General features: G+C 65.6%; 53 protein-coding genes (1 of these 53 running past the window's edge). 30 read left to right on the plus strand and 23 right to left on the minus strand.

Annotated elements, in window-relative coordinates; all coding sequences use genetic code 11:
* Positions 1-136: 136 nt before the first annotated feature.
* Positions 137-904, minus strand: coding sequence for a PEPxxWA-CTERM sorting domain-containing protein (locus tag A2790_RS22185; protein ID WP_293396575.1), 768 nt, complete (start codon positions 902-904; stop codon positions 137-139).
* 516 nt (positions 905-1420) lie between these two features.
* Here A2790_RS22185 and A2790_RS22190 point away from each other — a divergent pair.
* From A2790_RS22190 to A2790_RS22205, 4 genes are all read left to right on the plus strand, one after another.
* Positions 1421-2143, plus strand: coding sequence for a PEPxxWA-CTERM sorting domain-containing protein (locus tag A2790_RS22190; protein WP_293396577.1), 723 nt, complete (start codon positions 1421-1423; stop codon positions 2141-2143).
* A 366-nt stretch (positions 2144-2509) separates the two neighbouring features.
* Positions 2510-2944, plus strand: coding sequence for a nuclear transport factor 2 family protein (locus A2790_RS22195; protein ID WP_293396579.1), 435 nt, complete (start codon positions 2510-2512; stop codon positions 2942-2944).
* 212 nt (positions 2945-3156) lie between these two features.
* A complete protein-coding gene (locus tag A2790_RS22200; protein WP_293396581.1) occupies positions 3157-3753 on the plus strand; it encodes a PEPxxWA-CTERM sorting domain-containing protein in 597 nt (198 codons plus the stop codon).
* Between the two features lie 220 nt (positions 3754-3973).
* A complete protein-coding gene (locus A2790_RS22205; RefSeq protein WP_293396583.1) occupies positions 3974-4981 on the plus strand; it encodes an NAD-dependent epimerase in 1008 nt (335 codons plus the stop codon).
* A gap of 3 nt (positions 4982-4984) precedes the next feature.
* Here the strand turns inward: A2790_RS22205 and A2790_RS22210 are convergent, their stop codons facing one another.
* Positions 4985-6220, minus strand: coding sequence for a Xaa-Pro peptidase family protein (locus tag A2790_RS22210; RefSeq protein ID WP_293396585.1), 1236 nt, complete (start codon positions 6218-6220; stop codon positions 4985-4987).
* Positions 6221-6624: 404 nt separating this feature from the next.
* Here A2790_RS22210 and A2790_RS24465 point away from each other — a divergent pair, with 404 nt between their 5' ends.
* Together A2790_RS24465 and A2790_RS22215 are read left to right on the plus strand one after the other, a co-directional pair.
* On the plus strand, positions 6625-7329 hold the full coding sequence (locus A2790_RS24465) for an endonuclease/exonuclease/phosphatase family protein (RefSeq protein WP_363081577.1): 705 nt from the start codon (positions 6625-6627) through the stop codon (positions 7327-7329).
* A 148-nt stretch (positions 7330-7477) separates the two neighbouring features.
* Positions 7478-7804 (plus strand): UrcA family protein, encoded by a 327-nt coding sequence (locus A2790_RS22215; RefSeq protein WP_293396587.1) that lies wholly within the window; start codon positions 7478-7480, stop codon positions 7802-7804.
* Positions 7805-7807: 3 nt separating this feature from the next.
* Here A2790_RS22215 and A2790_RS22220 read toward each other — a convergent pair whose 3' ends face one another.
* Both A2790_RS22220 and A2790_RS22225 read right to left on the minus strand, forming a co-directional pair.
* Complete coding sequence (locus tag A2790_RS22220; protein ID WP_293396589.1) at positions 7808-8284, minus strand: RidA family protein; 477 nt, start codon at positions 8282-8284, stop codon at positions 7808-7810.
* Between the two features lie 23 nt (positions 8285-8307).
* Positions 8308-9888, minus strand: a complete 1581-nt coding sequence (locus tag A2790_RS22225; RefSeq protein ID WP_293396591.1) for a flavin monoamine oxidase family protein — start codon at positions 9886-9888, stop codon at positions 8308-8310.
* A gap of 451 nt (positions 9889-10339) precedes the next feature.
* On the opposite strand from A2790_RS22225, the gene A2790_RS22230 reads away from it, so the two are divergent.
* The gene (locus tag A2790_RS22230) at positions 10340-12844 is read left to right on the plus strand and encodes a TonB-dependent receptor (protein ID WP_293396593.1); all 2505 of its coding nucleotides are present in this window, start codon (positions 10340-10342) and stop codon (positions 12842-12844) included.
* 243 nt (positions 12845-13087) lie between these two features.
* On the opposite strand, the gene A2790_RS22235 is transcribed toward A2790_RS22230, so the two are convergent.
* The 3 genes from A2790_RS22235 to A2790_RS22245 form a co-directional block, all read right to left on the minus strand.
* Positions 13088-14377, minus strand: coding sequence for a nucleotide sugar dehydrogenase (locus A2790_RS22235; RefSeq protein ID WP_293396595.1), 1290 nt, complete (start codon positions 14375-14377; stop codon positions 13088-13090).
* 11 nt (positions 14378-14388) lie between these two features.
* Positions 14389-15606: an AGE family epimerase/isomerase gene (locus A2790_RS22240; RefSeq protein ID WP_363081579.1), complete on the minus strand. Its 1218-nt coding sequence runs from the start codon at positions 15604-15606 to the stop codon at positions 14389-14391.
* A 117-nt stretch (positions 15607-15723) separates the two neighbouring features.
* Complete coding sequence (locus A2790_RS22245; protein ID WP_293396597.1) at positions 15724-15879, minus strand: hypothetical protein; 156 nt, start codon at positions 15877-15879, stop codon at positions 15724-15726.
* Positions 15880-16035: 156 nt separating this feature from the next.
* On the opposite strand from A2790_RS22245, the gene A2790_RS22250 reads away from it, so the two are divergent.
* The 4 genes from A2790_RS22250 to A2790_RS22265 all read left to right on the plus strand — a co-directional run bounded on the left by A2790_RS22250 (position 16036) and on the right by A2790_RS22265 (position 19367).
* A complete protein-coding gene (locus A2790_RS22250; protein WP_293396600.1) occupies positions 16036-16719 on the plus strand; it encodes an exopolysaccharide biosynthesis polyprenyl glycosylphosphotransferase in 684 nt (227 codons plus the stop codon).
* Positions 16720-16876: 157 nt separating this feature from the next.
* Entirely contained in the window at positions 16877-17116 is a 240-nt protein-coding gene (locus tag A2790_RS22255) for a hypothetical protein (protein ID WP_068876348.1), read from the plus strand.
* Positions 17109-17816 (plus strand): sugar transferase, encoded by a 708-nt coding sequence (locus A2790_RS22260; RefSeq protein ID WP_293396604.1) that lies wholly within the window; start codon positions 17109-17111, stop codon positions 17814-17816. Before A2790_RS22255 ends, A2790_RS22260 begins: the two co-directional genes overlap by 8 nt.
* 75 nt (positions 17817-17891) lie before the next feature.
* Entirely contained in the window at positions 17892-19367 is a 1476-nt protein-coding gene (locus A2790_RS22265) for an exopolysaccharide biosynthesis polyprenyl glycosylphosphotransferase (RefSeq protein WP_293396607.1), read from the plus strand.
* A gap of 14 nt (positions 19368-19381) precedes the next feature.
* On the opposite strand, the gene A2790_RS22270 is transcribed toward A2790_RS22265, so the two are convergent.
* A complete protein-coding gene (locus A2790_RS22270) occupies positions 19382-20473 on the minus strand; it encodes an acyltransferase (protein WP_293396610.1) in 1092 nt (363 codons plus the stop codon).
* 11 nt (positions 20474-20484) lie between these two features.
* Positions 20485-20745: an XrtV sorting system accessory protein gene (locus A2790_RS22275; protein ID WP_293396613.1), complete on the minus strand. Its 261-nt coding sequence runs from the start codon at positions 20743-20745 to the stop codon at positions 20485-20487.
* A gap of 187 nt (positions 20746-20932) precedes the next feature.
* On the opposite strand from A2790_RS22275, the gene A2790_RS22280 reads away from it, so the two are divergent.
* Positions 20933-21982: an alpha/beta hydrolase gene (locus A2790_RS22280; protein WP_293396615.1), complete on the plus strand. Its 1050-nt coding sequence runs from the start codon at positions 20933-20935 to the stop codon at positions 21980-21982.
* Between the two features lie 10 nt (positions 21983-21992).
* Here the strand turns inward: A2790_RS22280 and A2790_RS22285 are convergent, their stop codons facing one another.
* Positions 21993-22274: a hypothetical protein gene (locus A2790_RS22285; RefSeq protein WP_293396618.1), complete on the minus strand. Its 282-nt coding sequence runs from the start codon at positions 22272-22274 to the stop codon at positions 21993-21995.
* 247 nt (positions 22275-22521) lie between these two features.
* On the opposite strand from A2790_RS22285, the gene A2790_RS22290 reads away from it, so the two are divergent.
* Positions 22522-23079, plus strand: coding sequence for a hypothetical protein (locus tag A2790_RS22290; RefSeq protein WP_293396621.1), 558 nt, complete (start codon positions 22522-22524; stop codon positions 23077-23079).
* Positions 23080-23141: 62 nt separating this feature from the next.
* Here A2790_RS22290 and A2790_RS22295 read toward each other — a convergent pair whose 3' ends face one another.
* Together A2790_RS22295 and A2790_RS22300 are read right to left on the minus strand one after the other, a co-directional pair.
* Positions 23142-25757, minus strand: coding sequence for a TonB-dependent receptor plug domain-containing protein (locus A2790_RS22295; protein WP_293396624.1), 2616 nt, complete (start codon positions 25755-25757; stop codon positions 23142-23144).
* Positions 25758-25822: 65 nt separating this feature from the next.
* The gene (locus tag A2790_RS22300; protein ID WP_293396627.1) at positions 25823-27298 is read right to left on the minus strand and encodes a hypothetical protein; all 1476 of its coding nucleotides are present in this window, start codon (positions 27296-27298) and stop codon (positions 25823-25825) included.
* A 311-nt stretch (positions 27299-27609) separates the two neighbouring features.
* Between A2790_RS22300 and A2790_RS22305 the strand changes: the two genes are divergently transcribed.
* The 9 genes from A2790_RS22305 (at position 27610) to A2790_RS22345 (ending at position 35594) form a co-directional block, all read left to right on the plus strand.
* Positions 27610-28161, plus strand: coding sequence for a lytic transglycosylase domain-containing protein (locus A2790_RS22305; RefSeq protein WP_293396630.1), 552 nt, complete (start codon positions 27610-27612; stop codon positions 28159-28161).
* A 5-nt stretch (positions 28162-28166) separates the two neighbouring features.
* The gene (locus tag A2790_RS22310; RefSeq protein ID WP_363081505.1) at positions 28167-28469 is read left to right on the plus strand and encodes a TrbC/VirB2 family protein; all 303 of its coding nucleotides are present in this window, start codon (positions 28167-28169) and stop codon (positions 28467-28469) included.
* Positions 28470-28472: 3 nt separating this feature from the next.
* The gene (locus tag A2790_RS22315; protein WP_293396636.1) at positions 28473-28757 is read left to right on the plus strand and encodes a type IV secretion system protein VirB3; all 285 of its coding nucleotides are present in this window, start codon (positions 28473-28475) and stop codon (positions 28755-28757) included.
* The gene (locus A2790_RS22320) at positions 28754-31153 is read left to right on the plus strand and encodes a VirB4 family type IV secretion system protein (RefSeq protein ID WP_293396639.1); all 2400 of its coding nucleotides are present in this window, start codon (positions 28754-28756) and stop codon (positions 31151-31153) included. The genes A2790_RS22315 and A2790_RS22320 overlap by 4 nt, the downstream gene beginning before the upstream one ends.
* Before the next feature lie 61 nt (positions 31154-31214).
* Positions 31215-32381, plus strand: coding sequence for a type IV secretion system protein (locus tag A2790_RS22325; protein WP_293396642.1), 1167 nt, complete (start codon positions 31215-31217; stop codon positions 32379-32381).
* Entirely contained in the window at positions 32378-33136 is a 759-nt protein-coding gene (locus A2790_RS22330; protein ID WP_293396645.1) for a TrbG/VirB9 family P-type conjugative transfer protein, read from the plus strand. Before A2790_RS22325 ends, A2790_RS22330 begins: the two co-directional genes overlap by 4 nt.
* Positions 33121-34197 (plus strand): type IV secretion system protein VirB10, encoded by a 1077-nt coding sequence (gene virB10, locus A2790_RS22335; RefSeq protein ID WP_293396648.1) that lies wholly within the window; start codon positions 33121-33123, stop codon positions 34195-34197. Before A2790_RS22330 ends, virB10 begins: the two co-directional genes overlap by 16 nt.
* Positions 34194-35174 (plus strand): P-type DNA transfer ATPase VirB11, encoded by a 981-nt coding sequence (virB11, locus tag A2790_RS22340; protein ID WP_293396651.1) that lies wholly within the window; start codon positions 34194-34196, stop codon positions 35172-35174. Before virB10 ends, virB11 begins: the two co-directional genes overlap by 4 nt.
* An 81-nt stretch (positions 35175-35255) precedes the next feature.
* Positions 35256-35594, plus strand: a complete 339-nt coding sequence (locus tag A2790_RS22345; RefSeq protein ID WP_293396654.1) for a PilZ domain-containing protein — start codon at positions 35256-35258, stop codon at positions 35592-35594.
* A gap of 71 nt (positions 35595-35665) precedes the next feature.
* Here the strand turns inward: A2790_RS22345 and A2790_RS22350 are convergent, their stop codons facing one another.
* From A2790_RS22350 to A2790_RS22370, 5 genes are all read right to left on the minus strand, one after another.
* A complete protein-coding gene (locus A2790_RS22350) occupies positions 35666-36274 on the minus strand; it encodes an FxDxF family PEP-CTERM protein (RefSeq protein WP_293396657.1) in 609 nt (202 codons plus the stop codon).
* 137 nt (positions 36275-36411) lie between these two features.
* Positions 36412-37332, minus strand: a complete 921-nt coding sequence (locus tag A2790_RS22355; RefSeq protein WP_363081510.1) for a class I SAM-dependent methyltransferase — start codon at positions 37330-37332, stop codon at positions 36412-36414.
* Positions 37326-38498, minus strand: coding sequence for a glycosyltransferase family 4 protein (locus A2790_RS22360; RefSeq protein WP_293396659.1), 1173 nt, complete (start codon positions 38496-38498; stop codon positions 37326-37328). The genes A2790_RS22355 and A2790_RS22360 overlap by 7 nt, the downstream gene beginning before the upstream one ends.
* A 222-nt stretch (positions 38499-38720) precedes the next feature.
* A complete protein-coding gene (locus A2790_RS22365) occupies positions 38721-39761 on the minus strand; it encodes a glycosyltransferase (protein WP_293396662.1) in 1041 nt (346 codons plus the stop codon).
* Between the two features lie 73 nt (positions 39762-39834).
* Entirely contained in the window at positions 39835-41037 is a 1203-nt protein-coding gene (locus tag A2790_RS22370; RefSeq protein ID WP_293396665.1) for a polysaccharide pyruvyl transferase family protein, read from the minus strand.
* A gap of 245 nt (positions 41038-41282) precedes the next feature.
* On the opposite strand from A2790_RS22370, the gene A2790_RS22375 reads away from it, so the two are divergent.
* Positions 41283-42326 (plus strand): right-handed parallel beta-helix repeat-containing protein, encoded by a 1044-nt coding sequence (locus A2790_RS22375; RefSeq protein WP_293396668.1) that lies wholly within the window; start codon positions 41283-41285, stop codon positions 42324-42326.
* A gap of 13 nt (positions 42327-42339) precedes the next feature.
* Positions 42340-43764, plus strand: coding sequence for an oligosaccharide flippase family protein (locus tag A2790_RS22380; protein WP_293396671.1), 1425 nt, complete (start codon positions 42340-42342; stop codon positions 43762-43764).
* A gap of 4 nt (positions 43765-43768) precedes the next feature.
* On the opposite strand, the gene A2790_RS22385 is transcribed toward A2790_RS22380, so the two are convergent.
* The 6 genes from A2790_RS22385 to A2790_RS22410 all read right to left on the minus strand — a co-directional run bounded on the left by A2790_RS22385 (position 43769) and on the right by A2790_RS22410 (position 49877).
* Positions 43769-44707 carry a glycosyltransferase family 2 protein gene (locus A2790_RS22385; RefSeq protein WP_293396674.1) on the minus strand — a complete coding sequence of 313 codons (939 nt, stop codon included), beginning with the start codon at positions 44705-44707 and terminating at the stop codon, positions 43769-43771.
* 61 nt (positions 44708-44768) lie between these two features.
* Positions 44769-45458, minus strand: coding sequence for an exosortase-associated protein EpsI, V-type (epsI, locus tag A2790_RS22390; RefSeq protein ID WP_293396677.1), 690 nt, complete (start codon positions 45456-45458; stop codon positions 44769-44771).
* Positions 45455-46333 (minus strand): exosortase V, encoded by an 879-nt coding sequence (gene xrtV, locus A2790_RS22395; protein ID WP_293396680.1) that lies wholly within the window; start codon positions 46331-46333, stop codon positions 45455-45457. Before xrtV ends, epsI begins: the two co-directional genes overlap by 4 nt.
* Before the next feature lie 114 nt (positions 46334-46447).
* The gene (locus A2790_RS22400; protein WP_293396683.1) at positions 46448-47308 is read right to left on the minus strand and encodes a polysaccharide biosynthesis/export family protein; all 861 of its coding nucleotides are present in this window, start codon (positions 47306-47308) and stop codon (positions 46448-46450) included.
* A gap of 15 nt (positions 47309-47323) precedes the next feature.
* Positions 47324-48544: a hypothetical protein gene (locus A2790_RS22405; protein WP_293396686.1), complete on the minus strand. Its 1221-nt coding sequence runs from the start codon at positions 48542-48544 to the stop codon at positions 47324-47326.
* 100 nt (positions 48545-48644) lie between these two features.
* Positions 48645-49877, minus strand: a complete 1233-nt coding sequence (locus A2790_RS22410; RefSeq protein WP_363081516.1) for a Coenzyme F420 hydrogenase/dehydrogenase, beta subunit C-terminal domain — start codon at positions 49875-49877, stop codon at positions 48645-48647.
* A gap of 156 nt (positions 49878-50033) precedes the next feature.
* On the opposite strand from A2790_RS22410, the gene welK reads away from it, so the two are divergent.
* The 6 genes from welK to A2790_RS22440 all read left to right on the plus strand — a co-directional run.
* Entirely contained in the window at positions 50034-51098 is a 1065-nt protein-coding gene (gene welK, locus A2790_RS22415) for a beta-1,4-glucuronosyltransferase WelK (RefSeq protein ID WP_363081518.1), read from the plus strand.
* A 137-nt stretch (positions 51099-51235) separates the two neighbouring features.
* The gene (locus A2790_RS22420) at positions 51236-52537 is read left to right on the plus strand and encodes a hypothetical protein (RefSeq protein ID WP_293396695.1); all 1302 of its coding nucleotides are present in this window, start codon (positions 51236-51238) and stop codon (positions 52535-52537) included.
* A complete protein-coding gene (locus A2790_RS22425) occupies positions 52534-53205 on the plus strand; it encodes a CpsD/CapB family tyrosine-protein kinase (protein WP_293396698.1) in 672 nt (223 codons plus the stop codon). Before A2790_RS22420 ends, A2790_RS22425 begins: the two co-directional genes overlap by 4 nt.
* A 165-nt stretch (positions 53206-53370) precedes the next feature.
* The gene (locus A2790_RS22430; protein ID WP_293396701.1) at positions 53371-54705 is read left to right on the plus strand and encodes a Wzz/FepE/Etk N-terminal domain-containing protein; all 1335 of its coding nucleotides are present in this window, start codon (positions 53371-53373) and stop codon (positions 54703-54705) included.
* Positions 54702-55385 carry a CpsD/CapB family tyrosine-protein kinase gene (locus tag A2790_RS22435; protein ID WP_293396704.1) on the plus strand — a complete coding sequence of 228 codons (684 nt, stop codon included), beginning with the start codon at positions 54702-54704 and terminating at the stop codon, positions 55383-55385. Before A2790_RS22430 ends, A2790_RS22435 begins: the two co-directional genes overlap by 4 nt.
* A gap of 121 nt (positions 55386-55506) precedes the next feature.
* A protein-coding gene (locus A2790_RS22440) for an O-antigen ligase family protein (RefSeq protein ID WP_293397105.1) crosses the window boundary here: on the plus strand, positions 55507-56684 show its 5' portion. Its footprint extends 454 nt past the window's final position; only the first 1178 of its 1632 coding nucleotides appear in the window; its start codon is at positions 55507-55509; its stop codon lies off the right edge, out of view.

A 56684-nucleotide genomic window follows, 5' to 3' on the forward strand; every position in this document is an offset into this window, starting at 1 on the left:
CTCTCAGATCAACCTTGCCAACGGGGAGCCGTCCAGACATGGCGCAGGGCCGACCTCCAATAGAGCGCTCGGCGCAGGGTGCTCAGGCGTGTGAATGGGCCAGCTCGCGGGGCGCAAACACGAATGCGGTTAGCCGTCAGGCGAGGGCAAAGCGCGCCCGACGTATGCACGCTCCGATGAATCCGAAACCCAGGACCATGATGGCCCAGGTCGCAGGTTCGGGAACGGGGGCGACAGCCCCGAAGCCGCGCCTGAAGTCGAACCCGGTGTCGCCGCTGATCGCCGTGAAATCCGTCACCGCCCGACCGTCCACGGTCAGGTTGCGAATTCCCTCCCAAGTGAGGGTGCTGCCGAAATCGCTGGTGAACGCTGCGGAACGGGTCTCCGTACTACCAGCGAAATTGACCAATGCGCTGGCGCCCGCCACGGTCTGCAGGCTCATGACGATCTCATTCATCTGGCCGAAGACCACTTGGAAGGTTGGCATCTGAAGAGCGGCTACATCGCCCGTTTCGGAGCCGCCTCCGACAACGTCGCCGTACAGCTGTCGATTGTAGAACGCGAAGGAGTCGTTCACGAAGACCTGCGCCGCCCACCGGGCCTCGCCCCGGGCGAATTGGGAGCCCACCAGGCCGCCGCTCAGAAACCCGTCGAGCAGCACGTCGGCGGTCATTACGCCGACCGTGCCGGCTGCGACACCTGGGGCCGACAGAAAGAAGCTGTCGCGATATTCCGCCCTAGTATCCCCGCTGCCGATGGCGCCGCGCGATTCCAGGGTCGGGTACACGACCGCGCTTGCCGTCGAATAGCCTTTCAAGGCCCCCACCCCGGCACTGGCGAACGCATAGCCGCTCGACTGGCTGACAGCCTCGTCGGCGAAGGAGCTGGTAGAGAGCAGGGTCACGGGAGAGGCGCTCGTACCGGACGATTTCTCATCCCGCGTTGAGCTGGTGTTCTGCCCTCTCGTTTCGGCTGTCGTGCGAACCGTGAAGGACGCCGCGTCGGCTGGCGTCCCGACCGCAAGTGCGCCGCCGAACACGCTGCAAGCCACAACGAGGCCTAAGGACCTTCCGAACATATACCCATCCCCAGCGATCACATGCCCGCCCCTGTGAGCCAGGCGCCGAGGCGCGATTGAACACTGCGGCGGTTGGAGGCGTAAATAGTACGAACAACCTATGCGCCCATGATTCCACGGTGGCTCCGGTGGCCGTCTCTCGTGGCCGGAGCCCCCAATCGGGGGATGCCGCCGCTGGCCCCGTCCACCACCCTGCGCGTCTTGATCTTTTGTGTGACAGTTGGGGGCGTAGCGATGCGAGCGTTTGGGGTTCTGCTGTCAGGATTAGTTGGGTCGCTGGCCCTGGGAGCGGCCTCTGCCGCGAGCGCAGGCGTCCTGGTCGCTTCGGGCGACGAATGGACGTTGTCCGACTTCGCCTATGGCGCGCCCTACCAGGCCGGAACTACGGCCTTCGTCCAGGATCTCGCCACGACGTTCGGGGGATCGAACTACCTGCTGCTCACCGGCAACGGGAATGTGCCGACCGGCCAGTTGACCCAACTTACCTCACAGCTCACGTCGCTGGGTAAGACCGTGGAGACTTCGGCGACCTTCAGCCTCGCCATCGCCAGCGGCTATGATGCTGTGTTCCACTTCGGGCAGGGACTGACGGGCGGCCAGTTCGCGGACCTCGACGCCTACGTCTCGGCCGGAGGCGACGCCTACGTCTCGCTCGGCGGAGGCTGGTACGGCAGCGCGGCCGGTGAAGCGGCGGCCTGGAACCCCTTCTTTGCCGACTACGGCTTGGCGGCAGGGTCCACGTGGTTCACTGCCCCGGGCTTCGTGGACGCCACGGTGACCCAAGGGCCGTCGGGGGCCACGAACCTCATCTGGGGCTATGGTCAGTCCATCGACCGACTGCCGGCCGGCAACGGCGTGTCTTATGTCCGTGGCAGCTTCGCCGGCGGTCCGCAGGACATCGGCCTCGTCGGCTCCAGCCAGCCGCTGGGTGTCGCCCCGGTGCCTGAACCCGCCACCTGGACGATGATGATCGTGGGCTTCGGGACGGCGGGCGCTGCGATGCGTCGGCGCCGCGCGCGTCGGTGGCGCTTTGAAATGACCCCGCCGACGACGCGGGGATCCTGAGATCACGACACAGCCGCGCCCGCAGGCGCCGCCCGGTAACGTGCCCAGCCGACGCGCGAGGTCGACGAGGAAAACCAGGCCGCTCTCCTCGCGATGATCCCGCTGGAGGGGTGGTGCTGACACGCTCCCGTCGGAGCTTCAGGAAGAGCATGCAAGTTGATGTGCGCGTTGGGTGACCAGCCTAGGCCGTGAACGTCTGCTTCCCGGCACGATGCCAACGTCAGCTTGTGGCAACGCTGACTCCGAGCCGCTTCACTGAGAGCAACACCTGGTTGCCCTTGAGGTCTCCAGAGAAGCCGGTGTGTGGCTGTAGAAGGCTGGAGAACCGAACGTCGCGGCCAGCGACGCGAGACAGGGGCGTTGAGGATGATTGCCGAACTTGCGCTTGCGGCGGCCCTCACGTCCGCGGCCCCGTCGTCCGACACCGGAGCAAGCGCCGCGAGCCGCCTCGCCGCCGCCTACGCCGAGGGACTGAAGTCCGCCAGTCTCGACACACTCAACAGCGCCTTCGCGCCCGACGGCAGCTTCTTCTCCCGGGACGAGAACGGTCGCCTGCGGCGACAGTCCTTCTCGGCGGCGCTGCCCACATGGGTCGATGGGCCAGATCCGACGGTACGGTTTGATGTCCAGCGTATCGAGAATCCGACGGATCAGCTTGCCTCCGTGACAGGGCGCCTGCGCATGGCGACCAGGTGCTACCAGGACCAGCTTCTTTTGATGCGCCTCGCCTCAGGCTGGAGGATCGTCGCGAAGACGACCGAGCAGATCCCCTGTACCGAGGCGCTTCCCCCTCGCGACTGACCTCGAATGGCGAGCGGCGGCGCCGGCGCCGGAAGATCTTGCTCCGGTGGGAGATGCGCAAGTCCGCGTCGATAGCCTGAATTCACTCGCGCGCCGGGCGAACTTTGTCCGGCATTCGTCGACCGATCGGAGCGTTCGTCGCGCGGCGCATCGCCGGGAGCGACCGCCCTGCTAACCCGCGAGACTGAATGTCAAAGAACAAGGGGTGTCCCATGCACCGAAACTCCATTCTTGCGGCCGCCGCGGGTCTCGCGCTCTCGCTGGGGGCCTCCGCCGCCGCCGCCGCCACCACCATCGTCCTGAACTTCGACGACCTGACCGGGACCGGCCTGGTGCCGACGGAATACGGCGGGGTGATCTTCGGTGACGACTTCAGCCACTACGATACGCCGGCGACCGGTTTCCCGCCGGCCTCGGGACTGACCACCGTCTATGCGAACTATCAGAAATATCGGCCGGGTCTCGAGGCCACCCTTAGCTTCCGCTTCAACGAACTGGTTCGCTTCGATGGGGCGTTCTTTGCCGGCCGGACCCATGTCGCCTACGACTTCTATCGCGACGGCGCGAAGGTGGGTTCAGCCGGCCACTTCAACCTGGGCGATCATGCGGCCTACTACGCATCCGGCTACGACGGCCTGATCGACGAGGTTCGGCTCTCCGGCAACGCCGGCAACTGGGTGATGGACGACCTGACCTACACGACCGGCGTCACCACCGCGGTGCCGGAACCGACCACATGGGCGCTGATGATCCTGGGCTTCGGCGGCGCCGGTGCGGCCCTTCGCTCGCGCCGGCGCGCGTTCGCCTAGGCTGACGTCGACGCCGCCGCGACGCGGTGCGGACCTTCGCAACGCCGGGCCGGGTGGGGCGTGGACGACAACGCCTCTCCCCCGACCGAAGCGAAGCGTGGGAGAGGAGGAGCGGCGATCAATTCGGTGGCCGATCGTCTGGCTGCACACCCTTAAGACCCTTGCAACCCGGCGGCCGCTAGGCACGCTTGCGCATCGGCGCAGGCAGCGAGGCGACGTCTTGACGATCCTGGTCACCGGCTCGGCCGGCTTCATCGGCTTCCATCTTAGCCGCCGGCTGCTCGAGCGCGGCGAGACGGTGGTGGGCCTCGACAGCCTCAACGCCTACTACGACCCGAAGCTCAAGGCGGCGCGGCTGGCGATCCTGGAATCGCACCGCGGCTATCGCCACGCCAAGCTGGACCTGGCCGATCGCGAAGGCGTGCCCGCCCTCTTCGCCGAGGTCCGCCCCGACCACGTCGTCAACCTCGCGGCCCAGGCCGGCGTCCGCTACAGCCTGGAGAGCCCGGAGACCTACGTGGACTCCAACGTCGTGGGCTTCCTCAACATCCTGGAAGGCTGCCGGGCGGTCCAGCCCAAGCACCTGGTCTTCGCCTCCACCAGCTCGGTCTACGGCAACCACAACAACCTGCCGTTCAACGTCCACGACGCGGCGACGCACCCGATCACGCTCTACGCCGCCAGCAAGCTGGCCAACGAGGCCATGGCGCATTCCTACGCCCACCTGTTCGGCATCCCCTCGACCGGCTTCCGCTTCTTCACGGTGTATGGGCCCTGGGGCCGCCCGGACATGGCGCTGTTCAAGTTCACCGACGCGATCCTGAAGGGCCAGCCCATCGACGTGTACGGCGAGGGCCGCATGCAGCGCGACTTCACCTACGTGGACGACATCGTGGACGGCCTGGTCGCCGCGCTCGACCGGCCGCCGGCGGCCAACCCCGCCTGGGATAGCGAGCGTCCGGATCCGGCCACCAGCGCCGCGCCCTGGCGCGTGCTCAACCTGGGCGCCAGCCGCCGGGTCGAGCTGATGCGCTACATCCAGGTCCTGGAAGAGAAGCTGGGCCGGAAGGCCGACCTGAACCTGATGCCCATGCAGGCCGGGGACGTGGCCCGCACCGAGGCCGACACCGCCGAGACCCGCGCCGTGCTGGACTACGCGCCCAGCACCACCATCGAGGAAGGCGTCGGCCGCTTCGTGGACTGGTACCGCGAGTACTACGGCGTCTAGAGACTAGACCGGCTTATCGATCGACTCCGAGGGCTGCGAGAACCACTTGGGCCCCTGCTCGGTCATGTGGAAGCAGTCTTCCAGCCGGACGCCGAACTCGCCGGGGATGTAGATCCCGGGCTCGTCCGAGAAGCACATGCCGGGCGCCAGCTTCGTCGTCTCGCCGCGGACCAGGTTGACCGGCTCGTGCCCGTCCAGGCCGATCCCGTGCCCCGTGCGATGCGACAGGCCCGGCAGCTTGTAGTCCGGTCCATAGCCGAGGCTGACGTAGTAGCTCCGCGCCGCGTCATCGACGCTTCCGGCGCTGGCGCCCAGCCGGGCCGCCTCGAAGGCGATCTGCTGGCCCCGCCGCACCTCGCCCCAGACCTTGCGCTGCTTCGCCGTCGGCTCCCCGAACACGAAGGTTCGCGATATGTCGGACTGATAGCCCTCGACGGTGCAGCCGCAGTCCATCAGCACCACCTCCCCGGCCTTCACCGACTGCGGCTTGCCGGACCCGTGCGGATAGGCCGCCGCCTCGCCCAACAGCACGAGGGCGAACTCCGGATCGCCACCTAGGGATGCGGTGGCCTGGTTCATCAACCTTCCGATGTCCCCCGGCCGCATCCCGGCCTCGATCTTCGGAACCGTATGACGATAGGCCGCCATGGTGATGTTCGAAGCGTGCTGCATAAGGGCGATCTCGGCCGGCGACTTGATCATCCGGCAGCCCCGAACCACCGGCGCCCCGTTCCGCAGCGTCGCCGTCGGCAGGTTCCGCTTCAGCCCATCGACGATGAAGTACCGGTTGGTCTCCTCGATCGCGACGACGCCCGACCCCAGCTTCCGGTCCCGCAGCCAGCCGGCGACCAGCGCCAGCGGATCCTCATGCTCCTGCCAGGTCCGCACCTCGGCCGGAACGCCCAGACTCTCCCGGACCGACGGCTCCTCGAAGAAGGGCGTCACCACCCCGATCTCCCCGTCCGCCGGGATCAGCGCACAGGTCAGCCGCTCGCTGCGGCTCCAGTGGACGCCGGTGAAGTAGATCAGGCTCGACCCCGGCTCGATCAGCAGGGCCGAGACCCCCTGCTCCCGCATCAGCCGCTGCGCCTTGGCGATCCGCGCCTCACGTTCCGCCCGCCCGATCGGCGGCGGCGCGTCCGGCAGCCGCGCGGGCAGGTCCGCGGCGCCGGAGGAGAAAGGAACCGCCGCCAGCGTCAGGCCGGCCGCGCCCAGGGTGATCAGTCTGCGTCGATCCATCCCGCAAAGCTCGCCCGACACGTTCCCTCTACCTAGCATAACCGTGCGTTCCTTCAGGGGTTGGGACCCCCTTCGATACTAACAATGGCGCGTCATAGCGCTCGGGTGATATCCGAGACGACCCGTCATCGATGCAGAGCCGTACGCTGAGTCTTCGAAGCGCCCTCCAGTTCGCCGCGATGCTCTCAGCAGCCGCCGCGGTGGCCTCAGCGCTTGGGTCGTATGACGCGCGACTCGATATACTGGCCCACTTCGCGCCAGGTTATCTCGTGATTGGGATCGCGGCGGCCGTTCACGCCCTGCTCAAAAAGCCAGGGCGAGCCATGCTGTTGGTCTCCGCCCTCGCGGCTGTCCTAGGCGCAGGCAACCTCATGGCGAATGAGTTTCTGCGCTCTACAGGCTCGATGGCCCCAAACGGGGCATGTGGCCAGATCAAGATCGTCCAATTCAACAGCCAGAGGACAAATAGCGAGCTGAGCCGGGTCGTGAGCTGGTTGATCGACCAAGATCCGGATGTCGTTACGATCTCGGAAGCACGGAGCGATCTACGCGATACTTTGTTGGCTCGCACTGGCTGGAATGTTGCTGGCCGCAAAGGCAGCCTAATGATCTTCACGCGACACCGTTACATCATCATGCGTCGCCCGCCTCTCCCTCCGCAGTCTGAACTGAATTATGCGAACGCAAGCTACCCCTCGCCTGGGGGACCTATTGAGATCGTGACGACACATCTGAGCTGGCCAACAAGCGCAACCTATGCGTCGCAAGTTCGAGATCTTAAGTCGGTGGTTGCGAGACTTCCCCGCGAGCGCATGATTCTGACGGGAGATTTCAACTCTACACCATGGTCCGGAAGCCTGAGGGGGCTCGACAGCGAGCTCGGTCTAACGCGCCGCGACCGGTCTATCGCCACTTATCCGGCGAGCCTGTTGGGCACCCCCTGGCCCGTTCCCGCATTGCCGATCGATCATGTGTACGCGGGCCCCGGCTGGGCGACCGTGAGCGTCGAGCGGGGCCCTTGGCTGGGATCGGACCATTACCCGCTCGTGGTCGTGCTGGCTCCACTCCACCAGCCAGGAACGCCCGGAGCCTGTGAACGGGGCATGTGACCACCTGATCGCGCAACTGGCGCTGTTTCCGCTCACTTGCCTGTGAAATGAGCTGACCCCTGGGTTTCACGCCTCATCGGCGCGCACTAGGTAGGACCCAACGAGATCAAGGGCCGGCGAACGACCGGCCCGCAGGAAGGAGTACCCCATGAAGCTTCTGGTCGCCTCGGCGCTCGCCGCCTTCGCCTTCGCCACCTCTGCCGCCGCGGGGCCGCTGGCGACCACTTCGATCGCCGTGTCCCCCGCCGGGCTCGACCTTTCCACCGCGGCGGGCGCCGTGGCCATGGCGGGGCGCCTGGATCGCGCGGCCGTACGCGCCTGCGGCGCCTCCTCGTTCAGCGTCCGCGACCACCAGGAGGCGGTCCGCCGTTCGACCTGCTACCGCGATGCCATGGGCGAGGCCTTGTCGGCGCTCGACGCGCCGGCGGTGAGCGCCGCGCTCCGCGAGCGCGCCGCCCCCGCCGGCGATCGCTAGACCCTACTTGGCGGCCGGCTTGGCCGCCTGCACTTCGATCTCCGCATACATCCCGGGTCGCACGAGGCCGGCGACCTGGGAGGTGATGCGCGCGGGCTTGGTCTTCAGCGGCCCATAGAACTGGTTGTAGCCTTCCATCATGCCGGCGAAGTCCATGCCGCCGCCCTTGGCAGGGTCGCCGACCAGCAGCACCCGCATCATCACGGTGTCGCCCAGCTCATAGCCCTGGGCCTTCATGATCCCCTGGATCTTGGTCAGGATGCTGATCACCTGGGTCTTGGTGTCGCCGAAGGGCGTGGCCGCGGGCGCGCCGGGAACGACGTCGGGGGTGATCCCGCTCACGTACAGCATGTCCGAACCGGCCGGCACCTTGACCGCGCTGGAGATGAAGCCGTTCGACGGGTTGATGTGGACGTTCTGGGCGTGGGCGGCCCCCGCCGCGAGCGTGAGCAGGGCGGCGGACAGCAGAATCTTGCGCATGGTTCTCCCCTCGGAAAAAAGCTTCAGGCCGCGGGCCGGTCGGTGCGGCGTTCCGCGACCGACTGTGACACGCGGGTCGCGATCAGGCCTAGCGTCCGTTGCGCCGAAAGCACCGCCCCTTCTTGCCAGCCGGGCATCTGAGACAGGTGGGCGCCTGAGAAATAGACGCGGCCGTGCGGTTCGTTCAGCAGTCGGTAGGCGGGATCGTCCAGGTGGCCTTCCTGGCCGCCGACGCCATTCCACGCGGGCCAGGGACCCAGGTTGAACGGGATCTTGCTCCAGTTCACCACCACCGGGTTGGAAAGCTCGCCCTCGTGCCCCGGGTGCAGCCGCCCGACCACGCCCCGCGCGATGGCCACCTGTTCCTCCAGGGGCCGCGCGGCGAACCCCTTGGCGTTCGGGCCCGAGCCGTAGCAGGCCAACAGCATGCCGCGGGCCGTATGCAGCCCGTTCGACGGATACCAGACCAGCCCGGTGTCCCCGCCCACGAACGAGATGCCGCCGAAGATCTGCTGTTTCTCCCAGAAGCGCGGCGCATCGAAGCCGATCTTGTTCGAATAGTCGTAAGGAACCGCTGCGATGGCGGCCTTCACCGGCTTGTCGAAGTTGTTGTCGATCCGGCTCAGGATGTTCAGCGGGATGGTGACCACGGCGAAGTCGGCCTGCGCCACCTGGTTCGGACCGCCTGACCGATCACGCCAGGCCACGGCGACGCCCGCCGCCGTCTGGCGGATCTGCAGCACCTCGGCGTTCAGGATCAGCGGACTGCGGATCGCCCGCTGGAAGCCGGTAGCGATCTGGTCCATGCCACCCACGGGCTGGAACATGGTCGCCTGCATGTAGACCATGTCCTCGAACAGGGTCGACCACAGCTGGTCGTTGGCCAGCAGCTCCTTCAGCGGCACCGGATCTCTGCCCTTGCCGAACTGCGAGGCCGCGCCGGGAAGTTGGGCGAAGCCCGACCGCTCCGTACCCTTGAAGGCCATCCCGCCGTCCAGATCGCCGTAGGCCTTCAGGAACGGCAGCAGCCTCTGCTTGTCCTCAGCCGTCAGGTCCTGGTCGAGCGCGCCCTTGTTCAGGGCCTTGGCCAGCAGTTCCGAGATATAGCCGCGGGTGTCGTTGACACCCTGGCGCATCTGGATCGGCTTGCCGCCGTTCGAGCCCGCGGACCAGAAATAGGCGCTGCGGCTGGAATTGATCTCCACCTCCAGCGGCACGCCCAGCTTGGCGCAATAGCCGAGCACGCCCTCGTGGTGACTGGGGATCCGGGCAGGCCCGGCGTTCATGTAAAGCCCGTCGGAGAAGGAGACGGTCTGGGTCGCCTCGCCGACCATTTCGACTTTGGAGCCGTTGCGGAGCGTCCAGTTGCGACCGCCGACCCGCTCGCGGGCTTCTAGGACCGTTACGGCGAACCCGGCCCGCTCCAGCTCATAGGCCGCCGTGAGGCCCGCGATCCCCGCCCCCAGCACGACCACGCTCTTGCCGGCGCCCAGGTTCGCGGGCAGCTGCAGCGGCCCGGCCTTCGCCGGCGTCGCCATCAGGCCCAGGCTGACCATGGCGGAATAGGCGGCCCCGTAGCCGCCGACTGCCCCGAGCCTGTGCAAGAAACTCCGACGGCTGACACCCATGACCCGCTCCGCGACGCACCGACCCGCCGCACCGGACGGGCGGCCTCAGACGCCTCGGCGGCGCCCTGGCTGACAATACGGACGATCAGGATTCGGGCAGTTTCGGCGCAATTGTCGGCGCAGAAGGCAATGTCCGCGTGAGAATTCATCAACTGACTCTCACGTCAGTTTTGCGACAACAGAATTCGCACAGGTCGCCGATTCTGCATAATTGTCAGTTCTAGTAATCGTGCTTCATCGAAGGGCGCGACCGCAAATATTTTCATCAAGCAACAAAAGCATGCTCAAGGCTCAGGCCGGGTCTTATTGACTCATGAGACCCAGCACGCGGTGCTCCTCCACTATCAGGCGGCGCCGATGCTCAAAGGCAGCCGTCACGAGGGGATGACGCCGAGAAGGGCCCACATCGAAAACGAGGGGGTCCATAATGAAGAGAATGTTTGCGGGCGCGAGCGCCCTGGTCCTGGGCGTCGCCATGGCGGGCGCTGTCCAGGCCGCGGAAGCAGCCGACGCGGCCGAAATCGAAACGGTCATCGTAACGGGTACCCGCACGACGGGCCTGCGCGCCGTCGACAGCCCGGCGCCCATCACGGTGCTGGATTCGACCGCACTCTCGCGCGTCGGGCAGACCGACCTGATCCAGGCGATCGCCCAGAACGTCCCGTCGTTCAACGCCCAGGCCTTCGGCGGCGACACCGCCAACCTGACGCTGTCGGCCAAGCTGCGCGGCCTGTCGCCCAACCACGCCCTGGTGCTGGTCAACGGCAAGCGGCGGCATGGCACCGCCAACCTGGCCGTGCTGGGGGGCCCATTCCAGGGCGGCGCGGCGGCCGACCTGAACTTCGTCAGCCTGGGCTCCGTGAGCCACATCGAGGTGCTGCAGGAGGGCGCCGCGGCCCAGTATGGCTCCGACGCCATCGCCGGCGTCATCAACATCATCCTGAAGGATGCGAGCGAAGGCGGGTCGGCCACGGCCAGCGCCGGCAAGTACATGAGCGGTGGCGGGGAGACGGCGGACCTGACGCTGAACGTCGGGTTCCAACCGGTGCCGAACTCCTACCTCAACCTGACCTACCAGACGCGCTACCACGACTACAGCTTCCGCGGCGATGTGGACCCGCGGGTCCTGAACACCACGTTCAACGTCAACTCCTCGTCGCGCCTGTCGCGCTACCCGCAGCTCGCGAACCATCCGGACTTCCCGTACATGAACCGCATCGCCGGCGATGCGGAGTACCGGCTGAACATCGGCGCGTACAATTTCGGCCTCGAGCTGGGTGAGCTCGAGCTGTACAGCTTCGGCACCTACGGCGACAAGTATGCCTCGGCCTATGAGAACTATCGCGTGCCCAACCTTGTGGTGGGCCGGGACGGGACGGTTGCAAGGCCCTTCGGTTTCAGCCCTCGCGAAGTGATCTATGAGACCGACTACTCCGCCACCCTGGGCCTGAAGGGCCAGATGGCCGGGGGTTGGAACTTCGACCTCGCCTCCACCTACGGCAAGGACGACGTGTCGATCTATGTAAAGGACTCCATCAACCGGTCCCTCTACATCGACACCTCGACGGCCACGACCCCCGGCCAGTCACCGACCGACTTCTACGCCGGCGCCTTCATCTTCACCCAGTGGACCACCCAGGCCGACTTCTCCAAGGAGTTCGACGTGGGCATGGCCGGCCCGATGAACGCGGCGTTTGGCGCCGAGTATCGGAAGGAGACCTACGAGATCAAACCGGGCGACGCGGGCTCGCGCTACAAGGAAGGCTCGCAGTCCTATCCCGGCTTCCAGTTCACCGACGCCGGCAAGCACGACCGCAAGAGCTACGCCTTCTATGGCAACGTGGCGCTCAATCCGACCGAGCCCCTGAAGCTCGACCTAGCCGCCCGCTACGAGCACTTCAGCGATTTCGGCGACACCTTCATCGTGAAGGCCACCGGCCGCTACGACTTCAACGAACAGTTCGCCATTCGCGGCACGGCCAGCACCGGCTTCCGCGCCCCGACCCTGGCGGAAAGCTACTATTCGGCCACCAACGTCTCCCCGACGTCGGCCTTCGTGCAACTGCCGCCGAACTCGGCTGCGGCGGCCCTGGTCGGCGTCAACGGCCTGGATCCGGAAAAGTCGCGCAACTTCAGCGTCGGCTTCGTGGCGCACCCAGGCTACGGCATCACCGCCACGCTCGACCTCTACCAGATCACCATCAAGGACCGCGTCGTGGGCTCCGGCGCCCTGTTCGGCTCGGGCGGCGACGTGAACATCCCGGCGGTGCGGGATGCGATCATCGCCAACGGCAACGTGCTGGATCCCACCGTCACCCAGACCGGCATCAACATCTTCACCAATGGCCTGAACACGCGCACGCGCGGCGCCGAGCTTGTGCTCACCACCAGCACGGACCTCGACGCGTGGGGCAGCATTCAGTGGTCCTTCACCGGCAACTACACCGACACCGAGGTCACCAAGATCGCGACGCCGCCCGCCCAACTGGCGGGCGCGTCCCTGTTCGACCTCACCTCGATCGGCAACCTCGAGACCACGGCGCCGAAGTACCGCTTCGTGCTGGGCGCCTTCTGGACCTGGGACAAGCTTTCGGTGAACCTGAAGGAAACCCTTTACGGGCCGGCCTCGCGGTACGACAGCCGCACCGGGTGCTCGCTCGCGACAGGGGCCACCTCGCCCACCTGCTTCAAGAACAAGATCGACGCGACGTTCATCACGGACCTCGAGATCAGCTACAAGATCATCGATCCCGTGAAGCTGACGATCGGCGCGAACAACCTGTTCAACAAATATCCTGACAAGCTGAATCCCGACTACCGGAACACGTTCCTGACCGGCAACGCCAACGGCTACGTGACCCAGTACCCGACGTTCTCGTCCTTCGGGATCAACGGCGGCTACTACTACGGCAAGATCACCTACACCTTCTAGGACGCTGCATAACGGGAAGGCCGCCGGGGTTCGCCCCGGCGGCCTTTCTCGTGGCCCGCCATCCGGCGCAAAGAAAAAGCCGCGCCTTTGTGGGGCGCGGCGAGTTCAGGGAGGAAACGCCCCGAAGGGCAAGGCCACCGTGGCCCGCCCCGCGCGGCGTTGGAACGGTCTAGCTGTTCGAAACGGCGGTTCGGTGACAGGCGCCGCAGAAAGAAGCGCCCTGCCCGCGAAACGGGCGCCGGCCTAGAGACGCAGGTCGGACTCGTCCTTCGCCAGCATCGCCTTCACATCGAAGATGACGGCGTCCGGGCGCCCGAAGGCCCGGATCCGCGCGGCCCCCATCCCGGCGAACTGGCGATGCGGCACAGCCACGACGATTCCGTCGTAGGCGCCCTCCGCGGGCTCGTCGACGAGCTCGAGACCGTACTCATGGCGCGCCTCGCCAGCGTCGATCCAGGGATCGCAGACATCCACCGACACCCCGTAGTCAGCGAGCTCCCGGACGATGTCGATCACCCGGGTGTTGCGCAGGTCCGGCGTGTTCTCCTTGAACGCCAGGCCCAACACCAGGACACGAGCCCTCTTCACGGTCACCCCGCGCCGGATGATCTCCTTGATTAGCTCACGGGCCACGTATCCGCCCATGCCGTCGTTTATCCGGCGCCCCGCCAGGATCACCTCCGGCCGGTAGCCGACGCTCTCGGCCTTGTGGGTCAGGTAGTAGGGATCGACCCCGATGCAGTGCCCCCCGACCAGGCCGGGGCGGAAGTTCAGGAAGTTCCACTTGGTCGCCGCGGCCGCCAGCACCTCCTGGGTGTCCACGCCCAGCCGGTGGAAGATGAGGGCGAACTCGTTGACCAGGGCAATGTTCAGGTCGCGCTGGGTGTTCTCGATCACCTTTGCCGCCTCAGCGACGCGGATCGAGCTGGCCCGATAGGTCCCCGCCCTCACCACGGAGGCGTAGAGGTCGTCGACGAAATCACCCGCCGCCGGCGTCGACCCCGCGGTCACCTTCACGATGTCGGCCAGCCGGTGGTGCGGGTCGCCGGGGTTTGCCCGCTCCGGGCTGTAGCCGGCAAAGAAGTCGCGGTTGAACGTAAGGCCCGAAATCTGGGCCACCAGCGGGACGCAATCCTCTTCCGTGGCGCCCGGGTAGACGGTCGATTCGTAGATCACGACGCCGCCCTTGCCGATGGCGCCTCCGACCGTCCGGCTCGCCGCCATGAGGGCCGACAGGTCCGGGCGCTTGTGCTCGTCGATCGGCGTCGGGACGGTCACGATGAAGACGTTGCAGCCCTTGAGCGCCGCGGCGTCGGCGCTGAACGTCAGGCGCGCGGCCGCCTTCAGCGCTTCGGGCGAGACTTCCAGCGTGCGGTCCTCGCCGCGGGACAGCTCGGCGATCCGCGCCGTCCCGATATCGAAGCCCACGACGTCGTGTTCGGCGGCGAAGGCCACGGCCAGCGGCAGGCCGACATAGCCCAGGCCGATCACGGCGATCTTCGCCGGGCTCTGCGTGAAGGGGTTCTGCACCATGGCGCGGCTGACTAGCACGGTTCGCCGGCGAACCGCGTCAGTTCGCGGATCGCTAGATAGAGATGATAGAGCGACGTGGCCGGCGAGGGCTCCTTGACGAAGCCCCCATCGGCCCGCATCCGCTCGCGCCAGACGCCGGGCGCCGGCGTGTCCAGATAGGCCGCCATCCCATTGGCGCCCTGCAGGGCGGCCGCCGTGTCGCCCAGCGCCAGCGCGGCCTTCACGTGTTCAGTCTGGGGCCAGAGGCGCGCGGCGGCGTCGCGCACCGCCAAATCGTCGGTCAGGGCGTCAACGGCCACGTTCCGTGTGGGATCGAAACCGCGCCGTCCGACGGCGAACAGCCGCCGGGCTGTCGTCTCCGCCTCAGGCCTGCCCCGGGCCCTGCCCCATCGCACCAGCAGCCACGCCCACTCGAACTGGTGGCCCGGCTCGATCAGCCCCGCCGGCCCGGCCAGCGGACGCCAGGCGTCGTCGAAGAACTCGCTCAGCGCCCCGGTCGCCGGATCGATGAACCGGTTAAGCGCCAACGCCACCAACTCGTCCGCCAGCGCGCCCCAGCCGGCGTCGCCGGAAGTTTCTTCCCAGGCCAGCGCTGCCTCCAGGAGATGCATCTGAGCGTTCGCCTGGAACGGGTGCTCCCCGGCCTCGCGGAAGCCGCCCGCCCCGTGCCGGAACACCTCCAGCCGTACGCGCAGCGCCGTCGCCGCCTCCGCATCGCCCAGGGCCGCGAGCGCCAGCAGGACGAACGCGTGCTCGTAGAGGTAGGCCTGGGCGTCGATCGCTGCGCCGGCCGGATCCAGGATCGCCTTGAACAGCCCATCCTCGCGCCGCGCGCGCCGGGTGAGATCCTCCAGGCCGTGCCTGGCGGCGGCGGCCCAGGGTCCGAGGCCCTCTGCGGCGGCGGAAGCGAAGACAAAGGCCTGACGCGCCTGGACGCGGGTGCGGTAACGCGGATCGTGCGGCGCGCCGGCCCAGGTCAGCGCTTCGCGGAACCCGCCCGTGCCGGGGTCGACGCCGACATCCGCCCAGAGCGGCAGAGCAGTCTCGCGCAGCCAGGCGTCGTACCAGGCGGCGGCGGCGCGCAGGTCGGCGAAGCCATGGCGCGGCGGGCGGTGATCGCGAGCGGGCGGCAGCGAACGTCTCCATCGCGGCCCGACGGACCGCGCGCCTCCCCTATCGTCTTCCCGGCAGATCGCAAACGCCTTGCGTGCGCCAGGCGTCGCCGCGATCGGACGCCCGAACCGGCTCCAGCGGAGGGTTTGATTGCCCTTGTCCGCCGGTAAGGCTAAAACCTATTAAGTATAGGGGCTGAGTACGTTTTTCGTGCAGGGATCCGGCGGGATCCTTCAGGCGAGCAGCGCGCGCAGGCCAAGGCCGATGCAGGTCCAGAGCGCCAGCGACGCACCCGCGCCGATGGCGAGGCCCATCCCCACCGGAAGGCGGCGGGCCGGCTGAACCTCTGAAACCCGACTGACCAGTTCGACGGAAACGTCGGACGGCATGCTTCTGACCTCGATACCGCCCACTTCTCGGGCTGTGTCACATTAAATACCGACGACGGTGAATAGTTCGTTTGGGAAGAAGGCTAACAAGACGCCAACGTGGGTCCTGGGGAGGTTCCCCGTGCTGGCTTGGGCAAGACTGGGGTGTGGCTTCGGATGACAGACGTCGTCGCCAGGACCGTTGGCGCTGCTTCGCCCACTGAGGAGTCGGCGGTTCGCATCCTGCTAACTCCCGAGGCCGTCGATGTCGCCCACAGCTTCGGCAAGCGCGCCGTCGACATTGCCGGGGCCCTGGCCGCGCTGCTGCTCTTCCTGCCGCTGCTCCTGTGCGTGGCGCTGGCCGTGAGGCTGGAGTCGGGCGGGCCCGTGATCTTCAAGCAGCGCCGCACCGGCCACAACGGCCGCATCTTCACCATCTACAAGTTCCGCACCATGACGGTGGCCGAGGACTGTGGAGACGTGCGCCAGGCCACTCGCGGCGACGCCCGGGTCACCGCGATCGGCGCGGTGCTGCGAAAGCTCAGCCTGGACGAGCTGCCCCAGTTCCTGAACGTGCTGAAGGGCGACATGTCGCTGGTGGGCCCGCGGCCGCATGCGCTGGCGCACGACGACTACTACGGCCGCCTCGTCCCGACCTACGCCGACCGGTTCCGCGCCAAGCCCGGCCTTACCGGCCTCGCCCAAGTGAACGGTCTCAGGGGCGAGATCCAGGACCTGCGCTGCATGCGCGACCGCATCGCCGCGGACAATCTCTACATCGACAGCTGGTCGCTGGGCCTCGACATCGCGATCCTCGCCAAGACGGCGATGATCATATTCCGCGATCCCCAGGCCTATTGAGGCCCTCTTCGGGCGGCCGGTGACGATTTATCAACCCTGATTGCAACCGAACGGCCGCCTTCTCCGAATATAGCCAAGATTGCGTAGGTCTCGGGACGGGACCCGTGGCGCGGCTCTTGCTGCGGACCCTGCACAATCGACGGGGCGGTCGGGGAAAATGTCCGGTTTTGAAACGCGGTTTCGAGCAGACGACGACGCGGACCAGATTCGCGCGGCCTTCTACGGCTTCGTGGGCGCCCACGCGGCCGACGTCGACGGCGACGCTCACATCTCCACCGAGATCGATACCCACGGCCCCCAGCTGCGCGTGCGGCTGTGGAGCGCCGAGGCGATGGACGCTTTCCTACGCGACCTCTACGCGGTGGCGCGCCCCGACCGAAGGGCCTGCTATGAATAACATGGCCGGGTTCCGCGCCCACGCCGACGGGGCCAACTGGACGCCGGCCACGGGACAGAGGCCGCCGGTGGCCACGCCCGACGTCGGTCCCGGCAAGGCGGCCGCGTGCGCTACGAGCCGCCGCAAGCGCGCCTTCGATATCGTCATGTCGTTCGGCGCCCTCCTGGTCTTCCTCCCCCTCTTGCTGGTGATCGCGGCCCTGGTTCGCCTGGAAAGCCGAGGTCCTGCGCTCTTCCGCCAGCGCCGCACCGGCCTGAACGGCCAGATCTTCACCGTCTTCAAGTTCCGCACCATGACGGTCGCCGAGGATGGCGAAACCGTGCGCCAAGCGACCCGCGACGACGCGCGGGTCACGGCCCTCGGCGCGATCCTGCGCAAGCTCAGCCTCGATGAATTGCCCCAGCTCCTGAACGTCCTGCGGGGCGACATGTCGCTGATCGGTCCGCGGCCGCACGCCGTGGCGCACGACGAAGCGTGGGGCAAGGTCGTGGCGGGATACGACCGCCGGTTCCGGGCGCGGCCGGGCCTCACGGGCTATGCCGCCGTCTGCGGCTTCCGCGGCGAAGTGAAGGAGCTGCAGGCGATTATCGACCGGGTCGAGTCGGACAACGAATACATCGACACCTGGAGCTTTGGCCTCGACATGAAGATCGTCTGGCGGACCCTGCCGCTGATCTTCGGCGACAGCCGCGCCTACTGACCGCCGTTCCGCGGATTAACGGATCGCTCAGCCGCGCCCCTTAGGGTCCCCGCCGACAGGTTTGGGGATGCCAGTATGGCGGACGACACAGGCGCCTTTCGCGCCATCCAGCATAACGACGCGACGCCGCAGCACCACCGCCGCGGCCCGCTGAGGCCCGAGCGGCTGCAGCCCGTGCGATCGCGCGTGTCCGGCGCCGGCATCGCCCGCCTCTTCCAGGCCGGCGATGCGGCGGCGCTGCTGGTGGCCTCGTTCGCCGCGGGTCGCCTGATCGACCTGCCCAAGGTGATGTGGATCGGCGCTCCGCTGCTGGCGGTTCTCTTGCTGGTGGCCACCGGCGCCTACGCCATGAGCTCGCGGGAGCGCTCGCGCCGCAGGTTCGGCCGCCTGCTGATCGCCGCCGCCGCCGCCGGCGGCGGGGCGGGCACGGTCTGCGGACTGCTGGACCCGACCTTCCCCGCTATCGGTTGCGCGGCCTGGGTGGCCGCCGCCGCGACGGCGCTCTGCCTGTCGCATCTGCTCTGGGGCGGCATCCTCAAGGACCTGCGCAAGCGCGGCCTGCTGACGCCCAACCTCATCATCGTGGGCGGCACCGCCTCGGCCCAGCGGCTGATCAAGCGCGCCCTGAAGACCCGCGACGTGAACATCCTCGGCGTCTTCGACGATCGCCGCGACCGCGTAGGCCCGGAAGTCTGCGGCGTCCCGGTGCTGGGCAAGACCGCCGACCTGATCGACCACCGCATCCTGCCCTACGTCGACCGGATCGTCGTGACCGTGCCGCCCAAGGCCAGCGCCCGGATCGCCCAGCTGCTCGAACGCCTAGCACCGATTCCGAACCCGATCTGCCTGCTGCTGGACGACACGGACGACGAGACCGAGACCCAGGCCATCGGCCGCATCGCCGACTTCGACCTCATGCACGTCTCCGGCGCGGCGGAGCGGTCAGGCTATCTCCTGGCCAAGCGCGCCCTGGACCTGACCCTGTCGGTACTGGCCCTCATCGCGCTCGCGCCGCTGATGACCGCCGTTGCCATCGCCATCCGCCTGGACAGCCCCGGCCCGGTCTTCTTCCGCCAGCGCCGCCACGGCTACATGAACGAGGAGATCGTGGTCTGGAAGTTCCGCTCGATGCGCGTCGAGGCATCGGACCACAAGGCGGCGCGCCAGGTTTCCGCGGACGATGACCGCGTCACCAAGGTCGGCCGCTTCATCCGCAAGACCAGCCTCGACGAACTGCCGCAGATCTTCAACATCATCACCGGCGAGATGTCGATCGTGGGCCCCCGCCCGCACGCCATCGGCATGCTGAGCGGCGGCGCCGAAGCCTCGAAGCTGGTCGAGACCTACGCCCACCGCCACCGCATCAAGCCCGGCCTGACCGGCTGGGCGGCGGTCAACGGTTCGCGCGGCCCGGTGGACACGGCCGACGACGTCCGCCGCCGCGTCGCCCTCGACCTCGAATACGTGGAGCGCCGCTCGTTCTGGCTGGACATCGCCATCATCCTGCGCACCGCCCCCTGCCTCCTGGGCGACAGCGGCGCGGTGCGATAGCGGGCGACTAGCGCTTAGGGAGTACCCGCAGGCGCGGCATCGCCCAAAGACGAGGCTCCCCTATCGCGGCCAACTCGCGATTTCAGCCGCATGAAGCGCTTCTCAACAAGGTGCCAACTAAGAAAGCCAAGAGTCGTGGCGGCGAACAAGGTGAGCAGGCCATGCGTCACCAAGCCCATATCCCGCCAATACCAAATCAGAAGCATGCCGATTGGCCACGCATAAAGATAGACGCCGTACGAGATGTCATCGGTTGCGTTAATCGTCTTCAGCGGCCTCCAAGTCGCGTTATTGGCAACCCAGAACAGCACATAAGCGCCAACGGTTATTAGCGCCACGCTCGCTAGCCCAGGGACGAACAATGCGGCCAGAAGCAGAAGGCTTGCGCCGACGCCGTAACTCTTTCGATAGTGCAGCGGGAAGAGCTTTAAGCAGGCCCCGCACATGAATGCGGAAGTGAGCCTCACTGTCTCGGCCGGTGTTCCCAGGATCGCGTTTGACGGTCTCGCGGCGCGCTCAATCACCTCGCCAATCGGCCAGAGAAACAGGAAATTTGCCACAACGAACAGCGCCGTTAACGCCAGATACCAGAATTTGTGACGATATAGGCCCACAATTCCAAGAAGCGCCGCCAAGAGATAGCAACGAAATTCGTAACTGATAGTCCACATCGAGCCATTTAGCGCGGCGTACGGAAGACCATCAAACGCTGCAGGCGCCTGCGGGGCCTTCAGCATCAGCAAGTTCACACCGAGCATCACCCAATCGCGTAGAGATAGCGCCCAAAGGCTGCCTCCTCCAAGAGGAGCCACAATGAACACACATATCAAATAGCAAACGACAAAAGCCGGATATATCCTCAGAACTCTTTTCCAAAGATACGTCTTGGGGTCCGAAATAAAGCTCGCCGTGATTAGATATCCGCTGATCAAGAAGAAGCCATCGACAGCAAACTCTCCAAGGCTGATGGTGCCGAAGATGGCTCTGAACGGCTCCCTTGCATAACTCCCATCAAACATTTGCGGTGTATGGGAGGCGATAACCAGGGAAGCGAAAATCAGACGAAGTGCGCCGAAGGCGTTATCTCGCCCCTGCTGGACAGCCATTTCGCTGTTCCCTAACCCTTGCTGCCTGGGAACTTCAGGCCGAAGGGCTTCAGCACGAGGGCGATGTAGATGAGGACCCCCAGGACGATCAGGAACGAGACCAGCCCCTGCCCCTCATTGCCGAACCAGTTGGCCACCGCGCAGCCCACCGCCGGTGGCAGATAGTGCAAAATGGTGTCCTGGGGCTCGCCCGGCTGCACGGACCTGTGCAGAAACAGGACGACCAGTCCCCCGAAGATCGCAACGGTGATCCAATCGTAGACCGTTTCCACCCGACAGCTCCGTTTCCACCCACGCCTAACTAACAGGACGCCCGCGCCGTGCAATCGCCAGCTGCGGACGTCTCGGCTAGCGTACCAGCAAGACACGTGCCGGACGATGCTCGCGTGACCCCGATGGAGTAACATGATCCGCAAAGCAAGGCGTCATGCCCCGGACGGCTCACCCAGGTGGTTAGCCATGACGACCACCGGCTTGGCGGCGGCGTTCGCTCTCGCGGGCTGCGACCTCACGGGCAGAAGCGTCGATGCGGTGGCCGCTCCCGCTCGGCTGGCGCAACTTCCCGACGGCCGTAAGATCAATCTGAACTGCAAAGGGCGCGGCAGCCCGACCGTCCTGCTGGAATCCGGGTTCGGAGCCAATGCCTCGGCCTGGCACAAGGTGCAGCCGGGGTTGGCGCGGACCACGCGGGTCTGCGCCTACGATCGGGCGGGATCCGGCTTCAGCGATCCCGGCCCCCTGCCTCGCGACGGCGGCGCCATCGCGCGCGATCTGGACCAGGCGCTGACGGCCGCGCGGACAAAGGGGCCCTTCGTGGTGGTCGGCCATTCCGCCGGTGGCCTTTACGCCCGACTGTTCGCCGCCCGCCGGCCGCGCGAGGTGGTCGGCCTGGTGCTGCTCGACACCACGGTGGAACGCCGGGCGCCGCAGCCCGTCGGCGATGGGCTGGACAGCATCCGGCGGCGCGTTCAACGATGCCTGGCGGTATCCGAGCTTCGGCCGCAACCCGCCGACGCGGACACGCAATGGAGCGGCTGCCTGCCGGCCAAGGGCGATTCCCAGGCACGCGAGGTGGCTCGGCGGCCGGACACCTGGCGAAACCAGCTCTCGGAACTGGACAGCATCTTCGGGCGCACCTCGGACCAGGTCTTCCGCGCCTCGGGCGTCCTGCGGGACATCCCCCTCTATGTGATCACCGCCTCGGACACAGCCGCGGCCGCGCCGACCTATGGGTTCGACAAGCCGCAATCCGTGCTCGTCCTGCAGCACGAAGCCATCGCGCGCGCAGCCAATCTCGGCTCGCAGCAGACGGTGCTCTCGTCCCACATGGTCATGCTCGATCGGCCCGAGGTCGTCGTGTCGGCGGTCGAGGAAATGATCCGCGCGACCCGCACGGGCCGCGCGCCACAGCCTCTCCCGCCCGCGGAGACGGACCTCCCCTCCACCGACGAGCTCTTCGGTCCGCCGGAGGCGCCGATAGATCCTCTTCGGCCGCCGGCCGGTTTCTGAGACGGACCGGCTAGTCCAGGCTGGCGAGCTGCTTCAGGCGCCGGGCTTCCCGCGCCGTCATGCATTTCGGCGCCGCCCAGCGCTCGCCTTTCACCACCGCCGCCTCCGCCTTCACGAACTCGGCCTTGCCGAACTCGCGCGCGAACGCCCGGCGGGTCATCGCCGAGTTGTCGCAAATGTAGACGGTCCGTCCGGCGTCGGCCGAGGTGTTGGTGGCCTTCACGTTTTCGCTGGAAACGGCCGGTCCGGCCGCAAGGGCCGACAGGACGGCCGCGCAGATGATCATCCGCATCGATGTTCCTCCGTAAGGCGGCTGAACGCCGCTCTTGGAGGCAAACCCTACTCCTTAACAGCAGTATGCAAAAGTTTTACGACGCCGCCGCGACAATCGGCGCCTTCTTGCGGAGGTATCGATGTCATCGACTCCTTGCCGACGCTTCATCGAACTGTCGCCCCGGCGCCAGATACTCGCCTGATTGCTGATGGAGGACGACGCCAGGAGCTCCTGCGGATCGTCTGCGCGGGAGGAGAGCCGCTGCATGCGGTACGGCGTTGTCCGAGCGTCACCGGAACTTCCGCCGCCGAGCGTGCAGCGACGGCTCGTGGAGACGATCGGCTGCGACGTCGTGCTCGAAGACGGGCCCGCGGCCAGTCCGCCGCGCCGCAACCTGATGAATGTCCTGATCGGACTGAAGCGGGGGGACGAAGTCCTGATCCATGGCCTGGAAGCCCTCGACGCCACCACGGGTGAGCTTGCCAAGCTGCTCCGCCGATTCTTCGAGACGGGTGTCACCCTCCGAATCGTCGGCGGATCCCGCGTCGAGGTCCTGGCGCCGGAGGGTGCGATCCCCCGTGTGCTGGCCCTCCTGGCCGACCATGAGATGCGCCGCCCGGCCCGGGAGGCCGGCCGCCGCCGGCGCGGGTCCGCGGATGCCGGCCCGCTGACGCAACACCAGCTCAAGTTCGCCCGCGACATGCACCGGCGGGGTCACTCGATGCGGGCGATCGGTCTGCTCTTCCGCCTGACGCCGAACGAGGTGGCGCGACTGCTGCGCAGCCAGCACGCCGCATCGCCCGACCTCGAAGCGGAGGCCTGAAACTCAGGATTTCGAAACGGAGCTGTCTCGGGCGGCCGCGGAGGGGCCGCCCGGAGTCTCCCCTATAGACGCGCGCTCAGGCTGATCGAGAAGCTGCGACCGAGGTCGTAGTTGTTCAGCTTGATCTCGTCGCCGCCGCGCTTCTGGAACTCGTCGAACGCCTCGCCCAGCAGGTTGCGGGCTTCGAAGCCGGCGGTGAACTCGTGGCCCCAGGCCTCGAACTTCTGGCGGAACGTGAAGTCCAGCAGCACGCCCGGATCCTGTTCGAAGTCGGGCGCTCCGGCCTGGCCCCGCGCCGTGGTCCGCTTGCTGGCGTAGTTGAGCAGGAAGGTGGCCTGCGTCGCGCCGTCGAGGCTCTCGAACCCGAATTGGGCATTGGCCAGGTGCTTGGACTGGCCCTGGAGGCGGCTGCCGTCCAAGACGAAGTTCAACGCCGGCGCAGGCTGGCCCAGGTTCGTACGCGGATAAACCACGTCGCCGGCGCCGACCTTCACCTCCGACTTGGTGAAGGTGTAGTTCGCCGCCACCAGCCAGCGGACGCCATCCATCCATGCGTTGCCGGTCTCGAACTCGAAGTACTTCTTGAACTCGGCCTCGGCGCCGTAGACGACCGCCTTGGGTGCATTCAGGAAGCTCTGCTGAAGGCCGGAGCCCGACTCGTTCACCACCGACTCGATCGGCTTGTCGATGTCCTTGTAGAACAGCCCGAACGTGGCGAACTGCCCGCGGTCGAAGTAGCGCTCGTACCGGGCGTCGAGATTGACGATCTCGCTGTCGAACAGGAACGGGTTGCCGATGAAGGTGCGGTCGGACTCGGGGTCCAGGTAGAGCTGCGGCGCCTGTTCGCGGAACTGCGGCCGGGCGATGGTCTTCGAGGCGCCGAAGCGCAGCTGCTGATCCTCGCCGAAGTTCCAGGTCACCGTGCCGGCGGGCAGCAGGTAGTCGTTCTTCAGCGTGCGGCCCTCCAGAGGCGTCGGCGAGAACAGGTCGATCGCCCTCACATCCTGCTTGCCGCTCTCGAAGCGCGCGCCGACCGTGGCGCGGACAGCGGGGAATATTTCGCCTTCGGCCTGCAGGTACACGCCGTGGGTGATCAGGCTGGCCGTGTAGGCTGCCGCCCCGTCCGAACCGGTGACTTCCCGCAGGATCAGGCCGCTCGGCCCGATGTTGTAGTCCGAGTAGAGGAAGTCGACCCGCTGGCGCTGGAAGTTCAGGTCCGGCGTCGAGTTCATCGTGAAGCGGAACACCCGCGAGTCGGAGATCCGCTCGTTGTCAGACCACGCGTAGCCGCCCGTCAGCGTGAGGTCGGCGACATAGGGATTGTCCAAGCGATAGGCGAAGTCGACGCCAGCGCCCGAGGTCTTGTCCTCAAGTTCGCTGAAGCGGATGAAGTTGGCGTCGAGCTGCGGGTTGTGCAGGTACTCGCCGTTCACGCGCCGATAACGGATCTGCCGCTCGTAGGGCACGTCCCGCTCGGTGCGGGCGTAGGAGCCGCGCCAGGAGATGGTGAGGTTGTCGCCGATCTCGTGCTCGCCGGTCAGCTGGGTGTCGATCAGCTCGCGCTGGTACCAGGCGGTGTAGTCGTCGCGAATGAAGTTGCTGGCGCGGGCGCTCTCGCCGGCCACAGAGCGGGCTTCCTTGGTGACATTGCGGACGTAGAGGTTCGTCCACTTGAAGGTGTGATTGTCCAGCTCGAGGGCGACCTGCGTGAGCGCGTTCAGGACGATGTCGTTCTGCGTGGAATCCGAGGCCAGATCCTCCTGCACGGAGAGGCCGTCGAGGTTCACGACCCCCTCCTGCTGGATGGCGTTGCGGGTCGACCAGCTGTTGTCGTAGCCGCCGACCGCGACGACGCCGATGCGGCCCCAGTCGAGATTCCAGGATGTGCCCGCGGCCAGGTCGAGACTGCCGTTGATCGGGATGTCGTTCGTCGACTGCAGCAGGTTGATGTTGGCGTTCTGGAAGCTGCGGCCCATGGCCGTCAGCTCGTCGGACGAAAAATTGGTCGCGTCGATGCGCTTGCCGGTCTCGATCCCGCGGCGAATCAGCAGCGGAAGCTCCCGGGTGCCGTCGTCGACGCCGAAGGAATCGCTGTCGCCGCCGCCGTCGTAGGTCAGGCCGCGCTTGAGCGTCGTCTTGTCGTTCATGCCCAGGCTGACGCCCATGGAGATGAACGGACGATCCGGCACACCGACGGTCTTGAGGTCGATCAGGCCGCCCCCGAACTCGCCGGGATAGTTCACCGAATACGTCTTCTGGACCGTCACGCCGGCCAAGACGTTGGAGGGGAACAGGTCCAGCGGGACCACGCGCTGCAGGGGCTCCGGGCTGGGCAGCGGCGAGCCGTTCAGCAGCGCGGACGAATAGCGTTCACCCAGGCCACGGACGTAGACGAACCGGCCGCTGACGACGCTGAGGCCCGCCAGGCGGGTCAGCGCCTGGGCCGCGGTGTCGTCACCCTGGCGGACCAGATCCTCTGCGGTGACGATCGAGGCCACTTCCGAGGTCTCGCGCATGACCTCCGGGATGAACTTGCCGCGGACGAGAACCTCGTCGACCTCGGTTTCGGCGGCAGGCGGGGCGCTGGGCCGCGCGGCCTGGGCCCAGGCGAAGCCAGGCGCGGTAAGGGCCGTGGCGCCCAGGAGCAGCCCGGTGACCGGGCGGGTAAGCTTCATCATGTCAGGTGGCCTTCAGGAGTTCGACGGACGCGAAGGGGGCGGGACCGAAGCCCCGCCCTGCCGGCTCAGCAGCTGCTTCCGGTGGCCAGGCCGCAGGTCCAGCCGCTCCACCAGGTGTCGTTCGCGTCGCGAACGGCGCCGATGTAGGTCACGGTGTCGAAGAACGAGTAGATGGTCTTCGGGTCGGTCGCGACGCGGCCCGCCTCGTTGGAGCCGTTCACGAACCCGCTGAGGGTCGAGGTGTGGGTCGACGAGTTGTTCGTCCCCGCATTGAACAGGGCCGCCGCGCCGGCGCCATCGACGCCGCTGTCGTTGCGGAAGGCGGTCGAGCAGGCCAGCACCACCGAGTCCCAGCGCGGGGCGGCGGCGACGGTGGAGGTGTCGTCGACGTCGAGGCAGGCCGTGGCCGTGTTCGCCGAAGTGTGAATGCCGTTGATGAAGCGGCCGCCAGTGCCCGTGTTCAGCACCTGGATGTCACCCGCGCCGGTGCGGCCGGAGCCGATGGCGGTGTAGTTGGCGATCTTGGGCTGGGAGTTCAGCGAAGCCTGCACGCCCGCCGAGCTTTCTTCGAACACGCGGTCGCCGCCGTTCGCACGCTGGCGCAGGACGGCGAACTGGATGCCGCCGCGCCAACCTTCGTCGGTGTCCAGGCTGTCGTCGTCGGCGCCGGTGATGACCACGTGCTTCAGGTTCACCGTGCCGCCGAAGAACTCGATGCCGTCGTCGGAGCTGTTGTGGACCTGGATGTGGTCGATCGTGGTCGCAGATCCGACGCCCAGGAGGGTCAGGCCGTTCAGCTCGCGGTTCGGCTGGATCTCGAAGCCGGGATAGCGGATCTGGATGTAGCGGAGGCGGCCGGAATTGTCGGCCGGGCTGTTGCCGCCGTAGAGCGACACGCCGCCCTCAAAGGTGGCCACGCAGTTGATGTTCGGCGGGGTCGTGCCGGCCGGGCAGCTGGCGATCGGCGCACGGCCGGCGATCACGATGCCGCCCCACTGGCCGATCAGGTCGGCGCCCGAGTTGCCGTCGACATTCGAGCGGCTGGTGAAGACGATCGGGTTGCTGGCGGTGCCTTCGGCGAAGATCTGGTTTCCGCGCTGCACGTTGATGTAGTCGAGGCCGCCCGAGCCGTAGAGGCGCACGCCCGCCTCGATGGTCAGGACCGACTGAACCGTGCCGGCCTTCGGGTTGTTCGGATCGGCGCCGCGGTCATCGCCCACGTCCACCCGGCCGCTGATCGCGTAGATCGTGCCGGCGCGCAGCGGGACCAGCAGGGCGCCGGTGATCTTCTGCGGCAGCTGGCAGGCGCGCAGCGTGCCGTTCGCGACCGTGCCGACGTTGGCGAAGCCCGTCGGGCAATCCGCCGCCGGGGTGCCCGGAGGCAGGGTGCCGGTGCCGCCGTTGTTTCCCGTGCCGCCGCCGTTGTTGGGCGGGAACGCGCCCTCGCCCGGCGAAGCGACGTTGTCGGCTCCGCCGCAGCCGGCCAGGGCGAACGCGCCCAGCGAGCAAAGAAGGAGGGTCTTGAGCTTGGCGCCGGTCATTTTGATCTCCGCGAGACGCATGTGCTTGCACGCGGGGCTCCGATCGAAGCCATCCCCCGGAGCCTACCCCCGCCTGCCCGGCCCGTTCTTAGGCGCCCGGCGTGACATCTCCCGGACACACTTGTGACAGGCTCATTGCAGCGCAGACGCCCCCTGGCCTTCGTTGTCATAGAACCGTGGCTGGACGGTCGCCGCGACATTGTGGTCTGGCCGCGTGACAGTCGGATGGGCTAGGTTGAAGGCTCGGTTCTGGGGGCTTGAGAATGTCAGGCACGAGTACGGCGCCCCGTGCGTTCGCTGCAGCGCTGGCGTTGGTTCTGGCCGCCTCCGCCGAGGCGTCGGCGCAGGTGCTCTCCATCGGGGACGATGGCGCAGTGACGACCTATGCCGGCCCTGCCGTCCACAGCAGCGATGGGGTCGCGGCGATCGCGCCGCCCGAGCCCGCGCCGCTTGTCCGCGCCCCGCCCGAAGACGTCATCCGGCTGATCCAGGAGTCCTCGGCGCGCCACGCGGTGCCCGCGACCATCGTCGAGGCGGTGGCCTGGCAGGAGTCGCGTTTCAATCATGCGGCGGTTTCGTCAAAAGGCGCGCGCGGTGTCATGCAACTGTTACCGACAACCGCTAGCGACCTCGGCGTGGACCCCTCGGACCTCAAAGGCAACATCGACGGCGGCGCGGCCTACCTCGCCCAGCAGCTCCGTCGCTTCGGCGACGTGAAGCTGGCGCTGGCCGCCTACAACGCCGGGCCGAAGGCGGTCGAACGTTACGGCGGCGTCCCGCCCTACGCGGAAACCCAATCCTATGTCCGCGCCATCATGGCGCGCCTGGCGGCCGTCTCGGCCCTCGGCGCCGGCGCACAGTGAGGCCCATGAACAAGATTGCCCCGCTCGCTGCCCTGGCAGCCCTCGCCGCCGCCCCGGCCCACGCCCAGGCCCAGGGCGACCCCGCCGGCTCCTCGCCGTTGCTGGCCGCGCTCAACTGGGTGCAGGGCACGCTGCTCGGCAACCTGGCGACCACCGCGGCGGTCATCGCCGTGGCCCTCATCGGCTACCTGATGCTCACGGGACGCTTCGACTGGCGTCGTGGCATCGTCGTACTCGTCGGCATCTTCATCATCTTCGGCGCCGTCACCATCGTGGCGGGCATCCGCTCGCTCGCCGGGGGGATGTAGGCCATGAGCCGCCTCGCCTCCGACCCTGTCTTCTCGGCCCTCACCCGGCCCCAGATGATCGGCGGCGTCACCTATCCGTTCGCGGTGCTCAACCTGATCGTGACGGCCGAGGCGTTCCTGATCACCCGCTCCTTCTGGGCGCTGCTGATCGCGGCGGTCCTGCACGCCATCGGCTATGTCGGATCCCTGCGCGAGCCGCGCTTCTTCGATCTCTGGGTGACTAAGCTCTCCACCTGTCCCCGGGTGCGAAACCACAGCTTCTGGCGAGGGAATTCTTACCGGCCATGAGCGGAGCGTTCCTCACCACCAGCGCGGCCAAGGTGCTGGCGCCCCGGGAAGTGGCGGTAGGCTCGCGCCTGCCGTACCTGGGCCATGCCGACGATGTAACCCTGCGCACACGCGACGGGCTGCTGGTCCAGACCCTGCACCTGGCGGGATTCCCGTTCGAAACCGCGCCCGATGACGAGCTGAACTACCGCAAGGCCATACGGGAGACGGTGCTGCGCGGCGCGGCCAGCTCGCGGCTGGCGGTCTATCATCATGTGGTCCGGCGCCGGGTGACGCCCGCCTTCCCGCCTGCGCCGGAAGAGCCCTTCTGCGCCAACCTGGACGCCCACTGGCGCGAGCAGCTGGCCAGCCGCCGGCTCTACGTAAACGACATCTTCCTGACGCTGGTGATGCGGCCGACCCAGGGCGGCGCCGGCTTCCTCGAACGCCTGATGAAGGGCTCGCGCAATCGCGAGGTCGACAGCGCCCGTGACCTGCGCGACCTGCACGCCACGCGCGAGGCCTTCGCCGCGGCCCTGGCGCCCTACGGCGCACGGACCCTCGGCCTCTACACGGCCGGCGGCGGCGCCCAGCGCTCGGAGCCGGCGGAGTTCCTCAGCCTGATCCTGAACGGCGAGCTGCGGCCGGTGCTGGCGCCCACGGGCGACCTGTCCAACGCCATCGCCGCGCGCCGCCTCAGCTTCGGCCTGGACGCCATGGAGTTCGGCGGCGGGCCCGAGGGACCCACGTTCGGCGCCATGGTCTCCATGAAGGACTATCCGGCCCGCACGGTGCCCGGTCTGCTGGACGGGGTGCTGCGCCTGCCGATGGAGATGGTGCTCACCGAGAGCTTCGCTTTCGTCGACCGGCAGGTGGCCCTCGACCGCATGGGGCTGGCCCTGCGCCGTCTGAAGGCGGCCGAGGACGACGCCTTCAGCCTGCGCGGCGAGCTGGCCCAGGCCCGCGACGACGTGGGCGCCGGCCGCGCGGCCTATGGCGAACACCACCTCACGATCCTGGCCAAGGCCGAGACGCTGGACGAACTGGACTCCGGCGTCGCCGACATCCAGTCCGCCCTCGCCGAGATGGGCGCGGTGGCGGTGCGCGAGGACGTGAATCTGGAGCCGGCCTTCTGGGCCCAGTTCCCTGCCAACTTCAAATACATCTCGCGCAAGGCGATGATATCGGCGGGCAATTTCGCCGGCCTCGCCAGCTTCCATAACCACCCCACCGGCCAGGCCGAGGGCAATCACTGGGGTCCGGCCATCGCGGTGCTCGAGACCACCGCCTTCGGCCCCTACCACTTCAACTTCCACAACGGCGACCTGGGCAACTTCACGGTCATTGGGCCGTCGGGTTCCGGCAAGACGGTGCTGCTCACCTTCCTGCTGGCCCAGGCCGAACGCCTGAAGCCGCGGATCGCCTATTTCGACAAGGACCGCGGCGCCGAGCCCTTCATCCGCGCCATCGGCGGGCGCTACGACGTGATCTCCCCCGGCGAGCCCACGGGTTTCAACCCGCTGGCCCTGCCCGACACTCCCGGCAACCGCGCCTTCCTGGCCGAATGGGTCGCCCAGCTTCTCACCGCCGAAGGCGAGACGCTGGACTCCGAGGACCGGGCCATGATCGCCGATGCGATCGACGCCAACTTCGCCCAGCCCCCCGGCCATCGCCGGCTGCGCTATCTGCGCGAGCTGTTCCGCGGCGCGCGCCGCCCGCACGCCGGCGACCTGGCCTCGCGCCTGTCGGCCTGGTGCGAGGGCGGGGACCACGCCTGGCTGTTCGACAACGCCGACGACCTGCTCGACATCGAGACCCGGATCCTGGGCTTCGACATGACCAAAGTGCTGGACGCGCCCACGATCCGCGTGCCGGCCATGATGTACCTGTTCCACCGGCTGGAGCAGCGGCTGGACGGCGATCCGGCCATGTTCATCGTCGACGAGGGCTGGAAGGTCCTGGACGACCCGGTGTTCATCCGCCGCATCAAGGACTGGGAAAAGACCATCCGGAAGCGCAACGGCCTGGTGGGCTTCTGCACCCAGTCGGCGTCCGACGCCCTGGACAGCCGCATCGCCTCGGCGATCATCGAGCAGGCCGCCACGCAGATCTTCTTCCCCAACGCCCGCGCCAAGGCGTCGGACTATGTCGACGGCTTCGGCCTGACCGAGCATGAGTTCGAGCTGGTGCGCAGCCTGCCCGACACCTCCCGCTGCTTCCTGATCAAGCGCGGCGACCACAGCGTCGTGGCGCGCCTCGACCTCACCGGCCTCTCCGGCGAACTGGCGGTGCTGGCCGGCACCGAGCGCGCGGTGCGCCGCCTCGACGCCCTGCGGCAGCAGGTGGGCGACGAGCCCGCCGCCTGGCTGCCGGCCTTCATGGAGGAACGCGACCGCAAAGGGCGGAGTGCGGCATGATCCGGCATCGCCAAGGCCTCGCAGGACTTGCCCTTCGCAGCTCCGCCAGGAGCGAAGCCGGATGAGCGGCGCCTGCGCCACCCTGGTCGATGACGGCCTGATCCGCGGCGTTCTCGCCACGGTGGACTGCCAGACGCGCGTCTATGCCCAGAGCGGGTACGAGGCCCTGACATCGGGCTCGCCGGTGTTCCAGACGGCGCTGACCGCCCTCCTGACCATCTATGTAGCGCTGGTGGGCTACCGGCTGATGTTCGCGCAAGGGTCGATGCGCCTCTCCGACGCGCCGGGCATCGCGTTGAAGATCGGCGCGATCCTTGCCCTGGTGACCAGCTGGTCCACCTTCCAGGCCCTGGTGTTCGACGTCGCCGACCGCGCGCCGGTGGAGATCGCCGCCCTGGTCTCGGCGCCCATGCAGGACGCCAGCTCCAGCCTCGCGGCGAGCCCCGTCGACGGCCTTCAGGCCGCCTACGCCGAGTTCAGCGAGACAGGCGCCGCCTACGGCAAGATCGCCGGCCCCAACGCCAAGGGCTACTCGAGCCCGCAGGCCGCCGCCGCCGAGGCTACCGCCGCGGCTTCGGGCATCATCTTCCTGACCAGCGCTGGCGTGATCTCCGCCGCCACCCTGGCGATCGGGGTGCTGACGGCGGTCGGCCCGATCTTCATAGCCCTGGCCCTGATCCCGGCGACCCGCGGCCTGTTCGTCGGCTGGGTGCGCGCGCTCGCCGCCGCCGCCCTCGTCCCCCTGGTGGCCTGGCTGCTGATCGTGCTGATGCTTGCGGTGCTGGATCCCTGGGTCGCGGTCCTGGCGGAGCAGCGGATCGCGCAGCGCCTGGAGCCGCAGACGGCCATGAGCGCCTCGGCCCTGGTCTTCGTCTTCGCCGCCGGCCAGGCCGCCCTGGTGATCGGCGCTTGCGTCATGGCCATGGGCTTCCGCCTGCCGACCCAGGGCGCAGATCGCAGCCGCGGCGCCGAGCCCGCCCGTGCGCCGCAGGGCGCGGCCGTCGCGGTCACGCCCCTGCCCTCCCGGGCCGAACGACTGGCCTTCGACCTGCAGCGCGACCGCGCCCAGGCGTCCGAACGCAGCCGCTCGGCCACCGCCGCGGCGGCGGCGGCAGCCTCGGCCGCCTCCACCCGCCAGGTCTCGGTCACGATCGACGAGACCCGCCACCTCGGCGACGCCTATCGCCGCCCCGCCTTCACCGCGCGCCGCGCGGGAGCTCCCCGATGATCCGCTTATCCGCCCTCGCCATCAGCCTCGCCCTCGTCGCCGGCCCGGCCCTGGCCGTCGTGCCGCACCCAGGGCCCGGCGACCCGCGCATCCACGTCGTCGAGTACGATCCGGAGGCGGTCGTCGAACTTCGGGTCGCCCTGGGCTACCAGCTTTCCGTCGAGTTCGACCCAGCCGAGAAGATCGAGAACGTCGCCATCGGCGATTCCCTCGGCTGGCAGGTGACGCCGAACCGCCGCGCCAACCTCCTGTTCCTGAAGCCGATGTCCCAGCGGCCGCCCACGAACATGACGGTGATCACCAACCTGCGCCGCTACAACTTCGAGCTGGGCCTGCGCCCGCGCGCTGCGGCCCGCTCGGCGCCGTTCAGCGTCCGCTTCCTCTATGCGCCGCCGGTGGTCGCCTATGTGGCCCCGCCTCCGCCGCCGCCGCCGCCGGTCGAGCGCAACGCCGCCTATTCCTACGAGGGCTCGGCCAAGACGCTCCCGGTGAAGGTCTTCGACGACGGCCAGGACACCTATTTCGCGTTCCGCGAAACCGAGGATCTGCCGGCGATCTTCGCCGTCGACCCCGACGGTGGCGAGGCGGTGGTGAACACCCGCGAGCGGGACAACTATGTGGTGGTCGACCGCATCGCCCGCGGCTTCGTGCTGCGACGCGGCAGCGAGGTCACCCGCATCTACAACGACGGCTTCCGTATCGAGGAGGCCAGCGCGCTCCGGCAGCGCAAGAGGGACCCGTGGTGGCGTCGATGAAGCCCAAGGACCAGACTCCCGCCGAGCTCAGCCCGGTGTTCGCCCGCGGCGCCCGCCCCCAGGTGCAGGCGCCCGACTCGCCCTGGACCGTATGGGCCGGCCTGGCCGGCGCCGCCGTCCTGGGCGTGTTCGTGTTCAATGGCCTGTCGAGTGGCCGTGAGGCCAAGGCCCAGACGACGCAGGCCCAGGCGCCCGCAACGGTGGCGGCCCAGCCCGCGCCTGCGCCGCCGCCTCCGCCCCCCGCGCCCGCCATGGCCGCGCCGGCGCCCATGGTCCAGCAGTCCGTCGCGCCCCCGACCGATCCGGAGCAGGCCCACTGGCGGGCGCCGACCGTCGTGGTCGACTTCAGCAACTCAGCCCCCGCCGGCGAGGCGGTTCAGCTGGCCCAGGCCGCCGGCGCGCCGACGCCCGCCAACGATGTGCGCCAGTCGGCCGACGAGCGCTTCGCCGCCGGCGTGACCCGGGGCCTGGGCGACACCGCGCGGGCCAGCCAGATGCGCGACCTGGGGCGAACGATCCCGCAGGGCGCCGTGATTCCCGCCGTTCTCGAGACCGCCATCAATTCCGACCTGCCGGGCGCCGTGCGCGCGGTGGTCAGCCGCGACGTGCGCAGCTTCGACGGCAGCCGGGTGCTGATCCCGCGCGGCTCGCGCCTGGTCGGCCAGTACAAGAGCTCGGCCGCCGTCGGCCAGACCCGCGCCTTCGTGGTCTGGTCGCGGATCATCACCCCGACAGGCGTCACCATCGACGTCGGCTCGCCTGCCACCGACCGGCTGGGCCGCGGCGGCCTGGATGGCGACGTCGACACCCACTTCGTCCGCCGGTTCGGCGCCTCGATCCTGCTCACCGCCATCAGCGCCGGCGGCCAGGCGCTGGCCAACAGCGCCAGCAACGGCGACAGCACCACCCTGGTGCTCGGCGGCAGCGGGCAGAGCTCCAATCCCGCCGCCATCGCGCTTCAGAAGCAGATGGACATCCCCGACACGATCAAGGTGGCCCAGGGGGTGCCGGTCCAGGTCTCCGTGGCGCGCGACCTCGACTTCTCGTCGGTGGTCCGATGAACGCCAACGTCTACCTCTCGGCCTATCTGGCGCCGCTGGCCCCCTGGCTCTCGCGGCCTGACGTCACCGATGTGCTGATCAACCGCCCCGGCGAAATCTGGGTCGAGACCACCGACGGCGCCATGTGCCGCGAGCCGGCGGACGAGCTGAACGAAATGGCGCTGCAGCGCCTGGCCCGGCAGATCGCCGCGGCCAGCCACCAGGGCGTCAACCGCGAGCAACCGCTGCTGTCCGCCACCCTGCCCGACGGCGCCCGGGTCCAGGTGGTCGCGCCACCCGCCACCCGCGGCGGCCTGGCCATGGCGGTGCGCAAGCACCGCATCTCCGACCTCAGCGTTGGCGACCTGGCCCGCGACGGCCTGTTCGACGCCGCCCACCGCACCGACCCCGCCAAGGCCCGCGAGGCCGACGCCGAACTCGAGGCCATGCTCGAGTCCGGCGACCTGCAGACCTTCCTCAAGACCGCGGTCCGCCGCCGCAAGACCATCGTCATTTCCGGCGGCACGGGCAGCGGCAAGACCACCCTGCTGAACGCCCTCGTCAAGGAGATCGACCGCGAGGAGCGCCTGGTGGTCATCGAGGACGCGCCGGAAGTCCGCCTCGACCACGCCAACAGCGTCGGCCTGGTCGCCGTCCGCGGCGAACTGGGCGAAGCCAAGGTCGACGCCGACGCCCTGCTGGCCGCCTCGCTCCGCCTGCGGCCCGACCGGATCCTGTTGGGGGAACTGCGCGGCAAGGAGGCGTTCGCCTTCCTGCGCGCCGTGAACAGCGGCCATCCGGGCTCGCTGACCACCATCCACGCCGACAGCCCGGCCGGCGCCCTGGACCAGATCGCGCTCCTGGCCCTGACCTCCGGCGTCGACCTCGGATGGGAAAAGGTGCAGACCTACGTCGGCCGCGTCATCGACGTGGTGGTGCAACTGGACCGCGTGGACGGCTCGCGTCGCGTGAGTGAAGTCCTGTTCCGGCCGCGCTAGCTTGTGTCCGCGTCGACGGGCCGCAGCGCTAACCAAGTCCGTCGTAAGACTTTTAAGCCCTTTCCATGGCTAGGTATTCGGATGACCAACGCCCGAGCCTTCCTCGACCGACGGGCCGAACCGCGCGTATCCATCAATGCGCGGGGCCGGATCATGCACGGCGACAAGCTGGCGATCTGGGCCGACTGCATGATCAAGGACATGAGCGACAGCGGCGCCAAGATCGAACTCTCGCATCTCCACAAGGTCCCGCCCCGCTTCATCCTGATCCACTTTCAGGCCGGCATGGCCTTCGAGGTGGTCCTGAAGTGGCGCCGGGGCGACCTGGCCGGCATGGCCTTCGAAGTGAAGCACAACCTGGAACAGCCCGTCCCGGCGAGGCTGGAGCCAGTCCGCACCGCCTGGCTGGCGCTGCGTTAGGGGCTATCGGAAACATCAATGAGCCGCCGCCCCATAAGGGCGACGGCTCTTCCATCGATACGCCTTCTGTATCAGGCGACCGTCGCGATCGCCCGACGCCGCGAACGAATCGCAGCGCCGGCGCCGCCGAAGCCCATGATCATCAGCGCCCAAGTGCCAGGCTCGGGAACCGCTGCGGGCGCGAAGGCGCCCGTGCCACTCCATGAGGCGTTGACACCGCCATTGCCCTTTACCACGAGGACTTGCGGACCGCCTTGAACCACCGGGAGCGGGCTGGTGGTGAAGGCGTTCCAGACGAAGGTGTTCGGAACCTGCGTCAGCGTCAGGGCGATGCCGTTGAACGTCACGCTGGTGAAGTTCAGGCCGCTGAGCGCGACAAAGCTCACCGAGCTCAGGTTGAACCCGACGGTGCCGCTCGGCAGCGCGAAGTTGAAGGTGTCGGTGAAGTTCGTGCCGTCCCATTCATGGTAGGACGTGCCGTCGCTAGCGTCGGCGCCGTTAACGTAGACGCCAGCGCCGGTCGGGTCGCTGATCTTGTTGTCGCTGAAGGTCAGCGTGACCGGCTGGTTAGGCACATTCGTCCAGTTGTCGATCACCGTGGTAGCGTTCGCTGAAGAGCTGAAGCCTGCAACCGAAAGGGCGACTGCAGCAGCCATCGCAAGTTTGGTATAGGAACTCATAAAGGTAGCACCCTTTAATTTACCGAGCGTTCACCATAGGGGACGTCGCGACGCGCGTCTCCGCGGCTCGCCTATAGGGCGAGTAGAAACAGAAATGGTGTCATCATGCGGATGGACCCGCCGACCTCGGCCATCCTTCAGATGCGAGCCGACTCGTGACCGGTCGAACCCTTCGTGACAACGGCGACGAGTTCCTCTCCGCTGTCAGCTCTGAACACATGGGCCACTCGCGCGATCCAGGAGGCTGGAACGTAACAGATCCGGCTCGCCCATCTGCCGGCACTGCGCCCCAGGAGATTGCTGAAGGACGCGGCCATCATGGTGGGATATAGGTCATTGGAGGTAGCGAGAGAGGTTACCGCCCCCCCGCCCCGCTCCAGCGTCATACGTAGGTTCGCGCTGTTAAAAACGAAAAGATGGCGAGGCGTCTCCCAGCCACGCCAGGCCCCCTTCATTGTTTTCGCGAGAAGTGAAGCTGTGTTGGGTGTACGAATGTATAGAAACCCTTCCGCGCTCAGCGTCGATAAAAGCCGCGATACTGTCCCCACCGGATCTTCGAGATGCTCGATAACGTGATTGAGGGTGATAACATCAAAAATCTCGCCCTCAATCTTACTTGGGTCATCAAAAATTCGGACATCCCGAAGATGGGCAACGGCTTCTGGATCGAAATCGTAGGCGGACAAATGCGTATATCCGCGCTCAACAAGGCTACGCAGGAAGAGCCCAGATCCACAACCGTAGTCTAGAATCCGCGCCGTCTGGGGCACGCTTAGACTTGCGAAGCTTAGATTTCTATCGGGCTTAGCAGACAGCTGCTGTAGCAAGGCCCAAAGAACACGGCGGCTGGACTGCTTCGCCGTGGGCATGTGCGTGTAATAGGTACTGTAGAATCCCGCCAGCAGTTCACTGGGAACTGGCGATGCGAACACAAGCTCACACCTTCTGCAGCGAAAGTACGTAAGCTGGGTCGGAACGCCGTGTTCGTAGTCCGGGCGATCCGTCAGGAACACCACGGCTTGCGCGTCACAAAGGATGCACCGCCTAGCCGTCAGCATATCCCAGACTGCTGTGCTGGCCTGGGGTCGAGGTCGCTCTCTCCCGCGCCGCGTCTTGCCGCCGCCCTGAGCTCCCTTTCGACGGCATCGCCCCAGATTGACCAATTGAGACGGCTCTCGAACTCGTGGCGGGCCGCCGCGCGCATCGCATCGTACTGATGGGGCGCGAACCACAAATCTACGATGCGCTTGGCGATGATCCGAGGATCCTCGTTCGGATCGAAAAGGAGGCCCGTACGCTCGTCCTTCACGATCGTGGAAACGCCTCCCGTGCGAAGCGCCGCTGCCGGGAGGCCGTACGCCGCTGCTTCGCAATAGACGAGCCCAAAGGCCTCTTCGAGGCTCAGCATCGCGAATATTGAAGCGTCGCGGTAGAGGCGCTCCAACACGGCACGTTGCGCAGGGTCAGCCTTCTTCAGGTACCCATGAACCAGGACTCCCGGAAGCCCCTGCGCTTCTGGCGGCGAACATCCGGCGATATGAAGCTCCGCATCCTGAACGACCGCCCTGATATGCCGGAAGACCTCCAGAAGTAGGGGCCCGCCCTTGCGATCCCACGCGATGCCAACAAAGAGCAGGCGAAGCTTGTCCTTCTTTGAGTTCAAAATTTCAACGCCAGGATCAACGTCGAGATTCGCCCCGATGGGGACCACACTAATAAGTCCACTCTCGACACTATAGAATTCTTCGGCCGAATCCTTGGCCCAGTCGGACATCAATAGAATGGCATTGCATCGATCTATGAGTCTTTGCTGCAATCTATTTCCTAGTCGTCGAGACCGATCCGAAATCCGATGGTACTTCCGGTAATAGCTCGTAATCGTCTCAAATAGCGCATCGGAAACGTGTACGATTGGCCACGAAGACTGAGTGTCAGCAAGCTTGTTGGACGCGCCAATCGATAGCACTACGTCCGGATCGATATGCCTCAGCGCACGCTGCACGAGGCTTGCGTACAATCGAGTGAAAATCGGCTCGCGTGCAATGTCCCACCCGATGCGGCGGGTGATTCGATTCAAGCCAAGCAACACCGCATCGATCCGCCGAGTATCTATCACGTGGAGATCTGGCAGGCGGCGGCTCATCTCGCGCAACGCGTAGTGCGGCGTTCCGGCCCAGATGCTTCGATCATGCGGGTCCCCGATCGCGACGAAGGCGACCTTCATAAGCTACTCCCGCTGCTAACCAGCCCCGCATCGCGTTTAATGCAACCGTTAGCCAACCGCGTCTGATGACTCAAATGCGAAGTCTTACAGCCCAACGACGCGCTTCCACTTCGATCGATCCGGGTCAATTCTGCTGCACCGACTGCCTGACCAACCTGCGCTTCGGTCATGATCGATGGCGAGAACGCTTCGTTGAGGCGCGTTGAGGCGTCGGCCGCTGCGTCAGCGTTCACCACGAGATTCCAATCGGCACAGGTTGCGCAGCGTGGTCACGACATCCTGCACAAGAGCGCGTTTGTCCATCCGACCGTCCTGTCGATATCGCCCGTCACGCAAGCCACCAAAGAGAATGCTCACAGATCGCGCGCCGCCGGCATCCAATAGCGCAAGCCGCCGTCGTGCCGTTTCCGCAGCGTTCCTGTAACGCAGCGCCTGCTGCAGAAGCACTTCCTCATCTTCCGGCCTCGTGTCGACCGCGGCCTCGAAATACTCCGCATGCTGCTTTAGGCCTTCGAGCAGTGTCGCGATGCCTTCGCGCCTCGGCGGCCGGAATGCGTCTCGGAGTTGGCCGAGGCGGCGCGAAAGATTGCTACCTTTTCGAAACGCTGAAAAATTCTTCCCGTGGCGTCGGTACAGCACCAACACGTCAGTCGCGTAGCGAATTCCTCCGATAGTGTCCGCCAGCGTCGCAATCCAGGTATCGTGCTTGGATCTGCTCCCCGGAAACTGGAGATCCTGGGGACGCTCACGCCAGTTGAAGTTGGTCAACAGTCGGCGATCAAGGCACATGGCGAACCCGGGCGGCCGATCCGTCAGGCGCCCTGTCCGTGGCAATTGGACTACTGTCGCCGCGATGTTCGGATGAAACGCCTCTAGGGGTTTCAAATCGACGTCAACGACCTTCCCGCGGTGGATCCACAATGACACGGAGGGGAATTTTTCGACCCAGTCGGCCAGCACCTCGAGTTTATTGGGCAGCCACACGTCGTCCTGATCGCAGAAGGCGATGTAGTCGCCCCGAGCCTTCTCCGCCGCATGCAGGAAGTTGTCGGCATATCCTAGGCGCTGAGGGTTTTCGTAGATGTCGACTGGGAAGGGAGCGTCGGCAAGCACCCGGCCCGCGATGTCGAGCGTTCCATCGTCGGAAACATCGTCGGCGAGGATGAGCTCGAAAGGAGCCAGAGTCTGCGCCAGCAGACTCTCAAGCTGCTGCTCGATGAACTGCGCGCCATTGTAGGTCGCCATGACGACGGAGATCTTCACCTGGTCCCTGCCTATTCGCTATAAGCCGACGCCGCGGGCGTAACACGCGCCCATCGCCACCCGACGCGTTCGTTCACGCACCAATTCCCTGCCCCCGCCCGGCTAATACGCTCCGGAATAGACGGCGAAGTTCCGCGTCATAGGCTTCCAACCCGGCCTGAACGACAGCCTGGCCAGCAACTACGTCCTTCGCGAGTTCCGAGCGCGCATCGAACTTCGCCAAGAGGAAGTTGAGAGCCTCGTCGGTGCTTAGCCCCGAGACCGGGACTTGGTGTGGATAGCCTAACACTCCGCCGAAAAGGCCGGAGAACTTCCGACTGTACGCTATCGGAACGACCGGCACGCCGGCGGAATACGCAGCTATGCAAGCATGCATGCGGCCGGCCACCAGGAAGTCCAAGCCAGCAATGTACGACTTGGCGTCTGACGGATTCTCAAAGGTAGGCGCGCGCACGACCCCCGGAAACTCCGCCGCAAGCGTGTCGGCGACGCGTCCATCGTCGTCGACCGGCATCTTGTTGGAATTCACATGGCAGATCAGATGAACGCGGACGCCGGGGCGCTCCCCAATCTTCCTGATGAAAGAACGCATCAGCTGCGGGTAGTCGATCTGCAGCCCGAACTCGTTCCCGCCCGAGTACCCGCCATTATATAAGAGACCCGATATGTTGACCCCGACTTCGACCGTCCCTGAGGTTGGACGTGCAGGGACCTCGTACGGCAGTCGAAACGCCACATCGATGGATTGGATGACCCGGGCCTTCGGCGATATTCGGCGAACCGCCGCGTAGGATTCCGGGTCGCGGGCGATGACCGCAAACGCCCTGCGCATCGCGTGCCCCGCCAAAGCCCGATAGGGCTCCCGTGTAAAGGGGCCGATCGTTTGCGGACTGAAGAGCAAGGGGACGCCGCAAGCGTACGCCGCCTCCTTTGTGTACAGCAGGTAGGCGAAGCGCTTCGGGCCGTAAATGTCAGCGAAACTGTCGCCTGCACCGATATCGAGGATGCAGTCCAGTCGTCGAAGCAGCGCTAGGTACCTGGAGGGGGTAACCATCGACCGCCCTGTAATATCGAAGACCTCGACGTCATCGGCGAGGCGCTTCTGGTCGGGTACATCGGTAACCGGCTGGATGATCGTGAAGCGCGGCGTCAGGCCAAGGTCCGTGGCGACGGAACGCGCGCTAATGAGGTTGCCTAACGTTAGGGCGCCTACTCCGAGGTTCCCCGCCGCCGCCGAATGCCACAGTAGTCCGATCCTGATCTCGCGGCCGCTCAACCGAAACTCCTTATGGATTCACACGACGCGGTCGGACCGCGCGGGTCGGATCGTAGCGGCCCAACCATCCGATCCGCTACCGTCTAGCCGTTTTGCGGCGCAATGGTGAACGGAGCATTTTTTCGCTGATCGTCGCCAAAAGGTGGGATGCTGGATCGGGCGGTCATTTGTCTATAGCTGGTCGAGCCGAGGGCAAGACCTCGCACCGTCCTGGGGGGCGGAGCTACAAGGAGGCACCGCAAGTCGTGGTTTCCCAGACACTGGAAGCGTCGCTCGGCCGAGCCGCCGCAGCTGGAGCTTGCGCCATCGGCCTAGCCCTCTGCGCCGGCGCGGCCGGCGCCGCCACTCGCACCGCCACGCCCGCCACCTTCGCGACCGTCCTCGCGACAGCCGCCGGGGGCGATCGGATCGTACTCACCGCAGGTAGTTACGGCCCACTGCAGGTCTCCCGCCGGGAGTTCAGCCCGGCGTTGGAAATCGACGCTTCGGCCGCCACGCTGAATGGCATGACAGTCGTCCAAGTTCGCGGCCTCCACATCCGCGGCGGCACGTTCCGCTTGCCGCCGCCGACCAACCGCCGCGACACCGGCCAACCCATCTACGGTCCGGCGATCCGCTTGGACCGTGTACAGTCGGTCACCGTTTCGGGTGGACGATTCACGGGACCGGGCGCGGACGAGACGGACGCCGCCGCTTACGGGGAGGGCTATGGCGTCTTCGTGGTCGGTGGCAACGATCTCGAGGTCTCGGACAATCAGCTGAAGGGGCTCAAGGGCGGCGTAACCATGACGCGCGTCCAGAACTTCCGTGTGCTTCGAAACACGTTCTCCCGGATGCGATCGGACGGCGTGCAGATCGCCGAAAGCCGCAAGGGGTTGATCGAGGGCAATAGTTGTCAAGCAACACGGATCCGCGACGTCGAGCATCCCGACTGCATCCAACTCTGGTCAAACCCGCGTTCACCCCCAACGTCCGAGGTGACCATCCGGGCCAATACGGTGCGCGGCGATACACAAGGTATCGGCATGTTCAATCATGTCCGGAAGGGGGTAGATGACGGCGGCTTCGACCGCATCATCATCGAAGACAATGACATCGAGGTCAGTTACCCCCACGGGATCGCGATCTTTGCCGCGCGAGATTCTGTGATCCGGAACAATCGTGTGCGGACGTTCGGGAACCCGCGCTGGCAGGCAGGCATCAACACCAACCCCCCGGTCGCTCGGTGCGGCAACTCGATCGCGGCCGGCGCTGGAAAGCCGAAGAAAAAGGACCCCCCTTGCAAATAGTTCAGGTATCCACGTGAGGAAGGGGACTAAAATATTCTTGACTTCGAGCGTTGTCGCCCAAGCGTCTGCTCTAGTACGATATGTCATACTCGCTCGCTTGCTCGGACCTCAAGAACTTGGCCTCGCCGCCATGCTGATTCTTACCGCACAGTTCTTCGACACGATTAGCGACACGGGAAGTGATCGCTTCATCGTCCAAGATCCCGACGGAGCCTCGCCAAAGGTGCTTGGCTTGGTTCACCTCGTGCTTGCGGGTCGCGGCATGCTCATCGCGCTTGCCCTCGTCCTGACGTCCGGCTTAGCCGCCACAATTTACAAGTCACCCGAACTCCAGCCGTCGCTATGGGCGCTCGCGCTAGCGCCGCTGATCGCCGGCTTCAGTCACCTCGATGTGAGGAGCGCTCAGCGAGAGGAGGATTTCCGACCGGAGAGCATTGCGACGATCATAGCCGAGCTGGTCAGTTCAATCGGAACGGCGGTGGCTGCGTTCGTAACGCGCGACCACACGGCAATCATCTACGGCCTTGTGCTTCGTGCGGCGACTTGGGTCGCCGTCAGCCATCTCGCCGCGCGCACCCCTTACCGGTGGGCCTACTCCCGCGAGAACGCCACGCGCTTCTCCCACTTCGCCGCTCCGCTCTTCCTCAACGGACTGCTTCTGTACTTTGGGTCTCAAGGCGACCGGCTCATTGTGGGAAGCGGTCTCGGCCCAGAAGCGTTGGGTCACTACAGCGCCATCCTACTGCTCGCCTACTACCCCGCCAGCATGGTTTCGCGGTTCGTCGGCGGGCTTCATATGCCGTTGCTGGCATCCGCTAGAGCCGATCCCGCCCGTTTTGACCGAGAGGAGCAAAAGCTCGCAGGTCGGACGGTGCTGATCTCACTGGCTATGGTGGCCGGCTTCAGCCTGTTCGGACCGATCTTCACGCCCTTGCTCTATGGAAAAGATTTCAGCCAGCCTCTGCAAATCTTCGCCATGCTCGCCATCCTGCAGGCGGGGCGCCTGCTTCGCGTGTGGCCGACGACAGCGGCCGTCAGCCTGGGCAAGAGCTCGATCGTCTTGCTCCACAACCTCGCCCGCATTTCTGCGCTTCCCGTCGCCTTGTTGCTTAACCACTATGTTCCGTCACTCGAATCCATCATTTGCGGGTTCATCTTCGGTGAGATTGCGGCGGTTCTCGTCGCCCTCGCCCTGCTCAGCCGCGACGCGCCTATATCGATCAAGCGAGATCTGATGCGTGTCGGCTTATGCGGCGCGGGCTGCCTCGTCGTGCTAGGGTGGTCTTGGGCCCTGCAACGCCACTGGCTGGCGCTCACACCGGGATTGGCACTCGCCACCGTAGCCACCGCTTTTGCGATCTGGCGGCATGAGGCCCGGGTGATTGGCGACAGCATCAGATTGCTGAAGGCCAAAACCTCAGCTCTCTATCGACGCTGAGATGCTATGCCGACTGCGGATGATCGGTGCAGATCCATTGGGGAGGACCCCGGCGATTGGCCAGTCCTGCGGTCCAGCCGGCTAGCGCGTATCCCACCTGCCGCCAAGCGCGGCGTCTCGCGAAGCGTGCGAAGATCACTAATAGCGCAGTGACGGCGACGACCGGCAGCAACAAAGCATGTGCATCCCTTGTCACGAGTAGGCGGTTCCGTTCGTTCATGTACACCGGCATCCGCGGCATCTCGCGAAAAGCCCTGCCAGAACCCGTCGTCGTGCCCGCTTCGTGGACAACCCGCGCGTCCGGCGCATAACCCAACCGCATTGCGCGCGCACGCCCCCGCAGGAACCATTCGACCTCTTCGCAGTAGAGAAAATAGTCCTCGCGCATAAAGCCGACCGCCTCAACGAACCGTCGGCTCACAAGCATGCAAGCGCCATTGAGGTAGGACTGGCTTGCCTCGATTGCCTCAGCATCCACCGGCCGGCCGGCGTCCCCACCGTAGCCTATCGATACGGCTCGCCCCAGCGCCGCCTGCCATATGCCGCCATGGGATTGAACCCGGCCGCCAGGCAGTACGATCGTGCACCCGACGGCATCGCAATCGCCTGCGCGCAGGCGGCGAACACAGGCCTCCATGGCCTCTGGTTCAATCTGGGTGTCGGGATTCAAGACCCACCACGCATCCGCGTCCAGCGCCGTTCGGATGGCCAGGTTCACCCCGCCCGCGTAGCCGAGGTTGGATGGAGCCGCTACGACGCGCAATTGCTGCCCGCCGTCGAGAGCGTCGGGCAGAACTGATTTCAGCGCGGCAGCGGCGGCAGGCCCGCCGTTCTCGCAGATGACGATCTCATAGTCGACGTAGGTCGACCGCGCGATCGCGGCGACGCATTTGCGAACATCTTCGACGTTCCGGAAGCCAACGATGGCGATCGCCACGTGCACGCGTAGGAACTCCCCCTGCGCCCAGTGGCGCCTAGACGCACCAAAGTGAGGCTGGCAGAACCTATGCCATCCGCCGCGACAGATCGGTGCCAATCAACGCAGCTCGGCGCTCCGCGGGAATTGCCTGGAGTAACGCAGGCACGAACCGCCCAAGCACCTCGAACGACGCCCTTGGGTCGCCGACCACCGAGAACCGGGCAAGAATTCCATCCGCCACGTAACCTTCCATCGCGTTCTGCAGGCGCGCCGTACGCTGTTCCCCCCCACCCTGCGGCAGTCGTTCCCCCAGCCGGGTCCAGTAGAGGATATTCTCCACGCGATCTTCCAGCGTCGCCGTCACCTGCCGGCTGGGCAGCACGGCCGTTCCTCCAATCGGAAGATCGAGAGGCTTAGTCATCTGCAAGGTAAAGCCGACGGCGGGATAGCAGCTTTCGGGACGATGCAACTGCAGCAGATCGCTCTGAGTATCGCCGTAGGCCAGTAGGGCGAACGCCGTGGTCCCCGTCTCCTCGTCCAGATAGGCCCGAGACACCAACTCACTGTAGAGACTGTTCGCAAGGCGGCCAGCCTGCTCGGGCGAGACGAGATCCGAGGCAGCGTGGGCGGTCCAGTTTCCGAACGTGGTTGGCACCGCCTCCTCGATCGTCCCCTTCTTCAGGAGAACAAGATGGCGGCGTGGACGAAGCGCCTCCGAAGCTGCGAGCGCGGCCACGCCCAGGCCGCCCATCAAGGCAAGGCGACGGTCGATCATATAACGGCTTCCGAGCTAGGGCGCATGAAGCGAGACGCAACACTGTCGATCAGGAACATAAGCAAAAGCGACAAGGCGAAAAGGAAGAGTCCGGCCGTCACATGCAAGAAGCCCTGACCAACAGCGTCTCCGAAGAAATATGTCAACAGAATCAGCGTCACGATACGGATAACGTTGGCTAGAACGGCGATTGGGATGATCAGACAGACTAGGAACAAGGAGTAGCGCCAACTCGCATTGCGCAGCAGATATATGTAGAACAGCGTAATTGCGATGAGCCCAACCAGCGAATTCAGGCCCGAACAGGCATCCTCGACAAGCAGCTGATACGGCCCGACTGTCATGGTCACGCCTTCCTGCACAAGCGGTATGCCGAAAGGCATCACGACCGCCGCCGAGAGCGACGAAACGAGCAGTTTCAGAGGCGCAGTGAACTCATCAAGCATCCACCCCGGTATCGGCAGGAGGAGCGATAGGTAGAAGATCGGGAACCAGTTGCGGAGCATGGCCGGCAACCCAAAACGGTCGTAGAGCAGCGCAAGCCCGAAAACGTAGAGACCACCCGCCTCAAGGCTCAGAAGATCGTACGCCCGACCGAATATGTAGATCGCCAAACCCGCTACTGCGCCGAGCAGACCTACCGCTTGCTGACCTCGCCCCCCCTGCTCCGACATCGCCGGCATCTGGCGCCAGAGCAGCCAAGCTCCCGTAGCGAGCACGATGGGGCCGTGAGCGCCGAACTCCTGCGACCACACCTGGGTCCCGAGGCGATAGAACGTGGGCCCAGCTACGAGCGCGAGCGGCGCCAACAGCAGGATCAGCCCCAAGCCCCGCGGCCGATCTGTCTTGCCCGCCGCGTTCTCTAGCGTCGCCATCGTAACTCCCACAAATCGGTCGAGACAGCGATCACGACGCGGACCCACGTCCCTGCAACTATCATGCCGGCCGAAAGGGCCCGCGCCAATGGCCGCTCAGCCTTCCGCGGCTGTCTAGAACAGCCGCTCTCCGACGACGAGGACATCGCCGGGTTCAATCTTGTCATCAAGCTTCACTTTGACCTTCTTGCCTCCACGCGTGGTCGCGACCTTCTTGTCGGACCCAGTCTCCTGCAGACCGCCGCTCTTCGCGATCGCCATACGCAGCGTGAGGTCGGACTTCAGCGGGTACTCGCCTGGCGAGTTCACCTTGCCGTAGATGAAATAGGTCGGAGCTGGGGGGCTGAAGATCTTGTCCCCCGCCGAGACATAGGGATCCTTCTCTGCGCGACCGCTGGAAATGTCCTGAAGGGGGAGACGCTTTTCCTCCCCGTTCGCGGAGATCACGGTGATGTAATCAGCCGCCGTCTCGCGGACGCCGCCGACGCGCGCGAGAATCTCTGACATTCGATAGGGTCGGTTCATGGGGATCAGCCCAGGATTGCCGACCGCCCCCAACACCGTCACGTAGCGACTTGCGTAACCGGAAACCTCGACGGCGACGACAGGATCCGGAAAGAATCCTCCGGTTTGAAGCGCTTTGCGAATGGTCTCCGAAAGCTCAGCGGTGGTGCGTTCCGCCGCCTGGATCTTCCCGATCAACGGCAACTGGATCGTGCCATCGGCCTGCACTCGCGCGCGACCACCAAAGTCGGAACGGCCAACCAAGCTGACATCGACCACATCATCGCGCCCCAGCACGTAGGCGGACGAGGCGGAATCGCCGATCCCAGCGGCCGCTGGCGGCGGTGTGTTGGCGGTCGGCACATTGGTCGACGGTTGCGAAGCACCTGGTGACTGTTGCGCATAGGCGGCCGAACCCAGGCTCAACGTCACGGCCGCAATCATTGTGAGACAGAAGGAGTGCATGGTCATGGCGGTTGTTCGATCCTAGAAGGAGACTTCGGCGGTAAGGCCAACTCGCGTCCCATTGTAGTTGAAGTCTTGCAGATTGGTTTTACGTTCCTGCCTGCGGACGTCGAGCGATAGCGAGAGCCGCTCGCTCTGCTTGTACGACAGGGATGCGTAAGTGGCGTTGACCCGCGACTTGGTGACGACAAGCGCCGCTACGGCGGTATCGGCATTGGACTTGAGATCACCGATTGAGTGGCCGACCGACGCCTCGTACCGCGAACCGATCTTGTAACGTCCTTCCACCTCTCCGTTAGTTGAGATGTCGAAGAGCTTTCCCGGGCGGCTCGAGGGCACGATCGCGCGATCGGCGCTCGCCAACAGCGTTATGCGCCCCCCCACCCGATATGTAATCTCGCCGCTGTAGCTAGTGCTCTTGAACTTCTGCCGTACGCCCGGCGGCGAGAACTCCCGCTTGACGGTCGTTTGGCCCGCGCCCGCCGCAACTTCCAGTCGCGAACCGAACTTGCGTTGAACGTTCACACCGAACGTCTGCGTGATGAAGCCGTCGCCAACAGGGCGGCCCGGGATGATGCGATTGGGAAACTCGTTGCCTGAATAGTTATACACAAACCCTAAAGTCCCGAGGGTCGGATTTGCGTACTGAACACCCAACATCAGGGTTTCCGACGTCGAGTCCGAAGTCTTGGTAAGAGGAGCAGAGTTCTTTGTTTCCTGGCGCTGCACTAGCCCAGTTAAACCGACACCACTCGGGCGTCCGCAGGTCACACCGATGCCAACGCCTGTGGAGCGCATGAGATTTTTCGTTGAAACCGAGTCGAGGTCCACAAGGTCGCTCTGGCGCGCCCGGTGGTTTCCGAAGGCTGTCTGCTGGCACATGCCGAACACAGCCATGCCCCCGCCGGCAATATCGTAATTCTGGCGATCCAACTGCTTGTTCCGCCGGTGAAAATCATAGCCGAGAGAACCATTTAGGAAGAGCACCTGCTGCCCAAGCGGCTGAACGATCGAGGCCGTCGCGCTGGGGGTGACGACCACTTCCTCGGGCTCGATTCCACGGGCGGTGGCCAGGGCGGCGCTGCCGCGCGCAAAATTATCGTCATAGACAACGCCTACGCGCCCGCCGAAGTCCAGCTTCCTTTCGGGGGTAACGGCCGGAACCTTGGGCGTCTGAGCTGAAGCGTCGACGTACGCGTTCGCACTCAGGAGAGCCCCAAGGGCAAGCGTCCTCAGTCGCATGTCATCACTCCAAACTCAGGAAGGTCTTCTGCCCGCAGCTGCTACCTAGCAGCTAAGAAGAAAACTTGTACAGTCAGCCACCTAACTTCTCCGGATCGAGCTATAGGCTGCTTCTGCGGCCCTGAAGGGTTCTTCGCAACGTTCCTACCAAGTTGCGCAACGCCTCAGCCGGCCGCGCCGCGCGAGCTGCAGCTGCGACCTTGAGACCTTTCATCTTCGGGCGAGGCTGCAGCGCCAGCGGCAACGCCGCCGTGCGCGCAAGCACCAAGCGCTTTCGGCGAGCTTGGGCCGGCTGCATCTTTTCGATTTCTCCCACGGCCAAAGCCTCGGCGGAAACCGCGACCGCCGCGACTGCGGACGCTAGAAGCCGCTCTCCTACGCTCGTGCGCGCCATGATCAGGCTTCGGCCTTCCTGTTCCTCAAAACTGGGGTAGCCCTCTTCGTCACCGTACCAAGCATCCGCACACGCAATGTCCGCGACACCTCCGACGGCATCCGGACATATCTTGCAGCGGAACTGCACCTCCTTCGACAGGTACTTGCCCCAGCTTTCGGCGTAGGACATCTCACGAGTGTCGCCGGCCGCCGTCTCGGCCGCGCAGTTGCCTGGCCAGCCACGACCGCGGAACCGGAAGGTAGTGACGGACTCAGGCTCCAAACCCATGGCGGTAATAATCCGCCCCACGCCCTTATGACTCGGGATCCCACCGCAATAGAACGATAGGATCAACGGGATATGCTCCGCAACACGCGGGTCGATGGACGCCAGCCGCCGGATGGCGGATGCGTCGCACGGCTTGCCGACAAACGCGGCCTGCCCCCCCTCGGAAAGGACCGTGGCTATATCCGCCAGTGGCGACGATGCGGTGTAGCGGGAACCAGCGTGCGCTATGACCTCTGCCGCACTCCGGGATGTCACCATGGTGTTGCGGGTCGGCTCCATCGGATCAGCAGCAACATGAATGACGCGATCAATCATGCCGGTCTGCAGCGCGTGGATAAGTAGCGCCGAGATTACGCCGCCGGAGGATCCTTCGAAGCGCGTCGCTGCGTCCGCAGCAGCACCCGTGTGGATACTGCGCCATGGCCCCCAGTAGGGGTGAACATTGGGCGCATCGCCCCAGGCAGCGACTACGGCGCCCGGACAAGATTCGGCTATAGCCCGCTCTGTTTCCCTATCGATAGGCCCACACAGCGCCGGGCGATTGTACCCGGACTCGACCGCCTCCATGCGGATGGAGGCGCCGGCAAGCGAGGCGCACAGCCCACAGCCGGCGCAAAGTTCGCCCCGCAGCACCCGCTCAACGGTGGGCGATGTTCTAAGAGGCGACATACGTCTCCGATCTATAGGCTGGCTCTGACGCTGCCCTCGCAGGACTCACCGCAGTCCGCAACAGCGCATATTCCTCAGCTAAGTACGATGGGGTTCACCAATCCTTTACGACGGCGCGACCGATAGGTAAGGCCGATGAGAACTTGGTGATTGCCTATGACAAGCGGCCCTTCTCGGAAGCTGGACGAGAATCTCGACGGTCGGCCAGCGCCTAGGGCCGGGCTACGAATCTGCCTCGCAGCATCGGGCGGCGGGCACGTGCGCCAGCTCCTGGATCTGCAGGCGATATGGTCTCGCTATGACCATTTTTTTGTGACCGAGGATACGGCGCTTGGCCGGACGCTAAGTGGCAAGCATCGCACCTACTTCCTGCCGCACTACGCATGGGGACAGGCCAAGCTCGGAGCGCCCTTCAAGATGCTTGCCCGCGCTTGGTCGAGCTTCTTCAAGTCTCTTTCCATTATCGCGCGGGAGCGACCTGATCTAATCATCTCCACCGGAGCGGGCGCTGTGATCTTTCCCATACTCTGGGGGCGCTTGTTCGGCGCACGCGCCGTGATCATAGAGTCCTTCGCGCGATTTGAGGCGCCTTCGCTATTTGGGCGGCTTGCGAGCCCGTTTGCGACCCACATGGTCGTGCAGTCTCCCAAGCTGGCGCCGTACTATCCTCGAGCGGAAGTCTTCGATCCGTTGCGCATGATGGACACTCCGGCGCCGCCCAAGAGTGAGCTCCTTTTCGCGACGGTCGGAGCCACACTCCCCTTTGATCGTCTGGTTGACACCGTCGCTGCGCTGAAATCGGAAGGCACGATCACCGAGCGTATCGTGATGCAGACCGGGATTGGCGGCCACGCCCCGGACGGCATGGAAGTGTCAGAAACGCTTCCCTTTGACGATGTACAAGCGATCCTGCGCGACGCTCGGATCGTCGTCTGCCATGGCGGCACTGGATCGCTCATCACAGCGCTTCGGCAAGGTTGCCACGTAATCGCCATGCCGAGGTTGTCACGGTTGGGTGAGCACTATGATGATCATCAGGCGGAAATCACGGAAGCGTTCCGTCAGCGCGGGTTGGTTCTGGTAGCAAATACCCCCGACGAGCTTCGCGCCGCGCTGGCGGAGGTCCGGACGCGGCAGCCGGTATTGGCGACCACCGATCCGCAAGCCCTGATTGCGTACTTGGAAGGGGTGATCGCCGACATCCCGGTCAGCGGCAGATAGCCCATCAACGTCGGAGCGCCTTTGAGATCCATGACAGGCTTGTGGCGTAGATCGTTGGACCGAAGGTTGAATATTGAGGCAGTGGGTTCGAGGCCCCCGAGGTCCAATGCCCCTGCATCGCAGGGACGTACCGCCGTTTGAAACAGATCCTTGAAATACTTTGGAGTCACCGGCTCACCGTCCTGGTGGCCCTGTTCTCCTGCATGCTCGGCGGAATCTACACACTGACCCAGGCCACGCCCCGATACCGGGCGACCTCGCGGGTGGTGCTCGAGATCGTAAGGCCCGACCCGATCACCGGCGCAGTGGTGGGGTCGCGGCAGGTCGACGCTTACATGAACTCCCAGGCGCGCATGATCACCGACATTCAGGTCGCAGCCCGCGCGATCGAGAACTTGGGATGGCCAGACGACCCCGATATGCAGAGCGCTTACTCGGCGCGTCCGGCGAGTGACCTTCGCAGCTTCATCGAGTGGGCCGCCACATCCGTCGCCCAACGGACGTCCGTGTCCCGCGTGCCTGAAACCAACATTCTGGAGATCGCCTATTACGCCGACTCTCCCCAATCGGCTGGTCTCGTCGTTGAAGCGTTGCGGGACGCCTATATCGAAGCGAGCGCCGCGACCATCCGCGAGGCCGCCGGGGAACAAGCCGAGCGGATCGACGACCAAGTCAAGCGAGTTCAGGCCCGTCTCGACGAGCTAAACGGCCAAAAGGCCAATATGGAACGCCAGACACGAGTGATGATCTCTGAGAGTGGTTCGGATTTCGAGAACCGCTCACTTGGCGCGCTCGCTAGAGGGTCGACACAGGTTGCTCGGGCCAAGCCCGGCGCGGGCTTTACTCTTTCGGAGCAAAGGCTGCTTCAGCTCGACATGGCGATCGCGGCATCGAGCGCGTCGCTTGGGCCGAACAACCCGAACCTCCAGTCGCTGCTTCAGCAACGCGCGGTGGTCGCCGCGCAGGTCGCTGAGACGCGCCGCCGCCAGGGGCTTAGTACTGACGCTCAATCACTCGCGTCGCTCGCGCTATCATCGAAAATGTCCCAGGTCACAGCGCAGCGCTTGGACGTCACCAACCTTCGGATGTTGCAGGACGAAATCAACCTCCGGCGGGCCGAGTATAATGATCTAGTCGAACGTCGTGGCGCCGCTCGGGAGATCTCTCGGGCCGCACGCGCCAGCCTGACGCCCGTGGGTGGTGCTGAGGTTCCAACGGACGCCTATTATCCGAGGCCCGCCTTGATCCTAGGAGGTACGGGGGCGATCGGCCTCATCGTCGGCGCGCTGCTTGCGCTCTTGCGGGAGTTCTTGGATCGTCGTGTGCGATCGGCGGCGGATCTGACGCAAACCATCCCCGCTCCGCTGTTGCTGTCTCTTCCGCGAGTCGGCCGAAAGTCGGCGGGACCGTCGGGCGGCGCGACTGCTGCAGCCCAATGACCAACCTTGCGAAACGCTTCCTCGGCGGGGGCGCGAAAGATAGCCGATCTGCGGCCCAGAAACAGAGCAGACCCACTGCCCTGATCGACCCGAAAACCCTGAGCCTGGTAGCTACCCATATCGCTGAACCGTTCGCCGCCACTGGACGACGCGGGCTGGCAGTGTGCGGCACGACGCAGGGCGCTGGCGCCAGCTTCATAACTGCCCACCTCGCCATCGCACTGGCCCGCACCGGACGACGTACGCTGCTCATTGACGCCGATCTTAGGTCGCCCGGCTCCGGATTGCCTTCCGAAAGAGGCGAGTTGTCAGGCCTACTGCCGTGGCTCCGTCAGCAATTCACGACGGAGGCCCCCAATCTGGAGCTCATCGACGACGCGTTGTGGTGGCTTCCTTCGGGCGGCTCGACAGACCAGGCCGGAGAGCTCTTGGAAGACGCGCGGTTCCAGCAGCTGATCGACGGCTTCATGCGAGACTTCGACGTGGTCATCGCCGATACGCCGCCAGCGAATCGGTGGGCCGATGCGACGATCGTGGCGCGGGCCTTAGGCAGCGCCCTAATCATTGCTCGGAAGGACCTGAGCTATGTTAGCGATGTCGCCGTACTACACGGGGAGCTTGTCGACGACGGCGTGGTTGTTCTCGGGGCGGTGCTAAATGGCCGATAAACTGCCCCTCGCCATGGCGGTCAGGCTTCCCGCCCGCAAACAGTTCGCCGCGTTGACGGCCGGTACACCGTCTATGCGGGAGAATTCAGCTAACCTATACGGCCTTCTGATAACGCAGCACGACGTTTCGGCTGTGGCTGCTAAAATCGGTGTGAGGAGCTCGCCATGAACATCCTTCAGTTCCTGCGCATCATATGGGCCCGTCGGATGGTCATCCTCGGGGCAATGACCGTGTTGTTCGTGGTCGCCCTCGCGGTCGTACAGATCGTGCCGCCTCGCTACAGGGCAACGACGCAGGTCATGCTCAATATCGTCAAGCCAGATCCGGTGACGGGACAGGTGATCGCAACAGCCTTTCTGCGAGCTTACACGAAGACGCAGACGGAGCTCGTAAAGGGCCAACAGGTCGCACAGTCGGTCGTCAAGGAACTCGCATGGGCGCAAGACCCTCAGATTCTGAAAGAGTATAATGAGCGCGACAGCAGCGATCGTCGGGATTTCGACCGTTGGGCGACCCAGAAAGTCATCGACGGCACTGAAGCCCGCTTGATTGACGCCAGCAACATTCTTGAAATCAGTTACTCGTCGAACGATCCGACGAAAGCAAAGCAGGTCGCCGACGCACTCAGCCGCGCTTACATGATGACGACGCTCCAGGAGCGTCGGGAAACCGCGCGCCGTAATGCGGACTGGTACGATGCCCAGGCGGAGAAGGCGAAGACGGAGTTGCTGCAGGCTGAGAAAGTGCGCTCCAACTTCGAACGTTCGAACGGCATCCTTCTTCAAGACAACAACACAGACCTGGACAGCGCCCGATTGGCGGCCCTGGCGGCAGCCGCGTCGGCGCCGGTCTTCAATGCCCCCGTCGTGACCTCTCAAAGCGCCATGCAGTTGGCTCAGCTTGAAAGCGAGATTTCTGAAGCTTCCAAGAACCTCGGGCCCAACCATCCCCGGCTCCAGGAAATGCAGCGGCGCCGCGCGCTGCTGGCTGCGGAGGTGGCCAAGGAGCGCGGTTCTCGAGGTACCGGTGGCGCATCGTCGGCTCAAGCGGCCGGCCTATTCGAAAGCCAGAAGAACCGGGTTCTCGGACAACGCGAGCTGGTGGAGCAGCTTCGCCTCCTTCAGACGGACGTCGAGCTTAAGCGCAACCAGTATACTCGCGCGGCAACGCGGGCGGCCGAATTGAGGCAAGAAGCGCAGGTTGCGGACACGGGGGTTACGCCGCTCGGCAGCGCCACAACGCCGCCGAGCCCCGAGTTCCCGAATAAGCCAATGATCCTGGGCGGAGCGCTGGCCGCTGGCGGCGCTCTTGGCTTCGTCGCAGCCCTTGCCCTAGAGCTGTTAGGGCGGCGCATCCGGGGCCCCGAGGACCTGCGGGTCGCTGTCGACGCTCCCATTCTTGGAATCATTTCACACAGCGCCGGCTTCCGGCGTCAGAGCGTGGCTCAACGGATTCGCACCCGCTTGGCCCTCCTCAACCGAAAGACGCGGATCGCGTGAACACCAACGTTACTTCCCGCAAGCCTCTCTCCGATGCGGATGATCTGTACGAGTTCAGCCCAGATCTCGTCACCTTGATCGACGGCCGGCACCAGGAGGCAGAGGCGATCCGAACGATGCGGACCCACATCCGGGCCCAGCATCTTGAGTGCGGCCGGCGCGGCCTAGCCTTCTGCGCGCCCAATCCTCAATCCGGCTGCACATATTCCGCGGCAAACCTTGCCGTGTCCCTCTCGCAGATTGGGGTGAATACGCTGCTCATCGATGCGGACATGCGCTCTCCTGGTGTGGACGAATTTATCCGCCCAAAGGCGAATGGGCCTGGTTTGCGCGAACTTCTTGGCGGCGCCGATGACTTGGAAGATGTCACTCACAAGGGCGTCCTTCCGAACTTGTCCGTTATCTTCGCAGGCGGCGTTTCGGCCGATGCCCAGGAATTGCTGGGGGGCGAGAGCTTCAAATCGTTGATCGTCCGCTGCCTTCGCGACTATGAGTGCACGATCGTCGACACACCGGCCGCGAATCTCTGCGCGGACGCCCGACGGATCAGTTCGGTAATCGGGTACAGCGCCGTCGTCGCCCGTCGGGATGTGAGCTTCATTGGTGAGGTGTCGGCTCTCGTGCGCCAAATCGAGGCGGATGGAGCTCGAGTTGTTGGCGCCATCCTCAACGAGCCCTGAGCCGCTCGCGTGCAGTCAGCTAACGGCTCGGCTGAGACCGGGCGGCTTTCGTTCAGGCGCTACGGCGGGTTGCCGACGGCATTGAGCACATGGGCAGTTGGATGACAGAGGCGTGTCCGACATGAAACTGCCGCGCATTGTTCGCGCCAAACCCGATGGCGCCTCCGTCACCGCGCCGGCCCTGCCGATCCGAAGACCTTATCACAGCGAGACTCCAAGGGCGCACACCCTCTGGCGTCAGTGGCTCGTGCTGTCCGCGCTCGCGGTCTGCATGATCGCTTACGGCTTCATGTTCTCATGGCTGCCGCCTTCATTCCTCCTGCTGCTACTCACGCCTATCGCGCTTGTGGCGCTTGTCGTCATCTGGGCTCTACCAGATACGGAGAGGCCGCCGATCCGCAGTATGGAATGGGCCTTCGCCTGCTATTTCATCTCCCTCATTCTTTGGCCGTACTATCTGGCAATCCAGATTCCGGGACTTCCACTTCTTGAGCTTCGGCGCCTATTCGCCGGAGCTATGCTGTTCTTTCTGCTCGTCAGTCTCTCCACCTCCCGCACCTTCCGACAGGAGATGAAAGAGATCGTCGTGGCCAATCGGACATTCGTCACGCTGCTCGTGTCGTTCGTCGCGGTTCAAGTGCTCTCCCTCATTCTTGCGAGAGAACGCATGCATGGCCTCATGACGGTAGTGAAGAACCAGCTAGGCTGGACGGCGGTCTTCTTTGTCTCTGTGTACCTCTTCTCCCAGCCAGGTCGAATGAAGCGCTGGGCGCTCACGCTTGTCGGCTTGGCGCTGACCCTCTCGGTCATCGGCTTCTTTGAGTATCGCAATCAGGGCGTTCTCTGGGCTGAGCATATTCCTTCGTTTCTCCGGGTGAACGATCCAGCGATGGTCAACCTGTTGACGGCGGTATTCCGGGAGGGCCGATACCGAGTCGTCACGACATTCTCCGTGTCGCTCTCGCTTGCTGAGTTTCTGGCTCTGGTGATGCCGTTCCTTATCCACGGCGTGCTTACGGCCAAGACGCCGCTCGTTCGGCTCGCCTGCATAGCCGCCGATATCGCCATCTTCTCGACCATCCTGCTGACGCAGGCCCGCGTTGGAATCGTAGGCGCGATCGTGGCGCACTCGTTCTACGGCCTTGTGTGGGCGGTGCGCCGCTGGAGGACCCAAAAGGGAAGCCTCATTGGGCCGGCGGCTACCCTCGCCTATCCCGCGCTCTTCGTGCTGTTGGGCGTCGCGGTGCTTTCGGTTGGGCGGCTTCGAGTTATGACACTCGGCGGCGGCACACACGCGGC

Origin of the sequence: Phenylobacterium sp. RIFCSPHIGHO2_01_FULL_69_31 (genome assembly GCF_001824475.1) — a bacterium.
Classification (GTDB): Bacteria; Pseudomonadota; Alphaproteobacteria; order Caulobacterales; family Caulobacteraceae; genus Phenylobacterium.

Excerpts from the sequence above, each read along its gene's own strand:
- A2790_RS22350 (WP_293396657.1), bottom strand. The coding sequence starts at position 36,274 with ATGAGTTCCTATACCAAACTTGCGATGGCTGCTGCAGTCGCCCTTTCG.
- A2790_RS22285 (WP_293396618.1), bottom strand. The coding sequence starts at position 22,274 with ATGCGGATGATCATCTGCGCGGCCGTCCTGTCGGCCCTTGCGGCCGGA.
- A2790_RS22195 (WP_293396579.1), top strand. The coding sequence starts at position 2,510 with ATGATTGCCGAACTTGCGCTTGCGGCGGCCCTCACGTCCGCGGCCCCG.
- A2790_RS22405 (WP_293396686.1), bottom strand. The coding sequence starts at position 48,544 with ATGCGACTGAGGACGCTTGCCCTTGGGGCTCTCCTGAGTGCGAACGCG.
- virB11 (WP_293396651.1), top strand. The coding sequence starts at position 34,194 with ATGAACGCCAACGTCTACCTCTCGGCCTATCTGGCGCCGCTGGCCCCC.
- A2790_RS22310 (WP_363081505.1), top strand. The coding sequence starts at position 28,167 with ATGAACAAGATTGCCCCGCTCGCTGCCCTGGCAGCCCTCGCCGCCGCC.
- epsI (WP_293396677.1), bottom strand. The coding sequence starts at position 45,458 with ATGATCGACCGTCGCCTTGCCTTGATGGGCGGCCTGGGCGTGGCCGCG.
- A2790_RS22245 (WP_293396597.1), bottom strand. The coding sequence starts at position 15,879 with ATGCCGTCCGACGTTTCCGTCGAACTGGTCAGTCGGGTTTCAGAGGTT.
- A2790_RS22345 (WP_293396654.1), top strand. The coding sequence starts at position 35,256 with ATGACCAACGCCCGAGCCTTCCTCGACCGACGGGCCGAACCGCGCGTA.
- A2790_RS22290 (WP_293396621.1), top strand. The coding sequence starts at position 22,522 with ATGCGGTACGGCGTTGTCCGAGCGTCACCGGAACTTCCGCCGCCGAGC.
- A2790_RS22230 (WP_293396593.1), top strand. The coding sequence starts at position 10,340 with ATGAAGAGAATGTTTGCGGGCGCGAGCGCCCTGGTCCTGGGCGTCGCC.
- A2790_RS22220 (WP_293396589.1), bottom strand. The coding sequence starts at position 8,284 with ATGCGCAAGATTCTGCTGTCCGCCGCCCTGCTCACGCTCGCGGCGGGG.
- A2790_RS22280 (WP_293396615.1), top strand. The coding sequence starts at position 20,933 with ATGACGACCACCGGCTTGGCGGCGGCGTTCGCTCTCGCGGGCTGCGAC.
- A2790_RS22315 (WP_293396636.1), top strand. The coding sequence starts at position 28,473 with ATGAGCCGCCTCGCCTCCGACCCTGTCTTCTCGGCCCTCACCCGGCCC.
- A2790_RS22295 (WP_293396624.1), bottom strand. The coding sequence starts at position 25,757 with ATGATGAAGCTTACCCGCCCGGTCACCGGGCTGCTCCTGGGCGCCACG.
- A2790_RS22270 (WP_293396610.1), bottom strand. The coding sequence starts at position 20,473 with ATGGCTGTCCAGCAGGGGCGAGATAACGCCTTCGGCGCACTTCGTCTG.
- A2790_RS22360 (WP_293396659.1), bottom strand. The coding sequence starts at position 38,498 with ATGAAGGTCGCCTTCGTCGCGATCGGGGACCCGCATGATCGAAGCATC.
- A2790_RS22235 (WP_293396595.1), bottom strand. The coding sequence starts at position 14,377 with ATGGTGCAGAACCCCTTCACGCAGAGCCCGGCGAAGATCGCCGTGATC.
- A2790_RS22215 (WP_293396587.1), top strand. The coding sequence starts at position 7,478 with ATGAAGCTTCTGGTCGCCTCGGCGCTCGCCGCCTTCGCCTTCGCCACC.
- A2790_RS22265 (WP_293396607.1), top strand. The coding sequence starts at position 17,892 with ATGGCGGACGACACAGGCGCCTTTCGCGCCATCCAGCATAACGACGCG.
- A2790_RS22325 (WP_293396642.1), top strand. The coding sequence starts at position 31,215 with ATGAGCGGCGCCTGCGCCACCCTGGTCGATGACGGCCTGATCCGCGGC.
- A2790_RS22410 (WP_363081516.1), bottom strand. The coding sequence starts at position 49,877 with ATGTCGCCTCTTAGAACATCGCCCACCGTTGAGCGGGTGCTGCGGGGC.
- A2790_RS22400 (WP_293396683.1), bottom strand. The coding sequence starts at position 47,308 with ATGACCATGCACTCCTTCTGTCTCACAATGATTGCGGCCGTGACGTTG.
- A2790_RS22200 (WP_293396581.1), top strand. The coding sequence starts at position 3,157 with ATGCACCGAAACTCCATTCTTGCGGCCGCCGCGGGTCTCGCGCTCTCG.
- welK (WP_363081518.1), top strand. The coding sequence starts at position 50,034 with ATGACAAGCGGCCCTTCTCGGAAGCTGGACGAGAATCTCGACGGTCGG.
- A2790_RS22430 (WP_293396701.1), top strand. The coding sequence starts at position 53,371 with ATGAACATCCTTCAGTTCCTGCGCATCATATGGGCCCGTCGGATGGTC.
- A2790_RS22330 (WP_293396645.1), top strand. The coding sequence starts at position 32,378 with ATGATCCGCTTATCCGCCCTCGCCATCAGCCTCGCCCTCGTCGCCGGC.
- xrtV (WP_293396680.1), bottom strand. The coding sequence starts at position 46,333 with ATGGCGACGCTAGAGAACGCGGCGGGCAAGACAGATCGGCCGCGGGGC.
- A2790_RS22260 (WP_293396604.1), top strand. The coding sequence starts at position 17,109 with ATGAATAACATGGCCGGGTTCCGCGCCCACGCCGACGGGGCCAACTGG.
- A2790_RS22210 (WP_293396585.1), bottom strand. The coding sequence starts at position 6,220 with ATGGATCGACGCAGACTGATCACCCTGGGCGCGGCCGGCCTGACGCTG.
- A2790_RS22250 (WP_293396600.1), top strand. The coding sequence starts at position 16,036 with ATGACAGACGTCGTCGCCAGGACCGTTGGCGCTGCTTCGCCCACTGAG.
- A2790_RS22300 (WP_293396627.1), bottom strand. The coding sequence starts at position 27,298 with ATGACCGGCGCCAAGCTCAAGACCCTCCTTCTTTGCTCGCTGGGCGCG.
- A2790_RS22425 (WP_293396698.1), top strand. The coding sequence starts at position 52,534 with ATGACCAACCTTGCGAAACGCTTCCTCGGCGGGGGCGCGAAAGATAGC.
- A2790_RS24465 (WP_363081577.1), top strand. The coding sequence starts at position 6,625 with ATGGCCCCAAACGGGGCATGTGGCCAGATCAAGATCGTCCAATTCAAC.
- A2790_RS22255 (WP_068876348.1), top strand. The coding sequence starts at position 16,877 with ATGTCCGGTTTTGAAACGCGGTTTCGAGCAGACGACGACGCGGACCAG.
- A2790_RS22320 (WP_293396639.1), top strand. The coding sequence starts at position 28,754 with ATGAGCGGAGCGTTCCTCACCACCAGCGCGGCCAAGGTGCTGGCGCCC.
- A2790_RS22355 (WP_363081510.1), bottom strand. The coding sequence starts at position 37,332 with ATGCTGACGGCTAGGCGGTGCATCCTTTGTGACGCGCAAGCCGTGGTG.